Origin of the sequence: Cognatishimia sp. F0-27, assembly GCF_020667845.1 — a bacterium.
GTDB lineage: Bacteria > Pseudomonadota > Alphaproteobacteria > Rhodobacterales > Rhodobacteraceae > JAFMPQ01.
Map to the genome: position 1 here is coordinate 1 of NZ_JAFMPQ010000010.1, position 57,671 is coordinate 57,671.

Sequence of the window (57,671 nt, forward strand, 5' to 3'; positions counted from 1 at the left end):
ATCGACGCGTGGTTTGCCGTGGGACTTTGGAAAATAGGGCCTCAAACGCGCCATCTGCGCATCGCTCAACCAGAAAAGATCAAACATGTCACCACTCGTTTTCCAGCCGTGAATCATGCAACTTCCCGGAAATCAATGGGTCCTGACCCTAGACGCACGGCATGAGCAAACCATCTCCAGCCCACTATCGCACGACGAACTGGTCCACCTACGACGCATCGTTGCGGAAACGGGGATCGCTGCTGATCTGGGTCGACAAGGACATGACCCGGCGCGCACCGCGTGACGGGCGGTCTGAGCTTCCGGCGATATTTCCCGACGCGGCCATCCAGTTCTGCCTGTCGATCAAGGTGCTGTTCAAGCTTCCCTTGCGCCAGACCGCTGGCATGGTGGCGGGTCTGCTGCGGCTGGCCGGCCTGGACTGGCCTGTGCCGGACTTTTCCACACTATGCCGCAGGCAGCAGTCACTGGCCGTGCAGGTTCCCCATCGCCGGGCAGATGGCCCGCTGAACCTGCTGGTCGACAGCACCGGGATCAAGTTCCTCGGCGATGGCGAATGGGAGGCCCGCAAGCACGAGGTGCAAGGCCGACGGCAATGGTGCAAGGTGCACCTGGCCGTGGATCCGGCCACATCCGATATCCGCGCCGTAGAATTCACCCCCAGCCGCGACGGCGACAGCCCTGTGCTGCCCGACCCGCTCGGCCAGATTCCCGGGGACGAGCAGATCGGCACGGTGACGGCAGATGGCGCCTATAACACGCGCCGGTGCCACAAAGCCATCATCGAGCGCGACGCCGTTCCGATCATCCCGATCCGAAAGAACGGACGCGCGTGGAAAGAAGACTGCCCTGCGGCACGCGCCAGAAACGAGACCCTCCGCGCCACGCGGCACTACGGCGGAGCGTTCTGGAAGAGATGGACCGGATACCACGCCCGCAGCCGGATCGCGGCGAGGATGCGGTGCCTCAAGGCCTTCGGCGACCGCATCATGGCGAGAGACCCAGACCGCCAGACCGCCAAAATCCACATTCGTATCGCTCTCATGAACCGCTTCAACGCCCTCGGCACCGCAGAGATCGTCCGCGTGCCATAACGTCGGAGGAGTAAGGGGAAGTCACGCCTCAGGGGGGAATTGCGCAACAACGCCGCTCGCGACAACAACTATCAATTTAAAGGATTTACCAATATATCCGTTTCGATTAAGATATCATTAATCACACCTCTAAGTTCTACCGTGTCATCGATTAGTTGCTCCGAAGAGCTCAAGTTTGTTTCAGAAATTGAGAACTCAGTGTTTTCATTTTCTGAAATCTCAAGAAATTTTTGATAAATAGAACTTTTGTCTTTATTGGCGTGCAGTGTTCCGGATAGCCAACTTGCCGCCTTAAGCAAGTCACCATCATCAACAATCGATGATTCCCGTAGTATACTTTGATAATCCTCTCCTTGCATATTTATTTTCGCTCGAAGGTTTGGCGACAAATTATCAAGCCGCAAATCTTTGTTCGTCATTTCTGACGAAACGGTTCTTAAACCTAATAGACTTGTAGCATAAACTTCTGATCCTACGTCTAATTGTAATACATTTGAATTGCCATAAAGAAGATCCATAGCCAATTCATACATTCCAATTTTATTCAATCGTGACGATATTTTGATAATTAAATTTGGACTTACTGACGAGATAGAGTTCTTATACTTTGAAACATTACCTAAAAAATCGAAATCTTCCTCCTCTAATAGAACTGCTTCCCAAGCTGCTTGTGCAATTTTTTGCTTCTTTTCAGAGGAAATATTTATTTGATCATCTTCGATTTCTTCAAGAGCCGACGAAACTTTTCCATCCCTTATAAGAACCTTCAGCCATATTTCTTTTAATCTTTCCTCTACGCTATGCCCCTTATATTGTTTCATATATGCCTCAAGCAACGTTATCAATTCCGGATTGATAGCGCGATCATTATTCAGAATTTCTTCAACATATCTGATGATATCATGATATTCACTTAGACTTTCAATATTATCCCCAGTCACCCCGCTAGCTTCACTTAGAGGTGAATCATTTCCCCATTCATAGAGTTTGATTTTTTTGAGTAGTTGACTTGCAACTGAATTTTCCTGCTTCGAAATTAGCGCATCCCTTAAAGCCTTCGCGAGTCTTCCTTTTACTTCCGTTTCTAACATCTCATATTGAGACATCGCTTGCTCCAAATTATAAAATCCCTCTGTACTACCCAAGATCAAATGCCATAGATCTTTCTCATTGATACAGTAAGATTCTATGCGAAATGATCTAATAAAATCGATTTCATTCGATACAATGTAAGATACTGCCATCAGTACGTCTTTATTTTCAATTTCGCTATTTTGCAATAAAGATCTAGCCTCTGATCCAAATCCAATCAATAATAAATTCGTTACTAAATCCTGCACGACCTTTTTTTCTACCCCTCCATTTACATCATACAATTTAGAGTACAGATCAATAAGTGATTCGTTGTTCTCGTCCGCCAAATCATTGAATTCAAAACCCGAGCCGCACTCTAAATCCACATCTAATACTGAATTGTTTAGGCTTGTGGTCCTTAAAACGCCAAAATTTTCTGCTACATTTTCATCTAAAAAATATTTTTGCTCTTCAATATTTTTATTTAGATTGTCTTTTTCATGGAGAGCTATTATAACCTCAGAATTTCCGCCGATAAGGTGGCTATCTTCGAGGTATCCACGTGTAACATGGATATCAGCCAAATGATCAACAACTCTTTTTTCGAAGAGGTTAAATGTATTTGGTAAATATCCAAAATCCTGAATGAGTGACGTCCGTTGAGAATAATCATTTATTGCAACCTCAGCTTCAACATTTACCTGTTTATCCTTCACATCAACCACCAATAGCTCTGCTGATTGCTTAAAATATTCTACCAAACAACTACAATTAAGTTCAATCTCCACCCCGCTTCCGTCCGACGAAGTTTCAATTGACAGTATTCGACTTTTTCCTATTCTATCAAAGACCGTCGAAAGATCAAAGCCATCAATTGCACTAAGAATTTTCAAGTAAACCTTCCGGTCGTTATGCAGTAGAGACCATTCGGTTTCGTCCGAAATATAGAATACCAATCGACTAAAGTCTTCATGGTCACCAGACTTTACTAGAACGCTTTGCGCACTTGCAGACGAGGCCACGAACATAAAGTAAATCAATGCCTTTCTCACACTCATGCAACCTCTTGTTTAATGCTTCGCAGGGCGTCCTCTAGTTCGACAAATGTTGGTCGAATGGCACTCGGCATATTCTGCCTACCAACTTCAATACAAATGTTTGCGGTATGGTTCTGTAAACTTGCTATCAGCACTTCTCGAATCAGCTTATAAAATAGCATGTCCTCTTCAGCGATTGCTTTTACTTTGTTCGCAAATGGCCCTACAAAACCATAGGCTAGGAAGACACCCAAGAACGTACCAACCAATGCGCCACCGATCAACTTTCCAAGAACCTCAGGTGGTTGATCAATTGAGGCCATGGTTTTTATTACTCCTAAAACAGCTGCAACAATTCCTAACGCCGGCAGAGCGTCGGCTGTCGATTGTAAAGCATGGCTTGAATGAAGTGAGTGATGATGCAGCGCCTCGATACGCTTATCTAATATTTCTTCCACCTGGTGTGGATCATCATAATTCATCGAAACTGATCGAAGTGTATCACAAATGATTTCTATTGCATATTTGTCACTAAGTATTTTTGGATACCTTACAAAGACTTCTGAGCTACCAGGGTTCTCTATATGCTCCTCTATTGCAACGGGGCTTTTCTTCGCAATGCGCAAGAGCTCATACAGCAAGCACAGCAGATCCTTATAATCGTTATTCCTCCATTTAGCGCCCTTAAATACCTTTCCAATATCCCTTCCTGCCGACTTAACTGTCGTGCCGTCATTGCTAATTAAGAATGCTCCGAGAGCGGCGCCACAGATCATCATCATTTCGAATGGTAGCGCCTTAATTATTATTCCAAATTTGCCGCCTGCTAGTGTATATCCGCCAAATACCATTACGAAGATAGTTGCTATTCCAATTATTCCAAGCATTTTGTCAATCCTTAAAGATTACTCTACTTATAAAGCTTTTACATTATGACAAATTCTGCGTGGAGAGCTCCGGCTGCCTTTATACTTTTTAGAATATCAATCATATCCCTAGGACTTACGCCAAGTGCATTTAGACCGGAGATTACTTCAGCTAAAGAAGCAGTCGATGGAATTTCTGCTAGTTTGATCTCCGGATCCCGATCGAACTCAATTTCGGTTCTTGGAACGATAAGGGATTCGCCATCTGAGAATGGATTGGGTTGAACCACTATTGGATTTTCTTGGATACGGAGGGTTAGATTGCCTTGTGAAACCGCGACCTGGGAAATTTTTACATCTGCACCCATCACAATTGTACCTGACCTTTGATCAACCACCACTCGGGCTTTTCGCTCTGGCTGTACAAGCATATTTTCAATTCGAACTATGAGTTTGGCCGGTGAGGTGAGCTCTGAGTTCGGTAGTGAAATTCTCACGGTGCCAGCGTCTTCCATGAGTGCTACAGATTTATTGAACTCGCTATTTATTACCGCTTCTATGCGCGCGGCTGTTGTAAAATCAGGTTCACGAAGTGCCAAAATAAGTGAAGTGAGTTTCGCAAAATTGAAATCAATTTCACGCTCTATCCGGGCTCCAGACGGAATAACGCCAGATGTTGGAACACCTTGCACTATACGTGCAGCATCTCCCTCTGCTTCAACACCACCCGCAATGATGGAACCTTGCGCTACCGCATAAATCTGACCATCTGCGGCGTTGAGAGGCGTCATAATGAGTGTTCCGCCCATCAAGCTCTTTGCATCACCGATTGCAGAAACCGTTATGTCAATTTGATTTCCTGCTCTTGCGAATGGCGGAAGTTTTCCTGTTACCAAAACAGCCGCAACGTTTCGTGGTCTGAACTGCTCACCAGAAACATTTACTCCTAGCCGCTCCAAGATATTGGACATTATTTCTTCGGTAAATGGAGCGTTTCGAATCCCATCACCAGTTCCATTTAGACCAACAACCAATCCGTACCCGACAAGATCGTTTGATCGAACACCTTCTATCTCGACCAAATCCTTAATACGAACCGATTGCGCCAAGACTGCAGTTGAGAAACAAACGCATATTAAAAATATAAATATTCTGTTCATTACAAATACTCTGCCAGCGAAAGTCTTTGAGAGCGTGCGGTGATAGCATACAGGCTTTCAAGCTGGGCTCTTATATTTTCATACCTTGATGCACTTTCATAGGGGTCGATACCAACAAGCTCCAACTTTGTTATGCTTGATGATGTTGTACTATTTTCGACTATTTTCAAATTTTCTTCGACTAGAGCCTGTGTTGCGCCCAATGCTGCACGAGTCTTGATGAGATCGCCTTGGTTTTCCAGCAAGTCCTCACCTGACTGCTTAATTAACTCAAGGCGGGTTTCCGTTTTCAAATTCAGCCCTGGATCGTTCGCGAGGACCGCTTGTGCAAGAGACTTCAGAGTGTCCTTTAGTTCAGGACTGTCGGCGCGAATATCAATTCTTACTTCAGTCGTGTCACTTATTCGAATCGGCGCTAGATTCAATTGGGATCCTTGGTACATGAGCGAATCGAAGTCGCCACCATCTGAGAAAAAATTATTAAGAGCTGCCTCAATATCAGCTTTCTGTGTGAGACCTGTCAATCCGGAGCGGATTGTGGAAATCAATGTATCTTTGTCAACAACTGCAATTTGATCGGTAGCGCGACCGGCAAATAAAGATCGGCCTGCAACGCTCCGGTTAAGGGCACTTATCGTTTGCTCAAGAGCACTTTCCGCACCATCTGTCATTGTCTCCAAGAGATTGCCGGTGGGGGTCAATTCCGCAGAAATCAGTATTTGAGATACGCTTTCGCCGCGTGTTTGAATCTCTTCGAGGGTGGACTGCATCGTTTGCGTTACAAATCGAGCCTCAGCGGTAGAAATGCGAAATGCTTCCAGTCGAGCCATCGATCTGTCCAAGGAAATCAACCCAGCAACATCGCCTCCTAGACGTTTTGTAGGATCGCTGGTAAAGCCCGTCGCTATCTCAACTGCGCGCTGATCCATTTCGGCACGGAGACGTGTTTGGTTGCTCCGCAGAACAAATGTTCGAGCTAGATCGCCAATGGAGTCCATGGTGTCATCCTCTTATATGTTCAGTAAGCGCTGGAGCATTTCATCAACGGCCGTCATAACTCTGGCGTTGGCTGCATAATTCTGTTCGATTTCCAGCAAGATTTGTAGTTCCTGATCGGTATCGACAGCTTTGCTAAATTCGATTTCTTTAAGTGCCATATTCTGTGTGACCAAAAAGGCTTTCTGGTTCTCAATACGGACACGATCAGCAGAAACGCCGGCAGTAAGTTCGGTCATTTGCTGCGCCACAGTACGTGACACGGTGTCGAGCGCGGCGGAAGAAGGTGGATTTCTGCGTTCAAGTGCTGCCGACAGATCCAAGATCAATTGACCATTGCCAACTTCCCCTTGAGTGAGAGCGTTGATTCCGTCGCGGATACGCCAGGTTTCACCGTTTGACGGTTGCAAAGCCATATTCAGGGAGATTCGCGAGGAAATTCCTTCTTCATTGATCGGGTCGAAGGCAGCTCCGGCATCAGTGAAGAAGCCCGGATCACCAAGGCTCAAGGTAGCATCCGGCCCGCCTGGTCCGAGTCTCTCGATCAAATCCCTGGCAACCCCGTCCAGCTTCGCCTGTGATTGCGGCGCGAGCGTGTCGCGGATCTCGAAATTGGCCGCAAGCGTCCCGCCGTCATAAAATGCGAGATTGGCTGGACGACCATTGACTGTAAGACCCGATAGCGAACCAGCTGCTAAACTGATATTTGGTGACATGGTGTTGGAGGCGGTGAAACCGAATTCACTCGGGCGGCCATCGAGCAGGGTCCCGCCCTTGGTCGTGAAAAGAGCGACTTCGCCATTTTCCCGCGGAACAGACCGGATCGGCACAATTTCGGAGATACTGTCAATCACCCGCTGTCGCTCATCAAGCAAGCTGGAGAGATCACCACCCCGAACCGAGGCCTTCTTTACATCGACATTCAAGGCGTCGACTTGGGCCAACGCATCATTCAGGCGCTGTACTTGCAGTGCAATCTGGCTGTCAGCGTCTTTCCGTTCTTGCTGGACCCGCGCGGACAGGCTGTTGAGCTTGGTCGCGAGCTGATCTGCGGCGAAGGCCACACCGTCCAGGCGTTGTTTCGACGCTGGGTTGGTCGAGGCTGTCAACAAGGCATTCTCGAAACGGGTCATCATGTCTTGCAGAGATCCGGGATCGCCGGCAACGCCAAACGCGGTTTCGAGGCTCTTGGAAAAATTGTAGCGGGTATCATTTTCGCCGGTGGCGGCATCGGAGATGCGCCGATCCGAGATGATTGCGGGGTCCACGATACGTGAGACCCCGTTGATCTTGACGCCGCCGTAACTGCCGACAACCTCGGGCGAGACATTGAGTACGCGACGGCCATATCCTTCTGTGGTCGCGTTTGCGATATTTGTGGATACCAGCGTAGCGGCGCGCGCGTTTGCGCGCAGCCCGCTGAAAGCGCTATTTAATGCACCGTTAAGCGACATGGCTTGATCCTTTCTGGCGGCTGGTCAAAGACGTCATCGCTTGATGTTGGTTGTTTCCTGCAACATTTCGTCGACGGTCTGGATGACCTTGGCGTTTGTCGAATAGGCGCGCTGGGTCTGGATCATGTCGGTCAGTTCGCTCGCGACATCTGTGGCGCTTTCTTCCCGTGCAAAGCTCACAACCGAGCCAACCGGGCCATCGCCAGCGTTCCACAAATAGAAGTCCCCGCTTTCAGGTGTCACGGAATAGATTTGTCCATCCGACGCTTTCAGGCCATTCGGATTTGCCACGTCGATCAGCGGAATCTGGTAGATGGTCTTGGTTGCGCCGCTGTCGAAGAACGCCTGTACAAAACCATTCTCGTCCACCTCGATACCGGTCATCAGGCTCACTTCGGAGCCATCAACCTCAATGCTCGACGTCGAATATTCACCAGCCAGCTGCTGCATCGGGCCGATGCGATCTGCTGGCCCGAGATCGATCTCGATCGGGCCGCTCGCGGTCGTCACGGTGACCACGCCTGCGATCGGATCATAGGCCGTACCGACGGTTTCAGCGATCGTCGAGATTGTACCCGCCGGAGCGGCTGTGCCGTCGTTGAACGTGATGACGTAATCGCCGATCACCGTTCCCGTGGCGTTGTCGACAATGCTCATATTCCATTCATTGGTCTGCGGCGCCCCGGCCGCCGCAGGGGTGGGCGTGAACGTCACATCAAGGCTTTGCGCTGCGCCGAAATCGTCGAAATACTGAATGTTCTTGGGCTCCATCGGAAGCCCGGCGCCCGCTTCATTCGTCTCTGTCGAGGGCAGGTTCACCCCAAGCGAGATTGATGTCGTCGGGTCGGCCGACAGCTGGTCGAGATTCATGCGGATGGGCTCTAGCGACGAGTCGGTATCGCGCGAGAAGGGTGGAATCGAGCCGTCCCCATTGGCGGGCACACCCATCAGGAGCAGACCGGATTCCGTGCGCAAATATCCGTCCGCGTCAACTTCGAACGACCCTGTGGTGGCAAGATACATCTGCGTGTCCGCGGAACCGGACCGGACTTCCGTCGCCTTCACAACCGGCAGGAAACCATCGCCCCGGATTGCCAGATCGGTGGCGTTGTTGGTCGAGACCAGGGCCCCGGCCTGGTCGACCATCCGCTGCGTGGTCGTTCGAACGCCACCCGCAGTATATTGCGAACCGCCCTGCGAAATAACCATGGATTGGAAATCGGTTTCAACACGCTTGTATCCCGCCGTCGATGCGTTCGCGATGTTGTCAGAAATTGTCCCGAGGCGGCTCGCATTGGCCGACAAACCGGCCACACCGGCATTGAGGGAGGATGAAATCGTCATGACACGCCTTTCTGCTGTCGTCTCGTAAATCCCGAACAGGTTTACGGCGATCAGGCTTAAGACGGCCCTAACAGATAAAATCCTCCCCAATTCTCCCCAAAACTCAGCCTCTTGTGAGGAAGATCACCTCGATCCGGTTGTTCCTTGGGTCCAGGGGGTTGTCATATTCCGGCTCGCGATCCGCATGCGCCGTCACGCGTGCCACGCGATCGGATTCGAACCCTTCCGCCACCAGCAACGTGCGGAAATCATGCGCCCGCTGGTTGGAGACGTCCCATGACGGATCGCGTGCCATCACCAGCGGAAAGGACGCTGTATGCGCCTCGATGGCAACGCCGTGATCCATGTCTTCCGAAGCCGCCACGATGCGTTGCGCCAACTGCATGAGGATCGGCTCCGGCTGCCCTGTCTCGTCAAAAAAGCGCTGATCCGCCGTTTCACGCAATGTGACCTTGAGCCCCTCATCGGTGACTTCGCTGATCACATGCCGCATGATGTTGTCTTCGATCAGGCTTTCACCAGACCGGCCAACCAGCCGTTCTTCCACCGTTTCGAGGGACAGCATATCGGCGGACTGAAGCAGGTTCTCCGTCACGGGGTCGATGGTAACCGGGTCGTTGTTGCCCAGCTCGTCAATCGCAAGCTGTTCGACATAACCGCTCGAACCCGTGCCCATCCGGGTCAGCTCGTCCTGCGCGAACACGGTCTCGCCGCCAAGCACTCCGTTTCCGCCACCGGACACGCGTGATATGGCAATGGTTGGGCTAAAATAATCAGCGATCCCCTTGCGCTGCTTCTCGGTCGTTGCATTCAAAAGCCACATCAACATGAAGAAGGCCATCATGGCGGTTACGAAGTCCGCATAGGCAACTTTCCAGGCGCCGCCATGGTGCCCATCGCCCTGCACGATCTTCTTCTTCTTGATGATGATCGGCGCGACATTGCTGTCCGCACTCATCACAATCACCCATTCTCCCCACCGAGAGCCGGTTTACAGCCGAGACATTACCACCCGCTTAACAATTAAAAATGTTGCGTTAAGGCGCCGCTTTCATCGGCCGTGCTGCAAATGCGACAGACCGCCGATGCCGCGCTGCTCCTCATGGACAGTCTCAGGCAAAACGACTAGCAAGGAACCACGGTCAGCAAGAGGCAGCGACATGGCATACAGGATGATCGGCAAGAGGTTTTCCAGAACCGCCCGGACAGCAATACTTGCAGCCCTGATGACAACCGTCTGGGCCGCGCCCTCCGCCTCGGAAGGGCGTGATGCGGTGCGCTTCAACAGCTTCGGCCTGCCGGGTCTGATCGATATGCCGACCGCAGAGGCGATGCCCGATGCAGAGATCGCGGGCACCTTCTCCGCGCTCGGCGACAGCAAGCGCCGCACGCTGGCGTTTCAGCTGTTGCCCCGCCTGACGGTCAGCTTCCGCTATGCCTCCATCGCCAATTTCGACGTGCCCAGCGCCGCGGATCAGGACACCTATTACGACCGCAGTTTCGACCTGCAATACCAGATCCTCAAAGAGGGCAAGATCCGCCCCGCCGTGGCGATCGGTCTGCGCGATTTCATCGGCACCGGTGTCTATAGCGGCGAATATCTTGTGGCCACCAAAACGCTGGCACCGGGGCTGAAAGCCACCGGTGGTCTTGGCTGGGGCCGCTTTGCCGGGACCAACCCGATCGGCAATACCGGCAGCCGTCCCGAAGTGCTCCTCGGCGAAGGGGGTGTGCCAACCTATGACCGTTGGTTCCGCGGCGACGTTTCGGCCTTTGGCGGATTGAGCTATGCGGTCAACGATCGCCTGAGCTTCAAGGTCGAGTATTCGCCGGATGCTTATACGTTTGAAGAGACGCGCGGCGAGTTCGAAAGGAACAGCCCCTGGAACTTTGGCGTCGATTACCGGTTCCAGAGCGGCGTTCAACTCTCCCTCTACCACGCTTACGGCAACGAGATCGGCGCGCAGCTGTCCTTCGCCACCAATCCCAAGACGCTCGGCGTGCCCGGCGGGATCGAGAAAGCGCCGCTGCCGGTCGAACGGCGTGCCCTGACCTCCGCCGCAAGCCTCGGCTGGGTCGGCGACGAGACCCAAACCGCCTCGGTCAGTGCTGAACTGCGTGGACTCGCAGTCAATGAAGGGCTTGTGCTCGAAGCGGTGCAGCTTGACGCCCGCCGGGCCACGGTCCGTGTCGCGAACGAACGCTATGGTGCGCCGGCGCAAGCCTTCGGGCGTCTCGCCCGCGCGATGAGCCGGACACTGCCCGATTCCATCGAGGAATTCGTGATCATCCCGGTGGTCAGCGGCATGCCCATGTCCGCCGTCGTCATGCGGCGCAGCGATATCGAGCGCCACGAGAACGACGCGGCAGACGTGATGCTCGCCCGCACCTCCATCATCGACGCCTTCGGCCGGACCCCGCCGGCGGACGCCCAGCTCTATCCAAAATTCACTTGGGGCCTCTCGCCGTATTTCCGCGTCTCCGCCTTCGATCCGGACAATCCGTTGCGCGGCGAATTTGGCGCAAGGCTCTCGGCTTCCTGGTCGGTCACGCCGAATGTGGTGCTGTCGGGCTCCGTGACCAAGGCCGCCTTTGGCAATCTCGACAAGATCAAACGCCGCGACGAATCCGAACTGCCACGCGTGCGGACGGATTTCGCCGAGTATAACGCACAAGGCGATCCCTCCATCGAACGGCTCCAGCTGGCGCTGTATGGCCGTCCGGGCAAGAACCTCTATGGCCGGTTCACGGTGGGTTATCTGGAACGGATGTATGCCGGCGCATCGGCTGAAATGCTCTGGAAACCGGTCGACAGCCGGCTCGCGCTGGGTGCGGAACTCAACTATGTTCTGCGCCGTGAATTCGACCAGATGTTCGGTGTGACGGATAACATCACCACCGACCCCGTCACCGGGATCGAACGGTCCTTCCCGAAGGTCAATGGCCACGTGTCGGCCTATTACGATTTCGGCAATGGCTTCCACGGCCAGCTCGACATGGGCCGCTATCTGGCGGGCGATTACGGTGCCACCGTGTCCCTTGACCGCGAATTCGCCAATGGCTTCCGGGTCGGTGCCTATGCGACCCTGACGGATGTGTCCGCTGATGATTTCGGCGAAGGGTCCTTCGACAAGGGCATCCGCATCACGCTGCCACTCTCGACCCTGATCGGCAAACCCTCGCGCGTGGATCGCACGGTCAACATCAAGCCGATCACGCGCGACGGCGGCGCCCGCGTGCAGGTGTCGGGCAGACTCTACAACAAGGTCCGCGACTACCACGAGCCCAAGGTAGCGGAAAGCTGGGGAAGGTTCTGGCGATGATTGGCACAGGCATGATCCGCACCGCTTTGACAGTCCTGCTGACCGCATCGCTCGCTGCATGCAGTTCACAGGATACCGGCTTCGGCGAGATCGCCACTGCGGTGCGCGAGAATATCGCCAATCGCGGCGAGAACACCGAGGTCCGCGGGCTCGACACCAATGCCGTGTCCGCCGCGCTGGCCGCCACCGACCGCCCCCTGTCGCTGATGCAATCCGAAGAGCCGGTGCAGCAGTTCATCATGGTGGATATCGCGCGCAACGGACCCTACCGCACCTACGCAACCTCAACGCGCGAAGCGGTCATCACCCGTGGCGGCATGATCACGTCGACGCGGGGTCTTGGCGGAGATCTGATGTCCTCGGAGGAAGACGCGCTCTATCGCCTGATCGGCTCGCGTATCGGCGGATCCGCCCCCTATACCCTGCGCCACCTCACGCCCGAGGGTGTGACGGAGACCACGCAGTATCAATGCCAGGTGTCGCGCGGCGCGGCCAGCCCGGTCCAGATCGGCGAGCTGAACACAAGCGGCCTCGTGATGACGGCCCAATGCCGCTCCGATGCGGGTGCAATAACGAACACGTTCCTCGTCGATGGCAATGGCCAGATCCTCTCTGCGCGGCAATTCATCTCGGACTATTATGGCTACCTGACAACGCAGGTGCTGCGTCGCTGAACCCCGCTGCTATCATGCGCAGGAATGCGCCGCTCCCACGCCTCTGACCGATCCTGCGCACACACCCCTGACCACGCTGCAACGATCGGCCATGCGTGTGTTTCTTCTGTCGGAAAATACTCCGGGGGGTCTGGGGGGCTGGCCCCCCAGCTATTGCGCGGTCTGGGGGGCTGGCCCCCCAGCTGTCGTGCGGTCTGGGGGCTGGCCCGCCAGATATTGTGCGGACCGGAATCTTGTTCCCCAGCCATTGTGCGGTCCCGGGGTTGGCTTCCCGCCCTTGTGCAGTGTGGGATCTCGTCCCCCGGCAATCGTGTTGTCCCTGCGGTCGGCCCGCATCTGTGGCGGGGTCCAGCGAGGCAGTCCTCAACGACCCGTTGTTCCAGGCTTCTGGCGGGCTCGGGCCACCCGCTCCGCCCACGCAGGCGTTTGTCTGCGTCCCCCGGTCCCGCGCGCCCCTCATCGCCCGGCATCCAATCCGGCGCAGGCGGCGTATAGGCCGGGTTGCGCGCCACATATGCCCGACAAACACCATGCTCCGACACCCGACCGAATCCGCCAGACACGCCGCCAACCCAGGCACCGCTTCCCGTCTTGAGACAGATCGCTGACACCACAGCCATTCTGCCGGAAACCGCCGGGCAATCCTAGTTCAATGCAGCGAAATGCCCCTGAAGACCGTCGCCAGCATGAGCTTGAAATCCGAGCATACCGTGCGCCGCCTTGCATAGAGGCGATCCAGCCGGGCTTTGCGCGGCACGCAGCGCCGTGCATAAACCGCCTCGGTCTCGTCCGCCGTCCGGCACGCCGCAAGAAGCCGTTCCTCGGTCCGATGATAGGCCAGCGTCGCCAGCCCGGTAATCCCCGGCCGCGCCTCAAGGACCGGGCCATAAATCTCCGGGAACATTTCCACATAGCGCCGCAGCGGCGGGCGCGGCCCCACGAAACTGATATCGCCGCGCAACACGTTCCAGAGCTGCGGCAGTTCATCGAGCCGCGTGCGCCGCAAGACCCGGCCCGTCCGGGTAATCCGCGACGCCTTGTCCCCACCGGAAACGCCGCGATCCGCCTCATCGGGTTTCATCGTCCGGAATTTCCAGAGCAGGAACCCGGTCTCCGGTGTCTTCATGCGTTCGGCCCGGTACAGGATCGGCCGCCCGTCGCGGAGTGCAATGGCCAGCGCCACGCCAAGGATCAACGGAGCCAGCAACACCACAAGGCCAAGCGCAACCACAAGGTCCATGATGCGTTTCGCCGGTGTCATGCCCACTCCCTGCCTGTCTCGCGCCGCGCGCTTGCGTGCCGCCGCCGGCAGCCGGGATCACGACGCTTCCTGCGCAGCTGGCTCCGGGCGCCAAAGCCCCGCTGATGCCGCTCCGCAGCGGATGCGGCGGACCCGTTCTTCCAAACCGCGCCAGACGCGCCCCGTCAAGGGCCGATCTGGCCGTTTCCCGCCGCTTCGTTTCACAAAGCCGAGGCAACAGGGACACGCCAGAACGCCAATTTTCTTTTCATCCTCTTGCCGAGCGTCTATCACAGACGCAATGCTGCCAGATATGTCGATCATTATCAGAAATGAGACGCATCAAATTTCGCGGAGACAGGATGTGACACCGGTTCTCAAGCTATGCGTTGCCCTTTTCATGACGCTCTCCCTTGCCGCCTGCGCTCTGCCCCGAGGCGCGGCAATCGAATCCGAAATCGTCAACGAAAGCGGGGCGGATACGCCCACCTTTCAGGTTGTTGAGGTCACGCGCGAGATCACGCCGATGCTCAAGCAATGGCCCAACGCGATCTACCTGACGCATTACAACTGGCCCAACACGTCCAGCGGGGCCAACGCCTCGGTGATCCGCACCGGTGACATGCTCGATATCACCATCTGGGACAGCCAGGATAACTCGCTGCTCACCACACCCGGTCAGCGCTTCATCCAGATGCCGCCCGTCGAAGTCGACGGCAACGGCTCCATTTTCCTGCCCTATGTGAACAAGGTCGGTGTGCGCGGCCTCACCCCTGCCGCCGCGCGCAGCAAGATCCAGTCCCGGCTCGAACCGCTGGCGCCCTCGGCCCAGGTCCAGGTGACCCTCAAACAGGGCCGTGACCACTCGGTCGACGTGGTCGGCGGCGTGGCCCAGCCCGGCGCCTTCCCGATGCCTTCCCGCAATTACAAGATCCTCAACGTTCTGGCCGACGCGGGCGGCATCCCCCCCACCTTGCGCAACCCGCGCGTGCGGCTCCTGCGCGGCTCCAAGACCTACGAGATCTCCGCCGACAGCCTGACCGCAAACGGCTCCCACAACGCGCTTTTGCAACCGCGTGACACGGTGGTTGTCGAAGAGGACGACCGCAGCTTCACCGCCTTCGGCGCGTCGGGCAAAGAAGACCTGATCTACTTCCCCAAAGACAATATCACCGCGCTCGAAGCCATGTCCCTGATGGGCGGTCTGGCCGATGCCCGTGCGAATCCCGAAGGTGTTCTCGTGCTCCGGGCCTATGACGCGCGGGATATCAAGCCCGGCATGCAGGGACCGGATCAGCGCGACGTGGTCTTTACCTTTGACCTGACAAGCGCTGACGGGCTCTTCGCCGCGCGCCAATTCCACATCATGGATGGCGATACGGTTCTGGCCACAGAAAGCCCGGTCAACAACACGCGGACGATCTTCGCCCTTGTCGGGTCTCTGATCGGTCTCGGCCGCCAGGTGACCACGTTCACCAATTGACGCGCCGCGTCAGGCCCCTGCCCCGCTGAAATCATGCTGAGCGCCCCGACATCTTGGGGCGGCCCGTCCCCCTCGGGCGTTGCCCCCTTGGGCGTTCAAGCGCTGCGCGCGCGCGACGCGATACAGGCGATGTGGCGCATATCGGTGCCACAGCATCCGCCAAGCACGCTGATATGGCCAAAGCGCTGTCGCAGCCCGGCGAGCTGCCGTCCAAGCTCGGCAGGATCACCCGCGTCGAGCACCTCGGCGGCGTCAAGCTCGGCGTGGCTGCTGCGCGATGCATTGGCCACAAGGCCCCGGATCCGCTGCATCCACGAACCCTCTTCGAGAACGCTCTCGAAATGGTCCGGATGCGCACAGTTGATCATGTAATAAGCCGGATGGCTTCCGGTTGCGGCATCGACGGTCCCGATGGCGTCTTCCAATGTTGCCCCGGTCGGCAAACGCCCATCCGTTTCAACCGTGAACGAGATCACAACCGGCAGGTCATATCGCCTGGCCGCCCGCGCAATGCCAATGGCTTCCTCCGGATACGCGAGGGTATAGCCGCTGATCACATCCACGTCGGTCTCCGAAAGCACCGCGATCTGCTCCGCGTGATAGGCGTCTGCCTGTTCCGGGCTCATCCGGTCCGATGGTGCATAGGCATCGTCTCTCGGTCCGATATTGGCGCTGAGCACCGTCGGGAGATCGCCAAACCTGTCGCGCGCCTGCTGCATATGCGCAATCGCCGCTTTGTTGATCCCCGCCAGCCGCTCCGCACCGTATCCTATCTGCGTCGCGCGGTCGCGATTGGCCACCCAGGTCGGACTTTCAAGGATAACGCCCGCGCCCGCCTCCCGCGCTGTCTCGATCACGGCGCGGTAGTAGCCTTCGAGCAACGCACGCCCGTCCTCTGTGTCCAATAGCGGATAGGAGGCGAACCCCGGCAGGTCGATCCCTTGGGTAAAGATCAAATCCGTTTCCATCCCCACATAGGTCAGGAACAAGCCATCCTCCATCTGCGGAAGATCCTGCCTGTAACGCGCCATGGATCGTCCCTCATCGCTGCATCCGGATCGCGACCGGTCTAGCACAAATCGGCATTGCCTGCCACGTCGGAGGGCGTGCGCCGGGTTGCTCTCTGATCCCGCACATCCCGCTGCGGCCCGACGGGCATCTCGGCGACTGGGCTTCCGCTGCCCGGTCACCGTCATGACGACCCACTCTCCGCTGCCCGGTCGCCATCGTGCCGGTTCGCGGCCCGGCGCCCGCTTTGATGCCTCTCCCGCCAGGCCATCCACGAAGGCACCGATCAGTGCCCGCCACCCTCGCAAGCCACGCGCTCAGATCCGGCAAGCCCATGCCGGATGCGCTATCAACGCCCAAACACGAAACACAAAAAACGCGCCGGGCCAAAGGCCCGACGCGTCATGGCGTTGATATTTGCGGATCCTGACGGCCCGCAGGACTTCAGATCAGGATTCGGGCTCGGGGCTCACCGATGCGAGATAGGCCCAGATGTCGACCGCGTTCTCTTCCTTGCGCACACGATAGGACATCTTGCCCCGCGCGCCGCTGTCGTCGAGATAGGTCTTCAGGAAGCCTGTGGGATCCTGCGAATAGGCCACAAAGTTTTCCTCGTCCCAGACAAGCCCGGCCTCGCCCGCGGCAACCAGCGAATCCGAATACCGGAAGCCGTCAACGGAGCCGGCTTTCCGGCCAACGACCGCATAGAGGTTCGGCCCGGTCCGGCCACCGCGTACGATGTCCTCGCCATCAGCGTCCTGGATCATGTGGCAGGACTTGCACTTGTTGAATTCCTTCTCACCCGCGCCGGCATCGCCGGACGCATGTCCACCGGCAAAAGCGCCGGTTGCGAGGGTTGTGGCCGCAAGCGCCACAGCAATCTTGAGTTTCATGGGTCTTTCTCCATTGATCCTGCAGCGCATTAACTAGCGCCGCATACAAGGTGTCAACAGTTCAGGACAGATCGGGTTCCCTCAGGCAACCGCATGCGCAATCGCACATTGCTTCCATAGCGTGGTTAGCGCCATCACAAGGTGCTCGATATCCGCATCCGTGTGCAGCGGACCCGGTGTAAACCGCAACCGCTCGGTGCCTTTCGGCACGGTCGGATAGTTGATCGGCTGCACGTAAATCCCGTAATCCTGCATCAGGATATCCGCCAGCATCCGGCATTTGACCGGATCCTTGACCATCACCGGAATGATGTGGCTCGGGTTGTCCAGATGCGGAATACCGATCCGGTCCAACTGCTTGCGCAGCAAGGCGACCCGATCCTTCTGCGCGCGCCGCTCCACATCCGAGGTCTTGAGATGACGAATCGACGTGCGCGCCGCAGCAGCCACCGCGGGCGGCAAAGCGGTGGTAAAGATGAACCCGCTGGCAAAGGAGCGGACAAAATCACACAAGGCTTCGGTGCCGGTGATATACCCGCCCATCACCCCGAACGCCTTGCCCAGCGTGCCCTCGATCAGCGTGATGCGATCCGCAAGCCCAAGCTCCTCGCTCAGCCCACCACCGCGCGGTCCATACATGCCAACCGCATGCACCTCGTCAAGATAGGTCAGCGCGCCGTGTTTCTCGGCGACCTCCACGATTTCCTGCATCGGACAGATGTCGCCATCCATCGAATAGACGCTCTCGAAGGCCACGATCTTGGTCGCGTTAGAGGGCAAGGCCGCCAGCTTGCGGTCGAGGTCCTCGGGATCGTTGTGCTTCCAGATCACCTTGTCACAGCGCGCGTGGCGAATGCCCTCGATCATGCTCGCATGGTTGAGCGCATCCGACAGGATCACCGCATCCGGCAACCGTGACCCCAGCGTCGACAGCGCCGCCCAGTTCGACACGTAGCCGCTGGTGAACAGGAGCGCGGCCTCCTTGCCATGCAGATCGGCCAGCTCTTCCTCGAGAAGCTTGTGTTGGTGGTTGGTGCCGGAGATGTTGCGAGTCCCCCCGGCGCCACAGCCGTTGCGCGCCACGGCGTCCTGCATGGAGGCGATCACCTCCGGATGCTGGCCCATGCCAAGGTAGTCGTTGGAGCACCAGACGGTCACTTCGTCGGGGCAATCCTCATCATGGCTCTTGGCCCGCGGAAACGCGCCAGCCTTCCGCTCCAGTTCCGCAAAGATGCGATAATTCCCCTCTTCCTTCAGGGTGTCGAGCTGGGCATTGAACAAGCTGTCAAAGTCCATGGGCGTCCTCCGTCGTGGTCTTTTTTGTCGTGTGGTTGGGCGCGGGAAGCATCCAGCGCCAGAGTTTTTCATCAGGCAGCGGCAGCACCATGAACCAATGCTCCAGAAGCGCGAGCGCGGTCATCGCCGCCAGAAGGGCAAAGCCGATCTGATCCGCAAGGCTCTGCGCGGTCACGATCCGCTCCAGCCAGCAGGCCGTGGCCGCCGTCAAAAGCGTGACCGAAACGGGAAACAGCCAGTTCAGCCGCGCGGTGCGGAAATGGCTGGGCAAATGCGCCAGCGCGGATGGCAGGAATTCGGTGTTGATCTTGGGCACACCCAGAAACAGGTTCAACTTCGCCGATATGCGGGCCACGAACAAAAGCGCGAAGGTCCAGAACCCGAACGGGTTCTCCGCCTGCGCCGCGTAGATCCCCATGCCGAGCACAACCGTGACCAGAAGCATCTCGTGATAGGCGATCGTGCCCCAGGCCCGGATGAAGCGTTCCCATGCCGGCACCTGGACCGGCAGGACATGCAGGTTCGGCCCCGTGATCACACCGGTCAGAAAGGCCAGCTCGATCCAGCCCCAGATCGCCAGGGCGGCCAGGAACGCATGATAGACCGACCCGGTCGTCAGCTGGTCCGCCGTCGCCCAGAACCCGTAAAGCCCTGCAAGCAGCATCGGCACCGCGGCCAGCGTCGCGGTCTTGCCCCGCCCGATCCGATCCGCCCAACGCACCACAAACAAGATCGCCCCGGTGGAAAACCACCAGATGAACAAGGCCACAAAGGCCGCGATCCAAGGGTCATGGAACAAGATCAGTCACCTTTTGTCTCTCTATGGCGCCGGGCAGTCCGGTCACCGTTTCAGATCGGCCCTGGGCGTTTCTTTGGGCCGTAAATATCCCGGGGGGTTTGGGGGGCTGGCCCCCCATCCGGGCTGTGGTTTGGGGGGCTGGCCCTCCAATCCGCAAGTTTCGTTCGGGGGCGGACCCCCGGTACCGCGTGGCGGGCGCGCAAGGTGTCCCCGGCGCTCCCGCACGCGTCGGTCAGTAGGCCGGCACCAACCGGGTGCTTTCAGGCACGTCGTGCTTTTGGGCCGGAATGGTGTAGAGCGCGAAAAACGCCGTCGCCGCACGCGCGGTCGCGGCGATCTGCTTGATCTTGCCCGCGACACCACCTTGTTTCTTGGCCGCTGCAATATCCACGTTGGCCGCCTGCATCTTCTCCAGATTGCGCTGCCAGCGCGGATGCTCGATATCGAGCGTGATCGGGAAGATCTGCTCGGTGAGCTTGGAGGTCTTGGTAAACACCTCATGCGCATACCAGTCCGGATCCACGCCAAGCGCCTTGTGGAAGGCCGGGCGCTGGTGATCGCGCACATACATGGTCGAATAGACCGCGGTGAGGAAGAACTTGATCCACAGCACGTTGCGCCCGGAGGTCAGCTTCGGATCGGTTTTCATCAGAAGCGCAAAGGCCTCGCCGTGGCTGAACTCGTCATTGCACCACTCCTCGAACCACTTGAAGATCGGGTGGAACCGGTGCTCGGGATGCGCCTGAAGATGGCGGAAAATGGTGATATACCGCGCGTAGCCGATCTTCTCGGACAGGTATGTGGCGTAATAGATGAATTTCGGCCGGAAATAGGTGTATTTCTTCTTCTGCGTCAGGAACCCGAGATTCACCGCCACACCCGCCTCGCGCAGCGCATCGTTGATGAACCCCGCATGCCGCGCTTCGTCCCGCGCCATCAGTTGGAAAAGCTGGACGATGTCGCCGTTCTTGCCGCGCCGCTTCATCTCCTTGTAGAGCACGCAGCCGGAGAATTCCGCCGTGCAGGACGAGATCAGGAAGTCGATGAACTCCTTCTTGAGCTCCGGCTCCATGTTGTCCCAGTCAACCGTGTCCCAATCGGCGTTTTTCTTGAAATGCCCCTTGTTGGGGTCGGATTCCATCTGCGCGATCAGAAGATCCCAGTCCTCGCGCACGCTGGACACATCCAGACTGTCGAGCTCGTCGAAATCCGTGGTGTAGAAGCGCGGCGTGAGAAGCGTGTTCTGCATCGCCACTTCGGTTGCCGCCTTGCTGTCGAATTTGGCCTGCGCCTCCTGGATCGCAAGACCCTCTTCGACGGTGGTCGCATCGGCGGTGTGCTTAAGGCTGTCGGGTGTCTGCACGTTCATAGCGTGACCTCCTCGGAGAAGGAAAATTCGCAAAGCTCCATGACCTCGAAATCGCCCGTGAGGCGGGTCCAGAGCTGTTCAAGCTTGCTGGCGCGGATGATGACGGCCTCGCGCTGCTCGCGCACGATCTCGCCAAAGGGCGCCATGATCTCCGGCCCCTTCACCTGCACTTCGTCACCGGGGTAGATCACCGCGCCATTGTCGAAACGCACATGCGCATGCAGGCTTTCGAACTTGTGACTGATCTCGACCGTGCAGGGCGCACGCTCAATGTCTTTGGTCAGTAGTCCCATCGTTTGGTTCCCTTTTCGTCACTTGGGCCTGTTGGTGGTGGAGGACAGGTTCCCATTCCCCAACCCACGCCCGGTTTCAGCGCCATTGCCTTGTGAGTCACCCGGCTCCGTCCCGTCTCCCCGAAGGTCCGCATCGCGCCCCCCGGATCTGATCCGAAACCCTGTGATCAAAGGCCTGACCCTCACTCTACGAGCAGCTTGGCGAAAGCTGCCGCGTTGTCTTGTCCGAACCCCATGAGGTCCGCGTTCCACCCGGTTGACGGATCCGTCACCGCCATCCGGCCATTCTCGAACGCCGTCAGCAGGATCGGGCCATCAAGCGGCGCCCCTGCCTTTGTCCGCTCGCGCTGCAGCACGCGCCACACACCCGAGATGAACCCGCCTTCTTCCGGCCCGAGATCGGCAATCACCGCGCCATCCGCATCGCGGACCATCGCGGCGCCTGCCATGTCACCGTCAAGGAACAGCAACCGCTCCGCCTTGATCTCGCTCACGGGCGGAACGGATCCGGCCGGCTGCCCGGTCCAGACATGCGCCGACACCAGAACGAGGCACAGCACGATCATCCCGAACAACCCGCGCGCCAACATGCGCGGGATCAGCTCATCCTCGGGGGATTTCATCCGAACATTCTGTGTCATGACCGCCTCCCCCTTATTCCGCTGCAACCGTGGTCGTGCCGCGCTGGCCCGCACCGGTTTCGCCGGATTGCACCGTCGATGCCCGCGCGACCTGCGGCATCGACACCCGCGCCTCGGCGGCCTCGGCAATGATCCCGGCGATCTTCTCGGCCTCCGGAATGCACCGCAGCGCTGGTTGCACGTCGCGGATCGACCAGGGCTTGATATGCGGCCAGCACATGGCATAGCCGAGCGGCGACCGGTCCATGAGCTGGAGAGCGATCGTGCCGGTCCCGTTCTTGCGCAGCGCCAGAGAGGCATTCGCGATCTGCGTGTAAGGCAGGTTCAGCGTCACGGTCAGCGCCGCACCCACGCGCATCGCAACGCGCTTGTTCGTCACCGTGTAAACGGTGGTATAGGCCTGCACCCAGGCCACCAGCATCAGCACCGCAACCACGATGCCGCACAGGATCAGAAACGGCACCGACGCACCGATCGCCTGCTGAAACGGCATCAGGTCATAGACCGCAATGAACCGCCAGACCGTCAGAAAAACGAAATAGGCGATCACCCATTTCAGGCTCAGGCTTTCCCAGGCCAGTTGCCACCAGTCCGGCTTGCCCTGCCACAGGATCCGCTCCCCTTCAGGGGGCAGTTCCGGCAGGCCCGGCATCGGCTCCGTCGCAAAATCATCATGGCTCATATCGGTTACCCCCCGTATCGCCAGTTCGCAAAGGGGGACGCGGCTGGCTGGCCGCGACCCCGGCTGTCATCAAAGCTGCGGTTCGAGCCGCGCTTCATCCGCATAGAGGGTGCCGCCGCCGTAATAGGCGCTGATCTTGTCCTCCTCGAGCTTCGTCACCTGGTTCGGCGCACGATGCTTGGGGATGTCCGCAAAATTGTGCCCATAGAGCGAACGGATCCGGACCTGGTTCTTGAGGATCCGCACAAGCGTGATCGGAACAAGCCGCGTGCCGGCGCCAAATTCGCTGTCGAGTTCGAATTCGAGGTAGCGCACAAGCTGTTCGGGCTCATCGACCCACATATCCGTGACCTTGCCGACGATGGAGCCGTCACCCCCGGTCACCGGCAACCCGCGCGGATCACGCCCCGCGGAAACCACGAAACTGTCGATCGCCGACATCGGCACGATCTTCGGGTGGCCCTTGCCATCAAGCTCCGGCTCATCGCGACGCGGCGCCCAGCTGGCCGGGCCGACACCGTCGATCATCGGGTCACCCTTGGGATTGTAGGGAAAGCCTCCGGAGTCGAAGTCGCGGGTCAGCAGACCGTCGATATCGCCCCGCTCCGGGGTCTGCCCCGACGGCACGGTATATTCGCCACGCCCGTGCGGCAGGATGAAGGTCTTGTCTTCGGGGTTCGGGAAGACGCCGCCCGCATCGGCTTCGCTGCCATCTTCGTCAAGCAGCGGATAGCCCTCGCGCTGGTTCTCACGCTGGATCCAGATCACCAGGGCGACAAAGAAGCCGAAGAACAGCCAGAGCGCGATGCTGGCCAGGTCGAGATTGCCGAAAATATAGTCTTCTGTCATCGTTCTTGTCCTCCTGGGATGGCCGGGATCACGTTGGGAAATCCGCAAGACCCAGCCGCGATGCGTTTTCTTGCGTTATTTGTGTTTTTCTACGGGAACGGGAGAGAAGCGGGCCGAGCGCGATCAACGTCACGAACAAAAGCCCGATCTCGAGGTGATAAACGACCGAATAGCCGGTCGCGGGATCGTTGAGCGCCTCGCCCCAGGCGCCAGTGGTCACGGCGGCGTTCACACCGTCGCGGACCGCCCCGCCGATCAGGGTCGACAGGCCGGCAGCCGTGGCCTGTGCCGCGCCCCATGCGCCCAGCGCAAGCCCTTTGCCCGCGGTTGCGGTGTCCGGCATGGTCATCGCCGCGGTCAGTGTGGAAATGCTGAACAGGCCCCCGCCAAAGCCGATCATGATCGCCCCGGCAAAGAACAACACGGTGGAGTTCATCGGGCTGGCAAAAATCACCGCGCTGAAAGCCGCAAGCCCGGCAAGCGCCCCGCGCCCCGCCATCCGATAGGGGCTGATCCCCGTCTTGAGCCAGACCGCGGCCAGCGCGAAGCCGGTCAGCGCGCCCGCGGCCCACCCGGCGGTCAGCAGGGTCGTGGCGCTCACCGACAGGCCAAGGATCTCGCCGCCATAAGGCTCAAGCAGAACGTCCTGCATGTTGAACGCCATGGTGCCAAGGAACACGACAAACAAAAGCCGCCCGGCGGTGCCGCCCCGGGTCAGATCCGCCCAGGCATCGGCAAAGCGCGGCGCCGGCGCCTCACGCTCCGCACGGCTCATCGGGCGCACCGCCTCCTGCCGCCACAGCGCGACGAGGTTGAGCACCACGGTCAGAACCGCCGCGCCCTGGATCACCTGGATCAGGCGGATGCCGCTGAAATCCCGCAGGAGCCAGCCGATCACCACCGCCGACAGGCCCATGCCGATCAGGAACATCACGTAAAGCAGCGCAACAACACGCGGGCGGGTTTCCTCGGTCGCCCGGTCAGCGGCAAGCGCAAGGCCCGCGGTCTGCGTCATGTGCATGCCAAGACCGGTCATCAGAAAGGCCAGGGCTGCAAGCACCTCACCGGCAAAGGGCACCTCATGGGTGACATCGCCCCCCAGAACCAGAAGACAGGCCGGCATGATGGCAAGCCCGCCCATTTGCCACAGCGTGCCGAACCACAGGTAAGGGATACGCTTCCAGCCGATCGAAGAGCGGTAATTGTCGGACTTGAACCCAAGCAGCGCGCGGAACGGCGCGATCAGCACCGGCAAGGCCACCATGATCGCCACAAGCAAGGCGGGCACGCTCAACTCGACGATCATCACACGGTTCAACGTGCCAAGCAGCATGACACCCGCCATGCCCACCGACACCTGAAACAACGCCATGCGCAAAAGCTGGCCAAGCGGCAGCTCGTCGCTCGCCGCATCTGCAAATGGCAGGAGCCGGGTGCTGATCTTCGAAATCTGGGCGCGGGTCACAATCATGCACGGCACTCCAGCGCCTGGCTGATGTAAAACCCGACAGACACGCGCCCGAGGTCCCTCAGGGCGCCGGTCTCGGCCACCGTCCGGCTGAGCCGCTTGGGCCCGTGCGGGATCATGACGGGCGACCGGTCGCTGCGGGGAAAGGCCTTGCCCGCGTACCACATCGCCATGAGCAGCGGCGTCTTGGGCGCAACGGTGAAAACAACACTTCCGGTGGTGCGCTCCATGAGTCGCGCCAACGCGGTCCGAATGTCCGCTTCGGTGTAATAGATCAGGCTGTCCATCGCAAAAACGTGGTCAAACCCGCCCAGCGCAGGGGCCAGCATGTCGCCGCTCGCAAACGTGACATTGGCCGCGAGATGCTCGGGCAAACGACGCTCCGCGATCTCCACAAGGGAGGGCGAGATATCCACGGCAACCACGTCCGCGCCGCGCTCGGCAAGCTCGATCGTGGCAACCCCCGGTCCGCAACCGGCATCCAGCACACGCATCCCCGTCATGTCCGCCGGCAACGCGTCGAGCATCTTGGCCCGCATCGCATCGCGCCCCTTGCGGACGGTCTCGCGGATCTTCGACACCGGCGCATCGGAGGTCAGCCGCTCCCACACCTTGGTGGCGGAACGGTCGAAATATTCCTCAACGCGGTTGCGGGTCACGTCATAGGTCACTGGTCGCCCCCCCGCTGCACACAGGCCGTGGCGCGCTGCCCGGGCCGCATCACCGGCGCGGACCAGCGGCCGATGACCTCGCTGCGCCGCGTCCACAGCCCGGTCGCCCCTGCCGGGGCCTGCGCAACCATGCGCATGGCATGTGCATGCTCTGTGCATGGATTGTGCATCAGTCGAATCCCAGCAATTCAAAGATATCCCGGTCCGGCATCGCCTCCGGCGCCAGCGGCTCCGTGCCGCGCCACAGCGTCTCGGCAAGCTGGATGTATTCCTTCCGCGCCATGACGATGTCTTCCTCGTCCGGCATCTCGAAAAGCGTCTTCTTCTTGAGCCGCGAACGCCGGATCGCATCGTAGTCCGGCATATGCGCGATGCGCTTGAACCCGACCTTTTCGCAAAAGCGATCCACCTCGTCGGTCTCGCGCGACCGGTTGGCCACGCACCCTGCAAGCCTTACCTTGTAATTGCTTGATTTTGCTTGCACCGCCGCGATGATCCGGTTCATCGCATAAATGCTGTCAAAGTCATTCGCCGTCACGATCACGGCCCGGTCCGCGTGCTGCAACGGGGCGGCAAAGCCACCACAGACCACGTCGCCCAGCACGTCGAAAATCACCACGTCCGTCTCATCCAGAAGATGGTGCTGCTTGAGCAGTTTCACCGTCTGGCCCACCACGTAGCCGCCGCAGCCGGTGCCCGCGGGCGGGCCGCCGGCCTCGATGCACATCACCCCGTTATAGCCTTCGGTGACAAAATCCTCGGGCCGCAACTCCTCGGCGTGGAAATCCACCTCCTTGAGAATGTCGATCACCGTCGGCTGCAACTGCCCGGTCAGCGTGAACGTGCTGTCATGCTTGGGGTCGCAGCCGATCTGCAACACCCGCTTGCCCAGCTTGGAAAACGCCGCACTGAGGTTCGAGGACGTGGTCGATTTCCCGATCCCGCCCTTGCCATAGACCGAAAAGACCTGCGCCCCCTCGATCTTCATCGACGCGTCCTGGTGCACCTGCACCGACCCTTCGCCATCCTGCCCCCTGAGCACGGGCGGCGCGGTCACGCCACGCGCCTTCAGACCGGCCGCTTCGCGCATCGCCGCTTTCGCCGCAGGCGGGTTCTTTGTATCCAGAGGGCTCATGCCATTCTCCCATCAGAGGCGCCAACCCCTTGTTTCTTCTGTCCTGAAATACTCCGGGGAGTGTGAGGGGCTGGCCTCTCACCCCGCTCGGCCATATCGCGCATCGGTCCGTTCATTCCGCAGCCACCCCCTCAAGACGATCTTCCAGCGCATCCGCCGCATCCTGCAGCGCCGCGAGCGTGTCCGCATCCGGCTGCCAGTAATTGCGGTCATGCGCTTCCAATAGGCGGTTCGCCATCCGGCTCGACGCCGTCGGGTTCAACTCCGCCAGACGCGCGCGCATCGCGTCATCGAGCACAAAGGTCTCGCTGAGCCGCTGATAGACCCAGGGCTCAACCTTGCCGGTGGTCGCCGACCACCCCATCGTGTTGGTGACCTGCGCCTCGATCTGGCGCACGCCTTCGGCCCCATGCTTGAGCATGCCCTCGAACCATTTCGGGTTCAGCGACCGCGCGCGGGTCTCCAGCGCCACCTGGTCCGACAGGGTCCGCATCTTGCCCGCACCGCGCGTGGTGTCCGAGATATAGATGGCCGGCTCCTCGCCCCCGCGTGCACGTTTCACCGCGCGGGAGATTCCGCCAAGCGTGTCAAAGTAATGATCCACCGTGGTCACGCCCAGCTCGACCGACTCTAGGTTCTGATAGGCGACATCCACGGATTTCAACTGGGTTTGCAACAGCTTGGCATTGGCACTGGCCTTGCCGTTCACACCGTAGGCAAAGCTCTTGCGCGCCTCATAGGCATCCGCCAGCTCGTCCTCATCGCCAAAGGCAGAGCTCTCGACCAACGCGTTCACGTTCGAGCCGTAAGCGCCCTCGGCGTTCGAAAACACCCGCAGCGCCGCGGTCTCCAGATCGCAGCCATGCTCGTCCATATAGGCCAGCGCATGCGCCCGGATGAAGTTCTGCTCAAGAGGCTCGTCCGCCGATGCCGCCTTGAGCGCTGCTTCCGCGAGCATGCGCGTCTGCAACGGCAGCAGATCCCGGAATATCCCCGACAACGTCATCACCACGTCGATTCGGGGCCGTCCCAGCGTCTCCAGAGGCACCAGATCCGCGCCCGAAATCCGCCCGAAACTGTCAAATCGCGGCGCCGCGCCGATCAGCGCCAAGGCTTGTGCGAGAGGCGCACCGTCCGACTTGATGTTGTCCGAACCCCAGAGCACCAGCGCGACCGACCGCGGCAGCGTCTCGTGGGTCTCCAGGAGCAGCGCCGCTTGGCGCGCCCCATCCTGACAGGCAAAGGCTGTCGGCATCCGGAACGGATCAAACGCATGGATATTGCGCCCCGTCGGCAGCACATCCGTCGACCGGATCAGGTCGCCACCCGGCACCGGCGCAATGTAATGCCCCGACAGCGCCCGCATCAGCGCCGGCAGCTCGTGATCTTCCTGCAACAGCGCATTGACCCGCGCCCGCGTCTCGTCATCCGCACCCTCGATCAGCGCGAGGTAATCCGCCCGCGCCGCATCGGAAAACGGCTGCCCGACAATGTGCAACCCGTCCGGGATCAGCGCATCCTCGGTCTCCAGAAGCTTCAGCCAGAGCGCATCGGGCGCCACACCGGCCATATCCACCGCCTCCGCCTGATCGGCGATCAGCGCCTCGATCTCCGCGCGGTTCGGGTCATCGCCCTCCATCTCGCGCCAGCGGGTCAGGCTGTCCTTGAGCTCCTGCAACCCCTTGTAAAGCCCTGATTGTGCCAGCGGCGGCGTCAGATGCGTGATGGTCACGGCACCGGAGCGACGCTTGGCCAATGAAGCCTCGGACGGGTTGTTGGACGCGTAAAGATAGACGTTGGGCATCTCGCCGATAAGCCGGTCCGGCCAGTCGCGTGCGCCAAGCCCGGCCTGCTTGCCCGGCATGAATTCCAGCGCGCCATGCATCCCGAAATGCAGCACCACATCCGCCTGCAGCGTGTTGCGCAGCCACAGGTAGAAGGTCACAAAAGCATGGGTCGGCGCAAAGCCCTTCTCGAACAGCAACCGCATCGGGTCGCCCTCATAGCCGAAGGCAGGCTGCACCCCGACAAAGACATTCCCGAAATGTTGCCCCAGAACAAACACGCCGCGCCCGTCGGACTGCACCTTGCCCGGCGCCGGGCCCCAGGCCGCCTCGACAGCCTTCAATGGCGGTGTATTGGCCACGATATGATCCGCGCTCACATGCGCCGCCACATTGGCTTCCTGCCCGTATTGCGCCGCGTTGCCCGTCAATACCGCTTCGCGCAACGCCGCGACGCTGTCGGGAACCTCCACCGTGTAGCCATCCGCCTTCATTGCCTTCAACGTGTTGAACAGGCTCTCGAAAACACTGAGATACGCCGCCGTGCCAACCGCGCCTGCATTGGGCGGAAACCCGAAGAGCACAATTCCCACGGTCTTGGAGGCATTCTGCATCCGCCGCAGCCGCGCCAGCCGCAGCGTCTTTTCCGCCAGCGAGTCGATCCGTTCGAGGCAGGGCGCCATGGCCTTGGTCTGATCCGACCCCGGACACGTATACTGACACCCTCTGCACCCTTCGGGCCCGTGCCGCCCGCCAAAGACAGTGGGACATGTGGCGCCATCCAGCTCCGGAAGGGCAATCAGCATCGTGGTCTCGATCGGACCAAGCCCTTGACCCGACTCCGCCCATTGTCCGAGGGTCTGGAATTCGAGCGGATGCGCCGCGAGGTAGGGCACATCGAGCCCCTTGAGCACAGCCACCGCCGCATCGCTGTTGTTGTAGGCGGGTCCGCCCACAAGGCTGAACCCGGTCAGCGACACCATCGCATCAATGCGCACCCCTGCATCGTCCCGGAAATACGACTCGATGGCCGGGCGCGAATCAAGCCCCCCGGCAAAGGCCGGCAAAACCCGCATGCCGCGCGCCTCGAAGGCCCGGATCACCGCGTCGTAGTGCTTGGCATCATCCGCCAGCACATAGGACCGCATCAGCAGCAGGCCGACGGTTGCCTCCGCGCCGGTCGGCCCCGGAATGTCCCGCGGATCGGTGGTGATGCGATCAGGCAGATCAGGGTGGTAGAGCCCCACATCCGGGTAATCGAGCGGCGCGGGCGCATCGCCGCCAAGCCATTCGCTCCGCGTCCTGGCATAGCGCCCCAGAAGATAGCGCACCATGGCCTCGATATTGTCGTCCGACCCGCCGAGCCAGTATTGCATCACGAGGAACCACGACCGCAGGTCCTGCGCCTTGCCGGGAATGAGCTTGAGGATCTTGGGCAGGCGACGCAGCATCGCCATCTTCTTCTCGCCATCCTCGCTGGAGGGCTTGGACGATCCCCGCAGCCGCTTCATCAGGGCCATCATCCCCGATTGCGGCGCGGCCATGTCGAGCTTGCCAAGCTTGGTGAGTTTGACGATCTGCGCATCGGAAATCACTCCGATCATGCCATCGACCCGGGTCCGCGCGGCTTCGAGATCCGGCAGGATCGGCGCGATGTGCTCCTCGAGGAACAGCAGGTTCGCAATGATCATATGCGCATCGGCAATCGCCCGGCGCGTCTCTTCGAGCGCCTGCGGGTTCTCCGCCCATTCCGCCGCCGCATGCACCGTGACGGTCAGCCCCGGAAAATCCTGCGCCAGACGCAATGACGCGCGCGCCACCGGTCCCGCCGCATGGGCATCCAGCGTGATGATGGCGATGTTATACGCCACGGGGTGCTCGAAACTATCGCGCATAATGGGCCTTCGCTTCATAAAGCGTGTCGACGCTGATCTCCGACACCCCGCGCTCGGTGGCAAAACTCTCCGTGTTCCGCCGCGCCTTGCCACGCACGAAGAAAGGGATCTTCTTGAGTTCCCGCTCCGCCGCGGGCAGCCAGACAACCTCGATCGTCGTCTCCGCGCCCTGTTTCTTTGGGCCGGAAATATCCCGGGGAGTTTGAGGGGCTGGCCCCTCAACATCCGCCACCGCGACGCGCACCTTGGCCTTGCCGCCGTGATGGCTGGCCCCGGCCTCGTCGTGGAACTCGAAATCCTCGCGGAACATCGTCAAGAGATGCTCCTCAAGACCCATGACAAGCGGGTGCACCCAGGTGTCAAAGATCACGTTGGCGCCCTCGATCCCCATTTGCGGGCTGTAGCGTGCCGGAAAATCCTGCACATGCACCGGAGCCGAGATCACCGCACAGGGGATGCCAAGCCGCTTGCCGATATGGCGCTCCATCTGCGTGCCAAGGATCATCTCCGGAGCGGCGTCCTCGATGGCACGTTCCACCTCGAGGTAATCGTCGGTGATCAGGGCCGGAACACCGAAATCCTTGGCAACCGTCCGGATCAGGCGCGCCTGCTCACGGTTGTAACACCCAAGTCCCACCACCTCGAAGCCCATCTCGTCCCGCGCGATGCGCGCGGCGGCGGCCACATGGGTGCCGTCGCCAAACAGGAAAACCCGCTTGCCCGTGAGATAGGTGCTGTCAACGGAGGCCGAGTACCACGGCAGGCGCAGCCGGTCTTCGTCGAGGGCTGGCGCCAGACCGGTGATCTGCGCCACCTCGGCGACAAAATCGCGCGTTGCACCGACGCCGATCGGCACGGTCTTGGTAAAGGGCTGGTCGAGCTCCTTTTCCATCCAGCGCGCCGCCGCTTCAGCGGTTTCGGGATACATCAGCACGTTGAAATGCGCGGCCCCCATGCGGGCGATGTTCTCCGGAGACGCCCCGTAAGGGGCGACGACGTTCACGCCGATCCCCATGTCCGCCAGCAAGGCCGTCACTTCGGTGATGTCGTCGCGATGCCGGAAGCCCAGCGCCGTCGGCCCGATCAGGTTCGCCGTCACATGGGTTGTCCGCGCCATTGGTTTCGCCAGCGCCCGCACGATCCGGTAAAACGTCTCGTCCGCGCCGTAGTTTTCCTTGCGCTGATAACTCGGCAGCTCCAGCGGGATCACCGGCACCGGAAGACCCATGGTCTCCGACAACCCGGCAGGATCGTCCTGGATCAGTTCCGCGGTGCAGGACGCCCCGACGATCATCGCCTGCGGCTTGAACCGGTCATAGGCGGCCTGGCAGGCATCCTTGAAAAGATACGCCGTATCGGAGCCAAGATCGCGCGCCTGGAACGTGGTGTAGGTGACAGGCGGGCGATGGTTGCGCCGTTCGATCATGGTGAAGAGCAGATCCGCATAGGTGTCGCCCTGCGGCGCGTGCAGAACGTAATGCAACCCCTTCATCGCCGTGGCGACCCGCATGGCGCCCACATGGGGCGGTCCTTCATATGTCCAGACGGTCAGCTTCATGATATCGCCCTCGGACGCGCCCGCAGGCCCCGGGATATGGTTTTCAGGAGGAGGAACGGGATCATTCGGCCGCCTCCACCCGCAACAGGGACCGACGGCGCAGTGGCCGCGAGAAAAGCCCCGCAAGATCGCCCGCCTGTTCGTAGAAATGCACCGGCGAAAACACGAGCTCGATCGCCCATTTCGTCGTCAGCCCTTCGGCTTCGAGCGGGTTGGCAAGGCCAAGACCGCAAACCGTGAGGTCCGGCGCCGCCGCGCGGCACCGGTCGAGCTGACGGTCCACATCCTGGCCCTCGGCGATCACCGGCCCCTCGGCAAGCAATTCCAGATCCGGCGTCATCACCGCGCGATGGATAAAGGGCGCGCCAACTTCGAGCGCCGTCATGCCACATTCACGGGTCAGGAAACGCGCCAGCGGAATCTCCAGCTGGCTGTCCGGAAAGAAGAAGACCGACCGCCCGTTCAGCGCTTCGGAGGCTTGCGCCACCGCCTTGCGCGCCCGCGCCCGCGGCCGTTCGGTCACGGCCTGAAACGTCTCCTGCGGCACGCCGAATTCCCGCGCGATGGCGGAAAGCCAGGCGGTTGTGCCCTCCTCGCCAAAGGGGAAAGGCGCGTGCAAGGGCCGCGCACCGCGCCGGATGAGCGCATCATGCGTTTCCGTCAGAAAGGGCTGGGTCAGCGCAAAAACCGTGTTTGCTCCGATACCGACCTCGCTCAGACGGTCCGTTTCCGGCAGCCAGCGGATCGGGCAGATGCCCATATCGCCAAGCAGGCCGCGCGCCTGCTCCTCGACAACATCCGGCAGCGCGCCAACCACGAGCAATTCGCGTGCATCCGTCTTGGGCAACACCGGCACCATCGCCGCCAGACAGGCGTCTTCGCCCTGCGTGAACGTGGTCTCGATGCCCGACCCCGAATAGTTCAACACGCGCACATGCGGGGCAAACTCCGCCGACATGCGCTCCGCGGCGGTGGCAAGATCCAGCTTGATGACCTCGGACGGGCAAGACCCGACCAGAAAGAGCTGCTTGATATCGGGACGCCGCGCCAGCAGATCGCGCACCACGCGATCCAGTTCCGTCTGCGCATCCGCCAGACCGGCCAGGTCGGTCTCCTCCAGAACGGCCGTGGCGAACCGCGGCTCGGCAAAAATCATCACGCCGGCCGCCGATTGCAGAAGATGCGCGCAGGTGCGCGAGCCAACCACGAGGAAGAACGCATCCTGCATCTTCCGGTGCAGCCAGATGATCCCGGTCAGCCCACAGAACACCTCGTGCTGGCCACGTTCCTTGAGAACCGGGGTATTGGCACAGCCATTTGCGGGGGGCGGCGGAAAGCGGTCGGTCATCCCATCGCCTCCTGTTGCAGCCGCGCCATCCGCAGTTTCCACACGAATTGCCCGGCATTGATGACGTAGGCGGCATAGGCGGCGAGCGCGAGACCCATCTCCTGCACCGGAGAGAGCGCGGCGGTCCACAAAGCCGCGAGGTAGGCGGTGTGGAGCGCGATCACGAGAAAGGAGAAGACATCCTCCCAGAAGAAGGCCGGCGCAAAGAGATACTGTCCGAACACGACCTTTTCCCAGATCGCGCCGGTCACCATGATCAGATAGAGAAAGCCGGTCTTGACGATCACCGAAAGCGTCGCCGCCTCGTATCCGGCCCCGGAAGCGAGATACCGCAGCACAAGCACCAGGGACACGAGGAAAACGACGAATTGCAGGGGCGCCAGAACGCCCTGGATCATCGTCCAGACGGTGCTGTCGCGGCGCTGTCGTTCTTCCGGTGTGTAGAGAAAAGCGGGTGCGCGCTCTTGGGTGTTGTGCCGGTCCATATCGATTCCATTATCCCTCGCTGAATGAAGGTAACGGTGTTCCGGCAAAAGTGTCAACTATAACTTACACTCAAGAAGCTGACACATTGTCCTTGCCGCGATTCTGGCGTCACAACCGAAAATTCCTTTTTTTATTGAAGTTTATAGCGGGGTATCATGTTGTTTTCCTTGCCTGTCCCAAATTGAGTGTCAATTATCTTTGACATTCCAGGGGCCATGGCGGAGAATGAGTGCGCCATCGGTCAGGCGGCCTTCTTGAGGTGCCCGGAAGAGGATGGTAGCGAGGGTTGACATGACAACTGACAACAACACCGATGAACGGGGGTCGGAAGAAGGGCGTCCGGATATCTCGGCGCTCGCATCTTCCGTAATCTCCTTCCTCAGCGACAAGTCCGACGCGGGGGCAAAATCGATCCGCGGATCGGTGGTGCGCAAGCTCGTGACCGCAACCCTGAGAGACGGCGCGTTCAACGCCGAGATGCTGCTCGAAGATCTCAAGGACAGCCGCGTCGCGCAGGACCAGATCGTCGACATCTACATTCCGGAAGCCGCCCGCGAACTTGGGGTGATGTGGGTGGAGGACGTGATCGGCTTTGCCAAGGTCACGATCGCTTCGGCCCGGCTTCAGGGTCTCCTGACCCTGCTCGCGCCACCCTGGTCGGCGCGCACAGCTGTCAACGAGGATGCGCTCAACACGCTGCTCATCCTGCAAGCCAATGACTCGCACACCCTGGGTCCGCATGTGGCCACCGCCCAGCTGCGCCGCATGGGCGCCTCTGTCCGTCTGCTCTTTGGTCCCGACGAAAGAACCGTTTTGCGAGTGTTGGATCAGGATCACTATGACCTGATCATGTTCTCCTGCTCACGGACCGACGCTCTTGCACCCATCGCAAAGATGATTAAACGGATCAGAACAGAGCTGGAAGGAACGCCCCCCATTGCGCTTGGAGGCCTTGTTCTCGAACTGGCAGATCGCGTGAAAGATCGGACCGGTGCCGACCTGGTCACCGCGGATGTTCGGGTCGCTTTCAAGCTGTGCGACAAGAAACGACACAAACCGAAGTCCGTGGCGCGTTAGATGAACACAGGTGGGTCAGATTTCTGGAACAGCGGGTCGGTGCCGGTCATCGAGCCCGAATTCCTGCCGGGTTTGATCTCTGCCGCTTCAGATATCGCACTGGTGATCGCAGAAGACGGCAAGGTGCTGTCTGTCATGATCAATTCCGATGAATCCTCCTTTGGCAATCTGAGCCACTGGGAAGGGCGTCCACTGGCCGAATTCCTCACCGTCGAAAGCGTGCCCAAGCTCGAATCCGTGCTCCAGGAGTTTCGCGACGGTCGGGTGTCTTCCAAAGCCGTCGAACTGAACCACAACGACAACGCCGTCTGGGAATTCCCGGTGCGCTACGCCTTCCACTCCTTCGGCGAAGGCACCGCACTGATCATGCTCGGGCGCGATCTGCGCCCCGTTGCCGAAACACAGCAGCAGCTTGTTCAGGCACAGATGTCGCTCGAACAGGGCTACGAGGCGCGGCGCGAATTCGATGCCCGCTACCGTCTGCTGCTGCGCACCGTGCGCGATCCGATTGTCTTCGTGTCGGTCAGTGACGGGCAGGTCCGCGACATCAATGAACCCGCCGCCGCGCTTCTGGGCTCCACCCGCGAAGACATGATCGGCACCTCCTTTGCGCAGGAGTTCCGTGACCGCCGCCGCGAGGAGTTCATCGAAAGCCTCGTCAACAACGCGATCTCCGAAAACGTCTCCGCGCTGACGGTCCAGACCCGCCGCTCCCGACAGCGGCTCGGCATCCAGGCAACGGTGTTCCGGGCCGCCGGGGAACGGTTGCTCATCTGCCGTCTCGATTCCGAAAGCACCGCCACCGCCACAACGGACGAGTTGAGCATCAACCTGTCCGTGCTCTATGCAAAAGGCACCGATGCCATCGTCTTCACCAGCATCGCCGGCGTGATCCAGACCTGCAACGATGCCTTCCTCGATCTCGTCGACGCGGCGCATCTGGTGGACGTCAAGGGCCGCAGCCTGGGCGATTTCCTCGGTCGCGGCCAGATCGACCTGAGCGTGCTGATTGAAAACTCCAAGCGCAACGGACAGATGCGCATGTATTCCACCAAGGTGCTGAACGAATACGGCGCCAAGACCGCGGTGGAGATGTCGGTCACCTATCTCAACGACCGGTCGGACCCGGAGCTGGGCATCATCCTGCGCGACGCCTCGCGTGTCGATGCCATCCGCAAGACCCCGATGCAGAGCACCGAGGAATCGAGCCGCAACGTCATGGAGCTCGTGGGCTCCGCGACGCTCAAGGAAATCGTCTCGGAAACCACCGATGTGGTCGAGAAGATGTGCATCGAAACGGCGGTCAGCCTGACACGCAACAACCGCGTCGCCGCCGCCGAGATGCTCGGTCTGAGCCGCCAGTCGCTCTATGTCAAACTGCGCAAGCACGGGCTCCTGAGCCGCGACACCGACGACGAAAGCTGATCGCTTCGGGTCGTCCTGTCCGGTGATCGCGCACCCACGAACCCTCTCCCGGTCCGAGTCCATGACCTCGAAGGCGTTGTGTCCAGGGGGTTGTCTCCGGTCCCTGTTTCTTTGGGCCTGAAATATCCCGGGGGTCTGGGGGCAGCGCCCCCAGCCGCCTGTCCTATCTCCCGAACGCCGGCTGAGAAAGCACCATGCCGCAAGCCGGGATATTCCTGTCAAAAGCGCCCCTGCGCGTCACCTCGCCCCTTGCTCCGACTCGCAGAGTCGTATTTAGTTTACATATGACTGTCAGTATTAGTTTACACCGCGACCCGCCCCAGCCCGGCAATCGCCCGGAACCCAGGGCCATGCTGGAGCTCATCAAACCGGTCACCTGGTTTCCGCCGATGTGGGCCTATCTGTGTGGCATGGTCTCCACCGGGGCCAGCTTTGCGGACCATTGGGCACTGGCCCTGCTCGGCGTGATCCTCGCCGGACCCATTGTCTGCGGCATGAGCCAGGCCGCCAATGACTGGTGCGACCGTCATGTCGATGCCATCAACGAGCCAGAGCGTCCCATCCCTTCCGGCCGCATCCCCGGGCGCTGGGGTCTCTGGATCGCGCTTGCCATGTCGGGCCTGTCGCTTGTCGTCGGAACCTTCCTCGGTCTGTGGGGCTTTGTTGCCACCTGCGTCGGCGTGCTCGCTGCCTGGGCCTACAGTGCCGAGCCGATCCGGCTCAAGCGCTCCGGCTGGTGGGGCCCCGGGCTGGTCGGTCTGAGCTACGAGAGCCTTCCGTGGTTCACCGGGGCCGCCGTTCTGGCCCAGGCCCTGCCCCGCCCCGAAATCATCACCGTCGCCCTTCTCTACGGCATCGGCGCGCATGGCATCATGACCCTCAACGATTTCAAGGCGCTCGAAGGCGACCGCAAGATGGGTGTAAATTCCCTGCCGGTCACGCTCGGCCCTGACCGCGCCGCCAAACTCGCCTGCCTCATCATGTTGGTGCCACAGGCTCTTGTGATCCTCGCGCTCGCGCATTGGGGTCAAGCCAGCTATGCGGCAGCCATCCTCGCACTCGGCCTCGGTCAGGTCTGGGCAATGTCGGTAATGCTGCGCGACCCGCGTGCAAAGGCACCGTGGTATAACGGAACCGGCGTGCTGATGTATATCTCCGGCATGATGATTGCGGCCTTTGCCCTTAGGGATATGGGTCTGTGAGCGAGCCTTTGACAGCCGCGGCGCCCGGCTCAGCAACTCTGGGGTGGCTCGCAATCATGCGGCTCGGCCTCGTGCAAATGGCGCTGGGCTCCATCGTCGTGCTCACCACCTCCACGCTCAACCGGCTCATGGTGGTCGAACTCGCCCTGCCCGCGCTTCTGCCCGGCTTTCTGGTCGCCCTGCATTACGGGATCCAGATCACCCGCCCGAACTGGGGGTTCATCTCCGACAAGGGAGGCAATCGCACCCGCTGGATCCTTCGCGGCATGGCGATCCTCGCCGCAGGTGGCCTGATGGCCGCAGGCGGGGTCGTCGTGATGGAGACCAATCGCATGGGAGGGATCGGCCTGTCGGTGCTCGCCTACGCGCTGATCGGGCTTGGCGCCGGCGCCGCCGGGACATCCGTTCTGGCCCTTCTGGCAACCGCAACAGCCCCGCATCGCCGCGCCGCCGCCGCAACGATCACCTGGCTGATGATGATCTTCGGAATCGCCATGACCGCGGGCGTGGTCGGCAGCTTTCTCGATCCCTACTCACCCGCCCGGCTCATGACCGTTGTCGCATTGGTCTGCGTTGCCGCGCTCAGCATCACGCTGGTTGCAACATGGCGGATCGAACGCGGCGTCGAAGCCGCCCCGGAACCCGACTCCGTCCCGTTCCGCGAAGGGCTGGCACAGGTCTGGGCCGAACCGGCCGCGCGGGTGTTCACCATCTTCGTCTTCCTCTCGATGACCGCCTTCTTCATGCAGGAACTGATCCTCGAACCGTATGCCGGTCTGGTTTTTGCCTTCACACCGGGTGAAAGCACACAGCTGTCCGGCATGCAGAATGGCGGCGTGTTTCTAGGCATGCTGCTGGTCGGCATTGCGGCCACCGGATTGCGTATCGGCAGTCTGCGCGCTTGGGTCGTCGGCGGCTGCATCGGCTCGGCAGCCGCGTTGGCCATGCTCGCCGGTATCGGTGGCAGCGCCTCAAAATCGCTGCTGATGGGAGCCACCGTGGCGCTCGGCTTCTTCAACGGAGTCTTTGCGGTGGCCGCCATCGGCTCGATGATGGCGCTCGCGGGGCAAGGCCGCGAAAAACGCGAAGGCACCCGCATGGGTCTCTGGGGCGCGGCACAAGCGATCGCCGCCGGGTTCGGCGGTCTGATGGGGGCCGGCCTCGCCGACCTCATGCGCCAGGTCACATCCGATGCGCCCGCCTTTGGCACGGTCTTCCTGATCGAAGCGGCGCTGTTCTTGTCCGCGGCCCTGATGGCCGCGCGCATCATGCCGGGCCGCGCGCCCGATCCACGCACACTAGTCCCGGGGGAATGAATCATGTTTGACGTCTTTGTTGTCGGAGGCGGCCCGTCCGGGGCCACCGCAGCCATTGACCTCGCCCGTTCGGGGCACAGCGTGGCAATGCTCGACCGCGAGGGCCGGATCAAGCCATGCGGCGGTGCAATTCCTCCCCGCCTGATCCAGGATTTCGACATCCCCGACGAACAGCTCATCGCCAAGGTCAAGACCGCGCGCATGATCTCGCCCACCGGCCGCCGCGTCGATATCCCGATCGAGAACGGCTATGTGGGCATGGTCGACCGCAAGGATTTTGACCCCTTCCTGCGGGACCGCGCGGAGCAGGCCGGCGCCACGCGCCTCACCGGCACCTTCCTGCGCATCGAGCGCGCGGGCAAGCGCCGCTGGGTGGTCTACCGTGACAAGGAAAGCGGCGAAGAATGCCGCGTCGAAACCCGCCTCGTCATCGGCGCAGACGGCGCAAAATCCCGGGTTGCCGCACAGGAAATCCCCGGTGGCACCAAGACGCCGCTGGTCTTTGCCTATCACGAGATCATCGCCGCCCCGACCGTCGCCAACGACCTCTATGACCCCGAGCGCTGCGACGTGATCTACGATGGCGCAATCTCGCCGGACTTCTACGGCTGGGTTTTCCCGCATGGCAAATCCGCTTCTGTCGGCATGGGCACCTATGTCTCTGACGTCAATCTCAAGGAAGCCACCGCCGCGCTGCGCGCCGCCTCCGGGCTGGCCGATTGTGAAACCCTGCGCCGCGAGGGCGCGCCGATCCCGCTCAAGCCGCTGCGCTTCTGGGACAATGCGCGCGATGTGGTGCTTGCGGGTGATGCGGCCGGTGTGGTCGCCCCGTCCTCGGGCGAAGGGATCTACTACGCCATGGTTGGCGGTCAATGCGCCGCCGCGGCGGCCAGCGCCTGCCTTGCCTCCGGCCGGATCACCGATCTTGCCCTGGCCCGCCGGCTCTTCATGAAAGAGCACAAGCAGGTCTTCAAGGTGCTCGGCGCGATGCAGAATGCCTATTACAAATCCGACATGCGCCGCGAGCGGTTCGTATCGCTCTGCCACGATATCGACGTGCAGCGCTTGACCTTCGAGGCCTACATGAACAAGAAACTTGTCAAGGCGCGCCCTCTGGCGCATCTCAAGATCGGGTTCAAGAACCTCCGCCACCTGACCGGCCTCGTCCGGGAGACGCATATATGACGAACCAGTTCCCGGGACAGATCCCGGCATGGATAGACGGCACCCTGACACCTGTCGACAAGCTCGATGCGCATAAACGCGGGCTGAGACACAAGGCGGTTTCGGTGTTTGTGACGCGGGGCGAGGATGTGCTGATCCAGCGCCGCGCGCTTGGCAAATACCACACGCCGGGTCTCTGGGCGAACACCTGCTGCACGCATCCCGACTGGAATGAGACCAGCCTCGACTGCGCCAATCGCCGTCTGAAAGAAGAGCTCGGCATCACCGGACTCACACCGGAGTATCGCGACCGCGTGGAATACCGCGCCGATGTCGGCGGCGGTCTGATCGAACACGAGGTGGTCGATATCTTTCTCGCCGAGGCGGGTCCCGCCATGCCGCTTGCGCCCAATCCCGACGAGGTCATGGACACGGACTGGCTGGCCTACCCGGCACTGATGGACCGGGTCCGCGCCAAACCGGCCGATTTCACACCTTGGCTGCGGATCTATCTCGATACCTATGCCGAGCGGATCTTCGGAGACCGGTTCGTCGCCGCACAGTAATGCGGCGCACAACCAAGCCGCACAGTAATGCGGCGCACAACCAAGCCGCACAGTAATGCGGCGCACAACCAAGCCGCACAGTCATGCGGCGCATGAACCAGGCCGCACAGTCATGCGGCGCATAAACCAAGCCGCATAGTCATCCGGCGCACATGTCCAGGTCGGCGCAGGATCGCGGTGCAACCCGGTGTCTGCCCGGCAATGCGGCCCACGCCACAATCCGGACAATAACACCCCGCGCGGCCCCGCTAATCAATCCCCACGCGCCCGCCCCCATCCAGCGGATCTCCGTGCCGCAAAGTCCCCAGAGCATCCACTATCCACGCAATCGAAGGGCGCGCCATCCACCGGGCGCGCCCCTGTTTCTTCTGTCCAAAAATACTCCGGGGGTCTGGGGGCAGCGCCCCCAGCGCTCAGCCCTTGCGCGGCAGGCTCACCACCTTGGCATCCACCCCAAGCACACGGCGCACCTCGGCGGCAATATCCACACGGGTCAGCCCCGCATCCGCATACATGTCATCCGGGCTTGCCTGCTCGATAAACCGATCCGGCAGCGTCATGGTCCGGATCGCCAGACCCCGGTCAAACGCCCCTTCGGCGGCCAGCGCATGCAACACCATCGCGCCAAAGCCGCCCTGAGCGCCCTGCTCCACGGTGATCAGCGCCCGGTGATTGCGCGCAAGCTGGCGGATCAGATCCATGTCCAGCGGCTTGGCAAAACGCGCATCCGCCACGGTGCAGGATATCCCGTCACCCGCCAGCGCCGCCGCTGCGGCCTCGACCTCCGGCAAATGCGCCCCGAAGGACAACAGCGCCACGTCGGAGCCTTCGCTCACCACGCGCCCCTTGCCAATCTGCAGGACCTCTCCGCGCTCGGGCAGCACAACGCCGGTGCCCGATCCGCGCGGATAGCGGAAGGCAATCGGCCCGCCATCATGCGCCGCAGCGGTGGCCACCATATGCACAAGCTCCGCCTCGTCACCCGCCGCCATCACCGTCATGCCCGGCAAGTTCGCGAGGTACGCCACGTCAAAGGCGCCCGCATGGGTCGCGCCATCCGCGCCCACAAGCCCCGCCCGGTCGATGGCAAAGCGCACCGGCAATCCCTGCAGGGCCACGTCATGCACAATCTGGTCATACCCGCGCTGCAGGAAGGTCGAATAGATCGCACAGAACGGCTTCAACCCCGACGCGGCCAGCGCCGCCGCAAAGGTCACGCCATGCTGCTCGGCGATCCCGACGTCGAACACGCGCGCGGGGAACCGCTCCGCCATGATGTTCACACCGGTGCCCGACGGCATCGCCGCCGTCACCGCCACCACGTTAGGATCGCGGGCCGCCTCGTCGGTGAGCGCCTGCCCGAAAACAGAGGTATAGGACGGCGCGTTGGGCTTCGATTTCGCCTGTTGCCCCGTCACGGGGTCGAATTTCGCGACACCATGCCCGCGATCCGCGGACCCTTCGGCAGCGGCAAACCCCTTGCCCTTGGTGGTGCAGACATGGATCAGGACAGGCCCCGTCGCCCGCGCCCGCGCCGCGCGCAGAACCGGCAAAAGCTGGCTCATATCATGCCCGTCAATCGGCCCCACATACTCGAAGCCGAGATTCTCAAAGATCGTGCCGGAGCCCTGTACCGCGCCGGTGACCATCTGCCGGGCGCGCTTGGCATGCTCCCGCATCGGCGTCGGTAACGCGTTCTCGAACCCTTCGGCCATGGATTTCATCTTGGCCAACGGCTCATTGGCATACATCGCCGACAGGTAGGACGACATCGCCCCCACCGGCGGAGCGATGCTCATCTCGTTGTCATTCAGAATCACAAAGAGCCGCCGCCCCTCGTGGCCTGCGTTGTTCATCGCCTCATAGGCCATGCCCGCGCTGATCGAGCCGTCGCCGATCACCGCAATCGCATCGCCGGTGGGCTTTCCCATGTCGCGCCCGACCGCAAAACCAAGCGCGGCGGAAATCGAGGTGGAGGAATGCGCGGCACCGAACGGATCGTATTCGCTTTCCGAACGCTTGGTGAAACCCGACAACCCGTCCTTCTGGCGCAGCGTGCGAATCCGGTCGCGCCGCCCGGTCAGGATCTTGTGCGGGTAACACTGGTGGCCCACATCCCAGATCAGCTTGTCGGCGGGCGTGTTGAACACTGCGTGGATCGCAACCGCTAGCTCCACCACACCCAAGGAGGAACCAAGATGCCCCCCGGTTTCCGAAACCGCGGAAATCACCTCGGATCGCAGCTCACCGGCAAGGGTGGCAAGGGTGGCGTCATCAAGCTGGCGCAGATCGGCAGGGCCGGCCACGCGATCGAGAGTGGGGGTGTGGGGGCGTGTCATGGGTCAGATCCTCTGGTGTGAGCGCGGGGACGCGAGAGAGGGAATGGAAAGAAGGCGTCACGACCACACGGGGGGTGCCGATGGCCGTGACGCCAGTTTCCTGTAGCCAACAGGAAGGGAACCGGGGTGTTGAGGCCCCGATATCTGGTTGCCCGTTGGGAAAGACTTGCAACCAGATCCGGCTGACGCGGCGATGCACAAGGATGCGCGCCACCTGCGCCTTAGTCTTCTCCGGGTCGTGCCGGATTGCGCCGGAACGAACGGAACAGGCATGCGCGGGTCTTTCCGCCGCGCGGCCCGGTCCCCGGAATGCCGGCACCCGTCAAACCGGGCGCCTGCGGGGTGATCCGGCCAGGGGCAAAAGCGCGCCCCCGCCCGGATCTGTCTCATCGAGCCGGGCCGTTACTGGTCGGCGGCGGCTTCGTAAACCGGCGGTTCGGAGGAGGCGAGCTCGGGCCAATCCGCGATCATGTTGGTGCCCTGAAGCGGCTGCTGGTAACCCTTGTGACAGGTCTTGCAGGCGGCCTTCGGCGCGTCGGCAAAGACCGGACCAAGACGCTCGGGCGGATACTCGCCCTCCAGCGGCACAAGCCAGGTGTTGTTGATGTCCTGAACCATCCCGATACCGAGCTGTTCGGTGGCCCATTGCGGCGTCACCTGCTCGAAATCGTAAAAGGCGCGGGAATTGTGGCAGAAGTTGCAATTCACCCCGAGCGAGTTGGACACGTAGTTCATCAGCGAGAACGTCCGTTCCGTATCCTGCCAGGTCGCGACACCGGGCTCGTCCGGGTATTCGGCCACATGGCTTTCGAGGTTGTGCACGCCGATCCGCTCGTAGTTGAGCAGGTAGGCCTCCAGCGCATTGGATGGCAGCGAGGTGAACTGCGACTGCACGGTCACGCGGTTCTGCACCGCCGCCCAGCCTTCGGCCGCCTCATTGACCGCACCAAGACGGAACCAGATGTCGCTCGGCACGTTCTGGCCACGGTGACAGGTGTAGCAGTTGACGCCCACCTCTCCGTTGGCATTCACATGCCCGTCCCAGCCCTCGTTGATGGCCTGGGTCATCTGGATCATGTTGCGCGCGATGACCTTGGTATAAAGGTCGTCATTGCCGTATTCTTCCAGATCGACATCGCCGTGGCAGTAGGCGCAGCCCTGTTCCGGAGCAACCCAGTTGGTGATGGCATTCATCACGCGGTTGAAGTTGTCCTCGGTCAGATCGCCAAGCACCTGCACGTTGTCATAGATGTCGCGGGCCAGCGGCTCACCGCCTTCGGGGACATACACGGCCTCGGTGTAGTATTCCGCGATCGACGGGTCAGGCGTGAGCCTGTCGCTGTCGAACTCCGGCACCGACATGCCGGTGCCGCGCGGGCCTGTCTGCATGGAGGTGGTGGCGAAGGGCTGACCGATGACGACAAGCCATGCCGCCACGATCACCGCCGTTCCGAGAACGCCGACAAGAACCGCCGGACCGTAGATGTCTACCGGCTTGTTGGTGTTCCATTCATTGAACCACTTGGGAAGCATCGATCACTCCTCCTTGCCGATAAAGGCGTCATAGGTGCCGTATGCCTCGTAGCCGTAGCTGCCGTCATACATCGGAGCGAAGTGATGCTCCTGGGCCCAGATGAACCAGTTGTCCACGACCGTGCCGGTGAGCAGGATGCCGATGCCGCCCGTGATCGGGGTGAGCACCGCAAACCACCACGCCCAGCGGTGAATGCCTTCCATCGTGGCGTTGAAGCCCATGGTCCAGCGCCAGAACAGGGCCGCGCGTTCCGTGGCCGTGCCGCGGTCGACGATCTGTTCAAGCTCCCGGTCGCCGCCGTAGCGGGTCACCGCAAGGATCGTCGCGCCGTGCATCGCGAAGAGCAGCACAGAGCCATAAAGGAAGACGATCGAAAGCGCGTGGAACGGGTTGTAGTAGAGGTTGCCGTAGCGGATCGAGAACGCCGTGGTCCAGTCAAGGTGCGGGAAGATCCCGTAGGGCACCGCTTCGGACCACGATCCCATCAGGATCGGCCGGAACAGGCCAAGCACCAGCATCAACCAGATCGCCGACGCAAAAGCCCAGAAGATGTGTTTGCCCATCTTGTGTTCTTCCGCGAGGATCCACGTTCGCGCCAGCCAGCTCATCACCGACACGAGCAGGAAGAAGCTCGCGATGATATACCAGCCCCCGTCCTGAAGCGGCGGGATCTTGAGCCCGTATTCCGGGCTTGGCGGCTCCAGCGCCAGCCAGAAGAGCTGCCGCAGGAATTCCGGGATCGACCAGCCGACCTGCGCCAGCATGTTGAGCCCGATGATGTTGAGGGCAAGGATGCCCGTAGCGATCGACACCATGCCGGTCCAGCCAAGATAGACCGGGCCAAGCTGGGCGTTTCCGAGCCACCCGATGAGGGTGGAGAACCGTGCCCATGTGCCGCGCTCTTCTTTCGCGGTGGGTGTGTCCATGCCCCATTCCGGTTGGCCCTGGACCTGCACCTGCGTGAAGATGTTTTGATATTCGGGTAAACTAGCCATGTTTTACAGCCCCACGTTGGCGCCCCAGATGGGCAGTTCGAGCCACCAGTTCCACCATTCGGGCCAGCCTTTGGTCCAGACGGGGCCGGAGATGATGATACAGATCGCGCTCCAGAAACCGGCATTCAGCGCCAGCAGGAGACCAACACGGTGAATGCCGAGCGTCCCGACCGAGTAGCCGATGAAATCCCGGAAGAACGTGTCTTCGTGATCGGGGGTCTTCATCTCTTCGCCTTCGATGCCGGGATTGGCCGCCGACAGGATCAGACCGCCATGCAACGCCAGCGCCAGGGTGGTGGTGAAGAAGAACGTCACCGCCAGCATATGGGCCGGGTTGTAATGGAAGTGCAGATAGGCATAGCCGGTGTTGCTCACCCAATCGAGGTGGCTGAAGATCCCGTATGGGAAGCCATGCCCCCATGCGCCCATCAGAAGCGGGCGGAACACCACCAGCGTCACATAGGCAAAGATCGCCACCGAAAAGGCGAAAGGCACGTGATAGCCGATGCCGAGCTTGCGGCAGATCTCGACTTCACGCAGAGCCCAGCTGCCAAACGCGCCGACCGCACAGATCGTGATGATCTGCCACAGCCCGCCCTCCATGAGCGGTGCCATGCCAAGACCGTATGACAGGTCCGGCGGTGCGATATTGATAAGCCAGGGATTGAAGGTGCCTTGCTGCGACGCGCCCCACAGTATGAGTATCGTGCCGAGCAGAGCGAAAAAGGCGGTCGTGACCCCGAAGAAGCCCACATAGAATGGACCCACCCAGAAGTCGAACAGATCGCCGCCGATCAGCGTCCCTCCGCGGACGCGATACTTTTTCTCGAAGCTGAGCAGCGCCATCTTCATTTCTCCGCAGTGTGGCGGTGTCCCTCGCAAGACGACCGACAGTGGATTGTTGTTACGCCGTGGGCGACGCGCAAAACCCCGCCCACGGCAGACACCGAAAGGTGTTTGCCTGAGACGCTCCTCCCGGGAGCATCACGAGAGCCCGAAGGCTCTCAAGTCAGGTGATCACATGCCTGCCTGAGCAGCTGTTTCGAACCAGTTGATGCCGTTGGACAGCACCACGAGATGGATCATTGCAGCCAGCAGGAAGAGGAAAACGCCCTGTGCCACGAAAACGCGGCGCGGGTCGAAAACCATCCAGATCTTGTAGAATTTTGCCATTCTTCAGTTCTCCCTCAGAACCACGGGCGCCAGATGAAGGTCGCCAAGTGTGCGACCACAGCAACCGCCGAGAACAGCCAAAGGCCGCTCATATAGACGGAGTGCAGCTCTTGCGCCTGCTCGTCGGTGAGACCTGTGAAGGACAGGTCGGAATTATCAGCCATATTATTCCTCCGGAACGATTTGACTGCCGCCGCACACCCTGCGGCGGGGGCGCCCGTGGATCATCCACGGGCAAACTGTCCGCCCCATGCAGGCGCGGTCAGACTCTTCTCCCTGCCCTCGCTCAGGCAGAGAAGATCAGAGGGGTGATCCGGTCCGCTTCGGCCCACGCGCGGGCAAGCGGCCCGTGCAGCATGAGCGTCTGCTTCTGGAACACCTCCAGCACCCAGCCCACCATCGCGAAGGGGATCGCGAGCAGGAAGATGATGCTGAAATAAAAGGTAAACTCGGCGCCGCGTTTGGTCGTGTGGCGACGCGGTTCCTGGGAAGTGAAATCGGCCATTCTAGTGTCCTCCTTCAGAAGTCTGGTCCGCCGGGGCGGCGGCAAATTCGGTGCCCTTGGGCGCAAGCGCCAGCACGGTTTCAAGCACGACCCGCTCTGCGCCATCCTCCAGCGCGGCCGCCTCGGCGGCATCGCGCAGGGTCTTGGCCGCGGAAATGCGGGTCAGGATCGGGTGCGTTTCCACGATGCGATCCAGCGCGGCCTGCGCATCCGGATCCCACGGGAAATCGCGGCGCAGCGGTGTGAGCGTGGCATCGGTCTTGTCCATCTCCGTGCCCAGCGGCAGGATGTGGAACAGCGCGTCGAACAGCCCGTTGCAGACTTCCTGCAAGAGATAGGTCGCGCCAGCATAGCCCATCATCGGCGTGCCGGTATGGCGTCGGATCGCGGCCCCGGGAAAGCTCGCCGGGATGAATGCGGGCTGCGGCCCGAACCCGGCCTTGGTCTCCGCGAGATACATTTTCTCGTTGATCGACCCCATGAGGATCAGCGGACGCTTCTGGTGCACAAGCGCGCGCACTTCCTCATTGTTGGTCTTTGATCCCGCACAGCGCGCTACGGCAAAATCGCACGGGAACCCGAGATCCCCTTCGAGGTAGCGGCGGATTCCGCGGGCATAGGTCTCGTTCGCCACGATCCCGAAAGACGCGGTGGCGAAGAAGTCCTGCGTCACCGACCGCCACAGATCCCAGACCGGTTTCAGCGTCGAATGCTTCTCGCGCTCGATGAACGGCTCCGAGTCGAGACCCGTCAGCTCGCCCAGTGTGCGCAGGAATTTCGTTGTGCTCTCCACGCCGATCGGCGCTTGCAGATAGGGCTTGCCGAGCACTTCGCACAATCCGCGACCGAATTCGCGATACATGCAGATATTGACATCGGCATTCACGAGGTTGCGCATCTCGGCCAGATGCGCGCCCATCGGCATCACCATGTTGACCTCGACCCCCATGCCTTCGACCAGACGCCGGATCTCGGCCAGGTCCGATGGCATGTTGAACGTGCCATACATCGGCCCGAGGATGTTGACGCGCGGGGCGGCGCCCTCTTCGCGCTTGGCCTCTTTGGGCATGCGCCCCTTGGTCATGCCGAACTCGGTAAAGATCCAGGTCATCGCGCGGTCCGCGGCTTCCCACTGATCCTCGTCAATCGTGCGCGGCAGGAACCGCTGGATATTGGTGCCCATGGGCGTGACACCGCCGCCGATCATCTCGGCAATGGAGCCGGTGACCACAACAGCCGGGAGAGCTGGGTCGAGCACACCCCAGGCGCGTTTCATGGCGCCTTCGGTCCCCTCTCGACCCAGCTCCTCCTCACCGAGGCCCGTAACCACGATGGGGAGTTCATGCGGCGGGAGCGCATCGGTGTAATGCAACACCGATGTCACTGGCAGGTTTTCACACCCAACCGGCCCGTCGATAACAACTTGCAGACCCTTGACGGCACAGAACGCATAGACTGCGCCCCAATAGCCACCGGCCCTGTCATGATCCTGAATCAGCATGGCACTTGCCCTCCCCGCGCCGGAAACCCGCGCGTGTCGGCAGAGAAAACCGGAAGCGCACAGGTCATGCGCATGGTTTGTGCATGCGATGTGCATGAATTGTGCATGGCGTGTCTTGGCGCAAAACGGCGGCTCATATCATCTGCTCCGCCTTGGCTGCGCGCGCCTTCTTTTCGAGTTTTTTCTGATGCGCCGCCCGGAAATCCGGGCGCAGATTGGGGCTGCCTTCCCACACGCCGGCAGTGTCGCCACTGCCCACGCCCTCGAAGAAGGCCTTCATGCTGTCCATCCGCTCTTTGCCGGCGATGGCCGCATTGACCACCTCCGCGAGCGAGCCCGCGCCAGCCGGTCCCATCAGGGGCCGTGCCGAAATCAGATTGGTGTAGTAAAGCCCCGGAATCCCGAGCTCTTTTGCCTTCTGCACAACCGGTGTCGTGCCAATGGCAAGGTCGGGTCGAACGCCTTCCATCGCCGCGCAATCGTCCTCGAGCGACGCGCGGAACTGGACCTTGATGCCCTTGTCTTCGAGCCAAACGCGGTCGGGCTCCGACCATTCGGACCGCGCACAGGCTGTCCCGACGTAGCGCAGGTCCGCCCCGCTCTCCACGAGCAGCCGCGCGACCAGCAGTTCGCTGCCTTCATATCCGCTTAAGGTGATGGTGCCATTGATGGGTGCGCCCGCAAGAGCGCCCTCGATGGCCGGAAGAAACGCATTCTGCGCCGCCGCGATCTGCGCCGCTGGCACGTTATACGCCTCGCCGATGGCCTTGAGCCACGCGGCTGTTCCGTCGCGTCCGACAGGCGCGGAGCCGACAACCGTGCGGCCGGCGGCCTGAAAGGACCGCACAGCGGCGGTATAGAACGGGTGGATCGCCGCCACGACCTGACTGTCGAGCGCGGCGTACAACTCGCGCCATTCGCGGCACGGCACAACCGGCCCCGCCGCCAATCCCATCGGTGCCAGCATTGCGCCAATCATCATCGGATCGGCGGGGAACATCTCGCCCAGAAGGCTCACCGTCGGACGGTCTGATTTGCCGCCCGTTGGCGCCGCGACCGGCCCCGCCTTGATCTCGGCGCGCGCATAATCGAGCATCGCGCCAGCAAGGATATCCTTGGCCTCCGCATGGGTCGGCACGCCAAAACCCGGAACGTCGATCCCGACAATCCGCACGCCGTTGATCTCATCCGGCAAAAGCCGCAGCGGAACGCCGGAAGCCGTTGGAACACAGAGGTTTGTCACCACGATGGCGTCAAACCGGTCCGGGTCCGCCATCTCGTGCACGGAGTCGCGAATGTCCTCGAAGAGCTTGCCCGTCACCAAGGTTTCGGAGTTGAACGGCACATACCCAACCGACCGCCGCGCGCCATAGAAATGGCTCACGAAGGTCAACCCGTAGACGCAGCACGCGGAGCCCGAAAGCACCGTCGCCACCCGCTTCATCCGCAAGCCAACGCGCAACGACCCGAAGGCCGGGCACATGCTTTGCGGCTTGTCATGCGGTCCTTGCGGATAATCCGCAGCATAGCGATCCAGAAGCTCGGTATTGCCTGCAAGCTCAGCGGCTTTTTTCATTTCGGAGCCCGAGTGACACCCAAGACCGTCCGAAGGAACACCGGCATCCCGAGACGGATCCCGAGGCGCGCCCCGGATCACATCCACCTCTGCCGTGTCGTCATATGTCTTTTCGTTGCTCAAGATCGCTTCTTCTCTGTCAAAGGGCACCAGTGGCGGGGACATCGGGTCCCCGTTCCGGCAATCACGTCACGCGTCGTCGTAGATCACCTCGAGGGAAACCTGTGGCACCGCATCCGGTCCGCGCATGTCTTCATCCGTGGCCGGCTCAAGCACAAAGCCCGCGCCGGTTTCCGAACCGTCGAACAGCTCCAGCAACCCATCCTGGCTCAGCGCGGTGGGCCGCATCGGCGGGGCCACGGCAACATGGTCGCCCAGCGCGGCAAAGAGCGCGCCCCACTGGCTCTGACTGGTGCCAACTATCTGATAATTCGCGGATTTCTTGCGCAGATCGTCATCCTGCGGAATGCTCGCAAGCACCGGAATGTCGACCGCCTTGGCAAAGGCCTGCGCCTCGCCCGAGCCGTCATCCTTGTTGATCACAAGGCCCGCCACGCCGACATTGCCGCCGAGTTTGCGGAAATACTCCACCGCCGAACACACGTTGTTCGCCACGTAGAGCGACTGCAGATCGTTGGACGCCACAAGGATCACCTTCTGCGCCATGTCGCGGGCAATCGGCAGGCCGAATCCGCCGCAGACCACGTCACCGAGGAAATCCAGCAGGACGTAGTCGAAATCCCAATCATGGAACCCGAGCTTTTCAAGCAGTTCGAACCCGTGGATGATGCCGCGCCCGCCGCATCCGCGACCGACCTCCGGACCACCAAGCTCCATCGCGAAAACGCCACCGCGCTTGAAGCAGACATCGCCGATCTTGACCTCTTCACCGGCCAGCTTCTTGCGGGTCGACGTCTCGATGATCGTCGGGCAGGCCTTGCCGCCAAAGAGCAAAGAGGTGGTATCGGATTTCGGGTCGCAGCCAATGAGCAGCACGCGCTTGCCCTGCTCGGCCATCATGTGGCTGAGATTGGCCAGCGTGAACGACTTGCCGATCCCGCCCTTGCCGTAGATCGCGATGATCTGGGTTTTGGAGGTCGGCTCGCCTTGCGGCACTTCGAGCGTCGGCTCGGAGGCTTCTTCGGAAAGGCGCTTGTCATACCCCTTCAGATCAGGAATTTCGTCCTTCATGCGGCTTGCTCCCAATCTAGGATCATCTTGAGACATCCCGGGTCTTCGAAGGCCGTGCGATACGCTGCGGCGGCATTCTTGACCGGGCTTGTATGTGTAATCAGTCCGTCGAGGCTCAGCGCTCCGGATTCGACCAGCGACCGGGTCGCCGTCAGGTCATCGCGCGCCCATTCGGCGGCCACGCGGAACCGGGCTTCCTTCATGAAAGCCGGCGGAAAGGCAAATTGCAGCGGCTGGGTGTAGAAGCCCGCCAGAACAATCTCGCCGCCCTTGGCGATGCGCGACACCAGATCATTCAGCAGATCGCCGCGCCCGGACGCATCGTAGATCGCGCCATAGTCCCGGCGCTCATCGGCATCGGGATGCAGAACTTCATAACCCTCTGCGCCGCTCATGCGCAGCGGGTCGACCTCCCAGACCGTCGGCGCAGGCGCGCCAGCGGCCAAGGTCAAACGGGCAAGCAACCGTCCAAGAACGCCGTGGCCGACAATCAGATCGGGCAGCGCCTTGTCGAGACCGGCCATGGAATGCCGGGCCGTTGCGGCCAGCGCCAGCAAGGCTGCCTGCGCGCCGTGGCCGCCATCGATTCGCGTGACGCGGGCGGCATCGGTGACAACGCGCCGTGCGGCACCCCCGAAAAGACCAAAGGCGCCATCATAGCAATTGGCGCCTGGAACGAACACGTGCTCGCCGGTCTTGTAGCCACTGTCGCGACCTGCTTCGACCACAACGCCTGCGGCTTCGTAACCCGGAACAAGCGGATATCCCATGCCGGGAAATGGCGGCATCTCACCGGACCAAAAGAGTTTTTCCGTCCCGGTAGAGATCCCGGAATGGTGAATGTCGACGATGAGGTCAGCATGACCCGGCTCTGTGAGTTTCACCTCTTCGACGGACAGGGACTTCGGTCCATTCAGAACGATGGCGGTTGTTTGCATGGATCATCCTCCCTGGACGTGATGGCCGAACGATTCTGTAAGGCGCATGGGTTCCTGTTCATGTGTAAGTTTAACCTTACAGCTTATAGTGTCAATCATAATAGACACTCTTGCGACCATAGAATTTGACCCGGGCTACCGCGCCGATCATCGCGCGGGCTTGGTCGCCATCACGACAGAGGTGATGAAGGGCCTGCGGGAGCGGGGTGTCTTGATCTCGGAGAAGCCGATTTCTGACATTAAATCAGCGACTTCGCGCTGGCTCCGAACCGTGCCTGTCCGCATCGCCATGCAATAGAACGCAAAATAGACATCGCCCGCGCGATCCGGCTCTGTGCCGCCAGACATCGGTTCTGACACCACGAGCCGGCCACCCGGTGGCAAGGTGTCAAAAACGCCGGACAGCAAGGCCCTGACCGTGTCGTCCTCGTGGTCGTAAAGAACCCGGATCAGCGATATCGCATCGACACCCTTTGGCAGCGGATCGTCCCGGAAAGACCCCGGGACAAAGCGGATCCGCGCGCCGACATCCGACTTTTCGAGCCGTGCGCGGGCCGCACCTTCAACCGCAGGCAGGTCAAAAAGGGTGACCTGCAAGCCCGGGGTCGCGCGTGCGGCGGCTTCGGCAAAAGCGCCTGAACCGCCCCCGACATCGAGAAGATGCGAGGCACCGGCAAACGAGACCGCTTGCAACGTATCCTCGGCGACAAGACCTTGGCTCTGAGCCATCAGGTCGGAATAGGTCCGGGTCGTGGACGGGTCGGTCGCGCCCCCCGCGCCAAAGACATAGGGCCAGAAATCTGCAAGCTCGGTCTGGGTTTCCCCGCGCAAGAAGGCCAGGGGATCGCTGAGATCCCGATACAGCACATCATGGTGTCGGATCATCTGCTCCAGACCGGGAACACCGAGCAACGCGGCACCGCGCGTGGTCAGACCGTAGCGATCGCCGGAGCGCCGAAACAACCCGAGCGCCGTGGACGCCTGCGCCAGCCGCGCCATGCGGGCCGGTGGGACGCCCGTGCCTTCGGCAAGCGCGGAAACCGCAAGCGGGCCATCGAGCAAACGGTGCAACAAACGCAACTCCACCACTGCATAAAGAACCTGCGACGCCACGAAGCCCTGCACGAGATCAAAGAGCGCATCCCCTTCCTTCCGGGCGATGCGGCGGAGGATCGGCATGCGCGCGGACCAGCTCTGAAACCGCGGCGATGCCGCAATCCGCGCCAATCGCGTGCGCAGCCCGATACGGCCGGAGCGCGGCAGATCCCCGGTGTCACGCGCCAGAGTCATGCTTCAGGCTCGCGTCTTCAACGCGGCGTCAGGCATGATCCGTTTTGCGGTCATGGTCACCATCTGGGCAAGCTGCGCTTCGCCCGGACAGGCCGGGATGGAGGCAATCGCGCCGGACAGGATTGCCCTGAGACGCTCGACCGCGCCATCAAGCCCAAGTTCGGCCACGGCGTTGGGTCGACCATGCAGATCGTCCTGCCCCACCGGCTTGCCAAGTTCCTTTTCATCACACACCGCGTCCCGCAGGTCGTCGGCAACTTGAAACGCCTCGCCGATCCGGGCACCCAGCTCATACCAGGGTTCGGCATCCTGACCGGCGGCAACGGCCCCCATCTGAGTTGCCGCGATGAAAAGCGCGCCTGTCTTGGAGCGGTGATACGCAGAAAGGTCGATGATTTCTTCGCTCTCCCATCCCTGCCCGGCGCAGATACCATGCGGCATGCCCGATTGACGCGAGAGCAACCCGACCAGCGCCAGCGCCCGGTCCGGGGTGTCGAGTCCCGCTTTGCTCAGGATGGCAAAACACTGGATGATGAGCGCATCACCTGTCAGAACAGCGAGCGGTTCCGAATAGGCGCGATGCACGGAGGGCTTGCCCCGGCGCAGTTCGGCATCGTCAAACATCGGAAGGTCATCGTGAACGAGGCTCGCACAATGCATGATTTCGAGCGCCGCGGCGGCGGCATCGGTGAGCTGTGGGTTGTCGTCGCCGCAAGCCAGCGCAACCGACATCAGGATCGTCGGGCGGATCCGCGCGCCCCCCGGTGTGCAGGCGTAGTGCAAGGCACCAGAGAGCCGACCCGGGGCGGGACCATCCTGTCCGGTCCTGATTGCTGCTTCCATCGCCGCATCAATCCGTGCGTGCAAACCCATCCAAGCCTCCTGACCGCGACGCGGACTGTAACATTATTTGGACATCAAAGTGTAAATCATACTGGACAGTCAGGGGTTCCGAGTCAACTATCAGACAATGAAAAATGCAGCCTCCTCCTTGCTTGCGACGGATTCGAAAGCGTCTGTTGTTGTTGTCGGCGCCGGGATCGGTGGGCTTTGCGCGGCTTTGCCTCTCGCACATCAGGGATTTGCGGTCACCGTGATCGAGCGCGCCGACACGCCCGGCGGCAAGATGCGGCAACTTCCCAGCGCCGCAGGCCCGGTCGACGCCGGACCGACAGTGCTTACGATGCGGCCGGTGTTCGAGGCGCTTTTCGCCTCCGTTGGCGAGAGGCTTGAAGATCATGTGACACTACACCGGCAAGACGTGCTGGCACGTCATTGGTGGCCCGGATCCGGACCTCTGGACCTGTATTCCGACCGCGATGCAAGCGCCCGCGCGATCGAGGCCTTTGCGGGCAAGACCAGCAGGACGGAATTCGAAGCCTTCTGTGACCGGACCGAGCAGCTTTGGGACGCGTTCCGCGAACCGATGATGGAAGCGCCGGAACCCAATGTGTCCATGCTGACCCGCAAAGTCCTGTCGAAACGCGGACTGATGCGGGCCATGGCCCCGCTCTCGACCCTCGCAGGGCTGCTCGATCGCAGCTTCTCCGACCCCCGCCTGCGTCAGCTCTTTGGCCGCTACGCCACATATGTCGGCGGCTCGCCATATCGCGCGCCGGCCATCCTGTCGCTGATCTGGCAAGCCGAAGAGGCCGGTGTCTGGGTGGTTGATGGCGGAATGCACGCTTTGGCCAAGGCCATTGCCGCGCTCATCGTCAAACGCGGCGGGACCTTCCGGTTTGGCCAATCCGTGCGATCCATCGACACCAACGGCAAACGCGTGACCGGCGTCACCCTCGACAGCGGCGAAGCGCTGGCCGCAACCGGGGTGGTTTTCAATGGCGATCCAAGGGCGCTCTCCACCGGGATGCTTGGCCCCGCGGTCAGTGATGTGGCGGTTGCCGCGCGCAAACACCCGCGCAGCCTGTCAGCGCAGGTCTGGGCCTTTGCCGCCCGCGCAGATGGGCCGGCGCTTGCCCATCACAACGTCTTTTTCTGCGCCGATCCCAAGGCGGAATTCAAATCGTTGCTCTGGGGTCGCGCGCCCGCCGACACAACGCTCTACATCTGCGCGGAGGACCGCGGGCTGCCGCGCCCGCCGCCAGAGCTGGAGCGCTTCGAGATCATCTTGAACGCAGCTCCCCTCACACAGGCGCGCAGCACAGAACAGGAGTTCGACACATGTCATCAACGGACCTTCCGAACGTTGAAACGTTTCGGTCTGAGCTTCTCACCGGAACCGGACGCAGCTGCGCTGACGACACCGCAAAAATTCGACGCGCTCTTTCCGGGCAGCGCCGGGTCACTCTACGGGCAGAGCCCGCACGGGATGTTTGCAGCGCTCGAACGTCCCCGGGCCCGGACGAAGATCCCGGGGCTCTGGTTGGCGGGCGGGGGATGTCATCCGGGAGCGGGGGTGCCGATGGCGGCGCTCTCCGGCCGGCACGCGGCAGAGGCGATCTTGATGGACCCAACTTTAACCTGGAGGTTCCGCAGAACGGCTATGCCTGGTGGTATGTCGATGCCATCTCGGATTGTGGAACGCGTGCTCTCTCGGTCATCGCGTTCATAGGGTCGGTTTTTTCGCCGTGGTATGCGTGGTCGGGCCGGAAGGATCCGCATAACAATGTCTGCATCAACGTGGCCACCTATGGTCCGGGCGGACGGTTCACCATGACGGATCGGGGCCGCGCGGCCCTGCGGCAGAGCCCGCGTCAGTTTACGGTGGGTCCGTCTTCCCTGCGCTGGGACCGGGGCACGCTTGTGATCGACATCAACGAGATTTCCTCCCTGCCCCTGGTCAGTCGCGTGCGGGGCCAGATCAGGGTATCGCCCAGCGCGATCACGTCCGTTGAGCTGCCGCTGACGCCGGACGGCACACATGTCTGGCGCCCATTCGCGCCAAGCGCCGAGGTCACCTGTGATCTCGAAGCAAATGGCTGGCAATGGGCAGGCCACGGATATTTCGATGCCAATTTCGGGACGCGAGCGCTTGAACAGGATTTCAGGGATTGGACATGGGGGCGGTTCCCGACCAAGGATGGCGCCACCTGTTTTTACGACGCCAAGCGCCGCGACGGATCCGATCTCGCAGCCGGGTTCCACTTCACGGCGGATGGCCGCGCCGAGGAAATCGCGCTGCCGCCAAAACACCGGTTCCGCCGGTCGCTCTGGGCGGTGCGGCGGGAAACCCGAGGCGATCCCGACACCAAGCCGCGGCAAGTGCTGAACATGCTGGACGCCCCGTTCTATTCGCGCTCCGCCGTGGAGACCGTCATCGACGGCGAGAGAACCGTGGGCGTGCATGAGGCGCTCGACCTGCGCCGCTTCCGCTCGCCCCTGATCAAGCCGATGCTTGCGGTGCGCGTGCCCCGCCGCGCCGGGTGGTCTTTCGGGATCTGAGCCGGGGGACCACGGAGTCCCGCAGACCAAGCCCGAAGGATCAGTCGCGGCTCATGCCTCAGACGGGTTGCGCATGATGACGCTCGCGTTGAGCGCCCCCGCGATGCTCACCCAGACAAGATAGGGCAGGAACAACGCCCCGGAGATCCAGTCGACCTGCCAGAACACCACAACCGATACCGCCACGGACACCCACAGACAGGCCAGCACGATCATGCCCAGCTTGAGCTTTTGCAGTCCGAAAAAAACCGGTGTCCACAGACCGTTGAGCGCGATCTGTAGCGCCCACATCGCCATGGCGATGGCGTTATCGTCGGACAGCGCAAGCCGAGCGCCCGCGGTGGCCATACAAATGTAAAGCGTGGTCCACGTGACGGGAAAAACCCAATCGGGCGGCGTCCATGGCGGTTTGTTCAGAGACCGATACCACGAGCCCGGCGGAAACAGCCCGCCGGTTGAGCCCGCAGCCATGCAGGCGGCCAGAAAAATCGCAAAGAGAAGCCAGAACATGACCACCTAGCTAGCGCGCGACACATCATCCATCAAGCGTGCTCTCC

The 57,671-nt window shown here is 61.1% G+C and carries 51 protein-coding genes and 1 pseudogene (1 of these 52 running past the window's edge); 12 read left to right on the forward strand and 40 right to left on the reverse strand.

Features of this window, described 5'->3' with window-relative positions; all coding sequences use genetic code 11:
• Positions 1 to 87 (reverse strand): annotated as a pseudogene (locus J1C49_RS07175) (IS5/IS1182 family transposase); the annotation flags it as partial.
• Positions 88 to 161: 74 nt separating this feature from the next.
• On the opposite strand from J1C49_RS07175, the gene J1C49_RS07180 reads away from it, so the two are divergent.
• On the forward strand, positions 162 to 1,094 hold the full coding sequence (locus tag J1C49_RS07180; RefSeq protein ID WP_227445133.1) for an IS5 family transposase: 933 nt from the start codon (positions 162 to 164) through the stop codon (positions 1,092 to 1,094).
• A gap of 71 nt (positions 1,095 to 1,165) precedes the next feature.
• Here J1C49_RS07180 and J1C49_RS07185 read toward each other — a convergent pair whose 3' ends face one another.
• The 7 genes from J1C49_RS07185 to J1C49_RS07215 all read right to left on the reverse strand — a co-directional run bounded on the left by J1C49_RS07185 (position 1,166) and on the right by J1C49_RS07215 (position 9,983).
• Positions 1,166 to 3,226 carry a hypothetical protein gene (locus J1C49_RS07185; protein ID WP_227445134.1) on the reverse strand — a complete coding sequence of 687 codons (2,061 nt, stop codon included), beginning with the start codon at positions 3,224 to 3,226 and terminating at the stop codon, positions 1,166 to 1,168.
• Complete coding sequence (motA, locus tag J1C49_RS07190; RefSeq protein ID WP_227445135.1) at positions 3,223 to 4,092, reverse strand: flagellar motor stator protein MotA; 870 nt, start codon at positions 4,090 to 4,092, stop codon at positions 3,223 to 3,225. The genes J1C49_RS07185 and motA overlap by 4 nt, the downstream gene beginning before the upstream one ends.
• A 38-nt stretch (positions 4,093 to 4,130) precedes the next feature.
• Positions 4,131 to 5,231 (reverse strand): flagellar basal body P-ring protein FlgI, encoded by a 1,101-nt coding sequence (locus J1C49_RS07195; RefSeq protein WP_227445136.1) that lies wholly within the window; start codon positions 5,229 to 5,231, stop codon positions 4,131 to 4,133.
• A complete protein-coding gene (locus J1C49_RS07200) occupies positions 5,231 to 6,229 on the reverse strand; it encodes a flagellin (protein WP_227445137.1) in 999 nt (332 codons plus the stop codon). Before J1C49_RS07200 ends, J1C49_RS07195 begins: the two co-directional genes overlap by 1 nt.
• A gap of 12 nt (positions 6,230 to 6,241) precedes the next feature.
• The gene (flgK, locus tag J1C49_RS07205) at positions 6,242 to 7,681 is read right to left on the reverse strand and encodes a flagellar hook-associated protein FlgK (protein WP_227445138.1); all 1,440 of its coding nucleotides are present in this window, start codon (positions 7,679 to 7,681) and stop codon (positions 6,242 to 6,244) included.
• 33 nt (positions 7,682 to 7,714) lie between these two features.
• A complete protein-coding gene (locus tag J1C49_RS07210) occupies positions 7,715 to 9,025 on the reverse strand; it encodes a flagellar hook protein FlgE (protein WP_227445139.1) in 1,311 nt (436 codons plus the stop codon).
• A 103-nt stretch (positions 9,026 to 9,128) separates the two neighbouring features.
• Complete coding sequence (locus J1C49_RS07215) at positions 9,129 to 9,983, reverse strand: flagellar motor protein MotB (RefSeq protein ID WP_227445140.1); 855 nt, start codon at positions 9,981 to 9,983, stop codon at positions 9,129 to 9,131.
• A 202-nt stretch (positions 9,984 to 10,185) separates the two neighbouring features.
• Here J1C49_RS07215 and J1C49_RS07220 point away from each other — a divergent pair, with 202 nt between their 5' ends.
• Together J1C49_RS07220 and J1C49_RS07225 are read left to right on the forward strand one after the other, a co-directional pair.
• Complete coding sequence (locus tag J1C49_RS07220; RefSeq protein WP_227445141.1) at positions 10,186 to 12,348, forward strand: YjbH domain-containing protein; 2,163 nt, start codon at positions 10,186 to 10,188, stop codon at positions 12,346 to 12,348.
• Entirely contained in the window at positions 12,345 to 13,022 is a 678-nt protein-coding gene (locus J1C49_RS07225) for a YjbF family lipoprotein (RefSeq protein WP_227445142.1), read from the forward strand. Before J1C49_RS07220 ends, J1C49_RS07225 begins: the two co-directional genes overlap by 4 nt.
• Before the next feature lie 649 nt (positions 13,023 to 13,671).
• On the opposite strand, the gene J1C49_RS07230 is transcribed toward J1C49_RS07225, so the two are convergent.
• Positions 13,672 to 14,283 (reverse strand): sugar transferase, encoded by a 612-nt coding sequence (locus tag J1C49_RS07230; RefSeq protein ID WP_227445143.1) that lies wholly within the window; start codon positions 14,281 to 14,283, stop codon positions 13,672 to 13,674.
• A gap of 343 nt (positions 14,284 to 14,626) precedes the next feature.
• Between J1C49_RS07230 and J1C49_RS07235 the strand changes: the two genes are divergently transcribed.
• Positions 14,627 to 15,745: a polysaccharide biosynthesis/export family protein gene (locus J1C49_RS07235; protein WP_227445144.1), complete on the forward strand. Its 1,119-nt coding sequence runs from the start codon at positions 14,627 to 14,629 to the stop codon at positions 15,743 to 15,745.
• A 95-nt stretch (positions 15,746 to 15,840) separates the two neighbouring features.
• On the opposite strand, the gene J1C49_RS07240 is transcribed toward J1C49_RS07235, so the two are convergent.
• The 16 genes from J1C49_RS07240 to bchF form a co-directional block, all read right to left on the reverse strand.
• On the reverse strand, positions 15,841 to 16,776 hold the full coding sequence (locus J1C49_RS07240; RefSeq protein WP_227445145.1) for a homocysteine S-methyltransferase family protein: 936 nt from the start codon (positions 16,774 to 16,776) through the stop codon (positions 15,841 to 15,843).
• A 426-nt stretch (positions 16,777 to 17,202) separates the two neighbouring features.
• The gene (locus J1C49_RS07245) at positions 17,203 to 17,646 is read right to left on the reverse strand and encodes a cytochrome c family protein (protein WP_227445146.1); all 444 of its coding nucleotides are present in this window, start codon (positions 17,644 to 17,646) and stop codon (positions 17,203 to 17,205) included.
• 81 nt (positions 17,647 to 17,727) lie between these two features.
• Entirely contained in the window at positions 17,728 to 18,942 is a 1,215-nt protein-coding gene (gene hemA, locus J1C49_RS07250) for a 5-aminolevulinate synthase (protein WP_227445147.1), read from the reverse strand.
• Positions 18,932 to 19,741 (reverse strand): putative photosynthetic complex assembly protein PuhE, encoded by an 810-nt coding sequence (gene puhE, locus J1C49_RS07255; protein ID WP_227445148.1) that lies wholly within the window; start codon positions 19,739 to 19,741, stop codon positions 18,932 to 18,934. The genes hemA and puhE overlap by 11 nt, the downstream gene beginning before the upstream one ends.
• 232 nt (positions 19,742 to 19,973) lie before the next feature.
• Entirely contained in the window at positions 19,974 to 21,110 is a 1,137-nt protein-coding gene (gene acsF, locus J1C49_RS07260; RefSeq protein WP_227445149.1) for a magnesium-protoporphyrin IX monomethyl ester (oxidative) cyclase, read from the reverse strand.
• A complete protein-coding gene (locus J1C49_RS07265) occupies positions 21,107 to 21,403 on the reverse strand; it encodes a hypothetical protein (RefSeq protein ID WP_227445150.1) in 297 nt (98 codons plus the stop codon). The genes acsF and J1C49_RS07265 overlap by 4 nt, the downstream gene beginning before the upstream one ends.
• A 182-nt stretch (positions 21,404 to 21,585) precedes the next feature.
• Entirely contained in the window at positions 21,586 to 22,044 is a 459-nt protein-coding gene (gene puhC, locus J1C49_RS07270) for a photosynthetic complex assembly protein PuhC (RefSeq protein ID WP_227445151.1), read from the reverse strand.
• A 13-nt stretch (positions 22,045 to 22,057) separates the two neighbouring features.
• A complete protein-coding gene (gene puhB, locus J1C49_RS07275; protein WP_227445152.1) occupies positions 22,058 to 22,726 on the reverse strand; it encodes a photosynthetic complex putative assembly protein PuhB in 669 nt (222 codons plus the stop codon).
• Between the two features lie 69 nt (positions 22,727 to 22,795).
• The gene (gene puhA / locus J1C49_RS07280) at positions 22,796 to 23,575 is read right to left on the reverse strand and encodes a photosynthetic reaction center subunit H (RefSeq protein ID WP_227445153.1); all 780 of its coding nucleotides are present in this window, start codon (positions 23,573 to 23,575) and stop codon (positions 22,796 to 22,798) included.
• A gap of 28 nt (positions 23,576 to 23,603) precedes the next feature.
• A complete protein-coding gene (locus J1C49_RS07285; protein WP_227445154.1) occupies positions 23,604 to 25,046 on the reverse strand; it encodes a PucC family protein in 1,443 nt (480 codons plus the stop codon).
• On the reverse strand, positions 25,043 to 25,714 hold the full coding sequence (gene bchM, locus J1C49_RS07290) for a magnesium protoporphyrin IX methyltransferase (RefSeq protein WP_227445155.1): 672 nt from the start codon (positions 25,712 to 25,714) through the stop codon (positions 25,043 to 25,045). The genes J1C49_RS07285 and bchM overlap by 4 nt, the downstream gene beginning before the upstream one ends.
• Before the next feature lie 169 nt (positions 25,715 to 25,883).
• Entirely contained in the window at positions 25,884 to 26,804 is a 921-nt protein-coding gene (bchL, locus tag J1C49_RS07295) for a ferredoxin:protochlorophyllide reductase (ATP-dependent) iron-sulfur ATP-binding protein (RefSeq protein ID WP_227445239.1), read from the reverse strand.
• A 157-nt stretch (positions 26,805 to 26,961) separates the two neighbouring features.
• Complete coding sequence (locus J1C49_RS07300) at positions 26,962 to 30,528, reverse strand: magnesium chelatase subunit H (protein ID WP_227445156.1); 3,567 nt, start codon at positions 30,526 to 30,528, stop codon at positions 26,962 to 26,964.
• Positions 30,518 to 32,086, reverse strand: a complete 1,569-nt coding sequence (gene bchB, locus J1C49_RS07305; protein WP_227445157.1) for a ferredoxin:protochlorophyllide reductase (ATP-dependent) subunit B — start codon at positions 32,084 to 32,086, stop codon at positions 30,518 to 30,520. Before bchB ends, J1C49_RS07300 begins: the two co-directional genes overlap by 11 nt.
• A gap of 61 nt (positions 32,087 to 32,147) precedes the next feature.
• Entirely contained in the window at positions 32,148 to 33,434 is a 1,287-nt protein-coding gene (locus J1C49_RS07310) for a ferredoxin:protochlorophyllide reductase (ATP-dependent) subunit N (RefSeq protein ID WP_227445158.1), read from the reverse strand.
• Positions 33,431 to 33,919, reverse strand: coding sequence for a 2-vinyl bacteriochlorophyllide hydratase (gene bchF / locus J1C49_RS07315; protein ID WP_227445159.1), 489 nt, complete (start codon positions 33,917 to 33,919; stop codon positions 33,431 to 33,433). Before bchF ends, J1C49_RS07310 begins: the two co-directional genes overlap by 4 nt.
• A 292-nt stretch (positions 33,920 to 34,211) precedes the next feature.
• On the opposite strand from bchF, the gene J1C49_RS07320 reads away from it, so the two are divergent.
• From J1C49_RS07320 to idi, 6 genes are all read left to right on the forward strand, one after another.
• A complete protein-coding gene (locus tag J1C49_RS07320; RefSeq protein ID WP_227445160.1) occupies positions 34,212 to 34,997 on the forward strand; it encodes a cobalamin B12-binding domain-containing protein in 786 nt (261 codons plus the stop codon).
• Complete coding sequence (ppsR, locus tag J1C49_RS07325; protein ID WP_227445161.1) at positions 34,998 to 36,422, forward strand: transcriptional regulator PpsR; 1,425 nt, start codon at positions 34,998 to 35,000, stop codon at positions 36,420 to 36,422.
• 284 nt (positions 36,423 to 36,706) lie between these two features.
• Positions 36,707 to 37,624, forward strand: a complete 918-nt coding sequence (gene chlG, locus J1C49_RS07330; RefSeq protein WP_227445162.1) for a chlorophyll synthase ChlG — start codon at positions 36,707 to 36,709, stop codon at positions 37,622 to 37,624.
• A 56-nt stretch (positions 37,625 to 37,680) separates the two neighbouring features.
• Positions 37,681 to 38,940 carry a BCD family MFS transporter gene (locus J1C49_RS07335; protein WP_227445240.1) on the forward strand — a complete coding sequence of 420 codons (1,260 nt, stop codon included), beginning with the start codon at positions 37,681 to 37,683 and terminating at the stop codon, positions 38,938 to 38,940.
• 3 nt (positions 38,941 to 38,943) lie between these two features.
• Positions 38,944 to 40,125, forward strand: a complete 1,182-nt coding sequence (locus tag J1C49_RS07340) for a geranylgeranyl diphosphate reductase (protein WP_227445163.1) — start codon at positions 38,944 to 38,946, stop codon at positions 40,123 to 40,125.
• Entirely contained in the window at positions 40,122 to 40,670 is a 549-nt protein-coding gene (idi, locus tag J1C49_RS07345) for an isopentenyl-diphosphate Delta-isomerase (RefSeq protein ID WP_227445164.1), read from the forward strand. The genes J1C49_RS07340 and idi overlap by 4 nt, the downstream gene beginning before the upstream one ends.
• 413 nt (positions 40,671 to 41,083) lie before the next feature.
• On the opposite strand, the gene dxs is transcribed toward idi, so the two are convergent.
• The 13 genes from dxs to J1C49_RS07410 all read right to left on the reverse strand — a co-directional run bounded on the left by dxs (position 41,084) and on the right by J1C49_RS07410 (position 54,585).
• Positions 41,084 to 43,009 carry a 1-deoxy-D-xylulose-5-phosphate synthase gene (gene dxs / locus J1C49_RS07350; RefSeq protein WP_227445165.1) on the reverse strand — a complete coding sequence of 642 codons (1,926 nt, stop codon included), beginning with the start codon at positions 43,007 to 43,009 and terminating at the stop codon, positions 41,084 to 41,086.
• 402 nt (positions 43,010 to 43,411) lie between these two features.
• Entirely contained in the window at positions 43,412 to 44,542 is a 1,131-nt protein-coding gene (pufC, locus tag J1C49_RS07355) for a photosynthetic reaction center cytochrome PufC (protein ID WP_227445166.1), read from the reverse strand.
• Positions 44,543 to 44,545: 3 nt separating this feature from the next.
• Positions 44,546 to 45,538, reverse strand: coding sequence for a photosynthetic reaction center subunit M (pufM, locus tag J1C49_RS07360; RefSeq protein WP_227445167.1), 993 nt, complete (start codon positions 45,536 to 45,538; stop codon positions 44,546 to 44,548).
• Between the two features lie 3 nt (positions 45,539 to 45,541).
• A complete protein-coding gene (gene pufL / locus J1C49_RS07365; protein ID WP_227445168.1) occupies positions 45,542 to 46,384 on the reverse strand; it encodes a photosynthetic reaction center subunit L in 843 nt (280 codons plus the stop codon).
• A 171-nt stretch (positions 46,385 to 46,555) separates the two neighbouring features.
• A complete protein-coding gene (gene pufA / locus J1C49_RS07370) occupies positions 46,556 to 46,711 on the reverse strand; it encodes a light-harvesting antenna LH1, alpha subunit (RefSeq protein WP_227445169.1) in 156 nt (51 codons plus the stop codon).
• Between the two features lie 14 nt (positions 46,712 to 46,725).
• Positions 46,726 to 46,875 (reverse strand): light-harvesting antenna LH1, beta subunit, encoded by a 150-nt coding sequence (pufB, locus tag J1C49_RS07375; protein WP_114509227.1) that lies wholly within the window; start codon positions 46,873 to 46,875, stop codon positions 46,726 to 46,728.
• Between the two features lie 122 nt (positions 46,876 to 46,997).
• Positions 46,998 to 47,216: a cytochrome PufQ gene (gene pufQ, locus J1C49_RS07380; RefSeq protein ID WP_227445170.1), complete on the reverse strand. Its 219-nt coding sequence runs from the start codon at positions 47,214 to 47,216 to the stop codon at positions 46,998 to 47,000.
• A gap of 1 nt (position 47,217) precedes the next feature.
• Positions 47,218 to 48,717, reverse strand: a complete 1,500-nt coding sequence (bchZ, locus tag J1C49_RS07385; protein WP_227445171.1) for a chlorophyllide a reductase subunit Z — start codon at positions 48,715 to 48,717, stop codon at positions 47,218 to 47,220.
• 133 nt (positions 48,718 to 48,850) lie between these two features.
• A complete protein-coding gene (bchY, locus tag J1C49_RS07390) occupies positions 48,851 to 50,416 on the reverse strand; it encodes a chlorophyllide a reductase subunit Y (protein WP_227445172.1) in 1,566 nt (521 codons plus the stop codon).
• 66 nt (positions 50,417 to 50,482) lie between these two features.
• The gene (locus J1C49_RS07395) at positions 50,483 to 51,484 is read right to left on the reverse strand and encodes a chlorophyllide a reductase iron protein subunit X (RefSeq protein ID WP_227445173.1); all 1,002 of its coding nucleotides are present in this window, start codon (positions 51,482 to 51,484) and stop codon (positions 50,483 to 50,485) included.
• Entirely contained in the window at positions 51,481 to 52,422 is a 942-nt protein-coding gene (gene bchC / locus J1C49_RS07400; RefSeq protein ID WP_227445174.1) for a chlorophyll synthesis pathway protein BchC, read from the reverse strand. The genes J1C49_RS07395 and bchC overlap by 4 nt, the downstream gene beginning before the upstream one ends.
• Positions 52,423 to 52,569: 147 nt before the next feature.
• Complete coding sequence (locus J1C49_RS07405; RefSeq protein WP_227445175.1) at positions 52,570 to 53,712, reverse strand: acetylserotonin O-methyltransferase; 1,143 nt, start codon at positions 53,710 to 53,712, stop codon at positions 52,570 to 52,572.
• Positions 53,713 to 53,715: 3 nt separating this feature from the next.
• Positions 53,716 to 54,585 (reverse strand): polyprenyl synthetase family protein, encoded by an 870-nt coding sequence (locus tag J1C49_RS07410; RefSeq protein WP_227445176.1) that lies wholly within the window; start codon positions 54,583 to 54,585, stop codon positions 53,716 to 53,718.
• A 97-nt stretch (positions 54,586 to 54,682) separates the two neighbouring features.
• Between J1C49_RS07410 and crtD the strand changes: the two genes are divergently transcribed.
• Together crtD and crtC are read left to right on the forward strand one after the other, a co-directional pair.
• On the forward strand, positions 54,683 to 56,284 hold the full coding sequence (crtD, locus tag J1C49_RS07415) for a 1-hydroxycarotenoid 3,4-desaturase CrtD (protein WP_227445177.1): 1,602 nt from the start codon (positions 54,683 to 54,685) through the stop codon (positions 56,282 to 56,284).
• Positions 56,239 to 57,114: a carotenoid 1,2-hydratase gene (crtC, locus tag J1C49_RS07420; protein WP_227445241.1), complete on the forward strand. Its 876-nt coding sequence runs from the start codon at positions 56,239 to 56,241 to the stop codon at positions 57,112 to 57,114. The genes crtD and crtC overlap by 46 nt, the downstream gene beginning before the upstream one ends.
• 51 nt (positions 57,115 to 57,165) lie before the next feature.
• On the opposite strand, the gene J1C49_RS07425 is transcribed toward crtC, so the two are convergent.
• Together J1C49_RS07425 and crtB are read right to left on the reverse strand one after the other, a co-directional pair.
• Positions 57,166 to 57,624, reverse strand: a complete 459-nt coding sequence (locus J1C49_RS07425) for a TspO/MBR family protein (protein WP_227445178.1) — start codon at positions 57,622 to 57,624, stop codon at positions 57,166 to 57,168.
• A gap of 6 nt (positions 57,625 to 57,630) precedes the next feature.
• A protein-coding gene (gene crtB, locus J1C49_RS07430) for a 15-cis-phytoene synthase (protein WP_227445179.1) crosses the window boundary here: on the reverse strand, positions 57,631 to 57,671 show its final stretch. 997 nt of this gene lie beyond the right edge of the window; only the last 41 of its 1,038 coding nucleotides appear in the window; its start codon lies off the right edge, out of view; the stop codon is at positions 57,631 to 57,633.

What these genes read in the sequence shown, in the direction of transcription:
- bchZ (WP_227445171.1), bottom strand. Translation starts at nt 48,717, where the DNA reads ATGCTGATTCAGGATCATGACAGGGCCGGTGGCTATTGGGGCGCAGTC.
- bchL (WP_227445239.1), bottom strand. Translation starts at nt 26,804, where the DNA reads ATGCGCGAAGCGGCCGGTCTGAAGGCGCGTGGCGTGACCGCGCCGCCC.
- pufC (WP_227445166.1), bottom strand. Translation starts at nt 44,542, where the DNA reads ATGCTTCCCAAGTGGTTCAATGAATGGAACACCAACAAGCCGGTAGAC.
- hemA (WP_227445147.1), bottom strand. Translation starts at nt 18,942, where the DNA reads ATGGACTTTGACAGCTTGTTCAATGCCCAGCTCGACACCCTGAAGGAA.
- J1C49_RS07225 (WP_227445142.1), top strand. Translation starts at nt 12,345, where the DNA reads ATGATTGGCACAGGCATGATCCGCACCGCTTTGACAGTCCTGCTGACC.
- ppsR (WP_227445161.1), top strand. Translation starts at nt 34,998, where the DNA reads ATGAACACAGGTGGGTCAGATTTCTGGAACAGCGGGTCGGTGCCGGTC.
- J1C49_RS07180 (WP_227445133.1), top strand. Translation starts at nt 162, where the DNA reads ATGAGCAAACCATCTCCAGCCCACTATCGCACGACGAACTGGTCCACC.
- J1C49_RS07210 (WP_227445139.1), bottom strand. Translation starts at nt 9,025, where the DNA reads ATGACGATTTCATCCTCCCTCAATGCCGGTGTGGCCGGTTTGTCGGCC.
- crtD (WP_227445177.1), top strand. Translation starts at nt 54,683, where the DNA reads ATGAAAAATGCAGCCTCCTCCTTGCTTGCGACGGATTCGAAAGCGTCT.
- J1C49_RS07300 (WP_227445156.1), bottom strand. Translation starts at nt 30,528, where the DNA reads ATGCGCGATAGTTTCGAGCACCCCGTGGCGTATAACATCGCCATCATC.
- J1C49_RS07195 (WP_227445136.1), bottom strand. Translation starts at nt 5,231, where the DNA reads ATGAACAGAATATTTATATTTTTAATATGCGTTTGTTTCTCAACTGCA.
- bchF (WP_227445159.1), bottom strand. Translation starts at nt 33,919, where the DNA reads ATGGACCGGCACAACACCCAAGAGCGCGCACCCGCTTTTCTCTACACA.
- pufA (WP_227445169.1), bottom strand. Translation starts at nt 46,711, where the DNA reads ATGGCAAAATTCTACAAGATCTGGATGGTTTTCGACCCGCGCCGCGTT.
- pufQ (WP_227445170.1), bottom strand. Translation starts at nt 47,216, where the DNA reads ATGGCCGATTTCACTTCCCAGGAACCGCGTCGCCACACGACCAAACGC.
- J1C49_RS07395 (WP_227445173.1), bottom strand. Translation starts at nt 51,484, where the DNA reads ATGAAGGACGAAATTCCTGATCTGAAGGGGTATGACAAGCGCCTTTCC.
- puhA (WP_227445153.1), bottom strand. Translation starts at nt 23,575, where the DNA reads ATGACAGAAGACTATATTTTCGGCAATCTCGACCTGGCCAGCATCGCG.
- J1C49_RS07220 (WP_227445141.1), top strand. Translation starts at nt 10,186, where the DNA reads ATGGCATACAGGATGATCGGCAAGAGGTTTTCCAGAACCGCCCGGACA.
- flgK (WP_227445138.1), bottom strand. Translation starts at nt 7,681, where the DNA reads ATGTCGCTTAACGGTGCATTAAATAGCGCTTTCAGCGGGCTGCGCGCA.
- motA (WP_227445135.1), bottom strand. Translation starts at nt 4,092, where the DNA reads ATGCTTGGAATAATTGGAATAGCAACTATCTTCGTAATGGTATTTGGC.
- bchC (WP_227445174.1), bottom strand. Translation starts at nt 52,422, where the DNA reads ATGCAAACAACCGCCATCGTTCTGAATGGACCGAAGTCCCTGTCCGTC.
- pufL (WP_227445168.1), bottom strand. Translation starts at nt 46,384, where the DNA reads ATGGCGCTGCTCAGCTTCGAGAAAAAGTATCGCGTCCGCGGAGGGACG.
- idi (WP_227445164.1), top strand. Translation starts at nt 40,122, where the DNA reads ATGACGAACCAGTTCCCGGGACAGATCCCGGCATGGATAGACGGCACC.
- acsF (WP_227445149.1), bottom strand. Translation starts at nt 21,110, where the DNA reads ATGAACGTGCAGACACCCGACAGCCTTAAGCACACCGCCGATGCGACC.
- J1C49_RS07230 (WP_227445143.1), bottom strand. Translation starts at nt 14,283, where the DNA reads ATGACACCGGCGAAACGCATCATGGACCTTGTGGTTGCGCTTGGCCTT.
- J1C49_RS07245 (WP_227445146.1), bottom strand. Translation starts at nt 17,646, where the DNA reads ATGAAACTCAAGATTGCTGTGGCGCTTGCGGCCACAACCCTCGCAACC.
- J1C49_RS07340 (WP_227445163.1), top strand. Translation starts at nt 38,944, where the DNA reads ATGTTTGACGTCTTTGTTGTCGGAGGCGGCCCGTCCGGGGCCACCGCA.
- chlG (WP_227445162.1), top strand. Translation starts at nt 36,707, where the DNA reads ATGACTGTCAGTATTAGTTTACACCGCGACCCGCCCCAGCCCGGCAAT.
- J1C49_RS07215 (WP_227445140.1), bottom strand. Translation starts at nt 9,983, where the DNA reads ATGAGTGCGGACAGCAATGTCGCGCCGATCATCATCAAGAAGAAGAAG.
- J1C49_RS07185 (WP_227445134.1), bottom strand. Translation starts at nt 3,226, where the DNA reads ATGAGTGTGAGAAAGGCATTGATTTACTTTATGTTCGTGGCCTCGTCT.
- J1C49_RS07285 (WP_227445154.1), bottom strand. Translation starts at nt 25,046, where the DNA reads ATGATTGTGACCCGCGCCCAGATTTCGAAGATCAGCACCCGGCTCCTG.
- J1C49_RS07200 (WP_227445137.1), bottom strand. Translation starts at nt 6,229, where the DNA reads ATGGACTCCATTGGCGATCTAGCTCGAACATTTGTTCTGCGGAGCAAC.
- J1C49_RS07335 (WP_227445240.1), top strand. Translation starts at nt 37,681, where the DNA reads ATGCGGCTCGGCCTCGTGCAAATGGCGCTGGGCTCCATCGTCGTGCTC.
- pufB (WP_114509227.1), bottom strand. Translation starts at nt 46,875, where the DNA reads ATGGCTGATAATTCCGACCTGTCCTTCACAGGTCTCACCGACGAGCAG.
- J1C49_RS07425 (WP_227445178.1), bottom strand. Translation starts at nt 57,624, where the DNA reads ATGTTCTGGCTTCTCTTTGCGATTTTTCTGGCCGCCTGCATGGCTGCG.
- dxs (WP_227445165.1), bottom strand. Translation starts at nt 43,009, where the DNA reads ATGACACGCCCCCACACCCCCACTCTCGATCGCGTGGCCGGCCCTGCC.
- pufM (WP_227445167.1), bottom strand. Translation starts at nt 45,538, where the DNA reads ATGGCTAGTTTACCCGAATATCAAAACATCTTCACGCAGGTGCAGGTC.
- J1C49_RS07320 (WP_227445160.1), top strand. Translation starts at nt 34,212, where the DNA reads ATGACAACTGACAACAACACCGATGAACGGGGGTCGGAAGAAGGGCGT.
- bchB (WP_227445157.1), bottom strand. Translation starts at nt 32,086, where the DNA reads ATGAAGCTGACCGTCTGGACATATGAAGGACCGCCCCATGTGGGCGCC.
- J1C49_RS07240 (WP_227445145.1), bottom strand. Translation starts at nt 16,776, where the DNA reads ATGGCGCGTTACAGGCAGGATCTTCCGCAGATGGAGGATGGCTTGTTC.
- J1C49_RS07405 (WP_227445175.1), bottom strand. Translation starts at nt 53,712, where the DNA reads ATGACTCTGGCGCGTGACACCGGGGATCTGCCGCGCTCCGGCCGTATC.
- J1C49_RS07410 (WP_227445176.1), bottom strand. Translation starts at nt 54,585, where the DNA reads ATGGGTTTGCACGCACGGATTGATGCGGCGATGGAAGCAGCAATCAGG.
- puhB (WP_227445152.1), bottom strand. Translation starts at nt 22,726, where the DNA reads ATGAGCCATGATGATTTTGCGACGGAGCCGATGCCGGGCCTGCCGGAA.
- J1C49_RS07265 (WP_227445150.1), bottom strand. Translation starts at nt 21,403, where the DNA reads ATGGGACTACTGACCAAAGACATTGAGCGTGCGCCCTGCACGGTCGAG.
- J1C49_RS07310 (WP_227445158.1), bottom strand. Translation starts at nt 33,434, where the DNA reads ATGACCGACCGCTTTCCGCCGCCCCCCGCAAATGGCTGTGCCAATACC.
- puhC (WP_227445151.1), bottom strand. Translation starts at nt 22,044, where the DNA reads ATGACACAGAATGTTCGGATGAAATCCCCCGAGGATGAGCTGATCCCG.